Raw genomic sequence first — 53,119 nt, 5'->3', positions numbered from 1 at the left:
TTATTCAGCAGCTAACCAAGAACGTGTAGCGGATAACTATGTGAAACAACGCTACGGTTCATGGGAAAAAGCAAAACAATTCTGGGTTTCAAACGGCTGGTACTAAGATTTTTTAAAACAGTAAACTAAAGAGGGGCTGCTACGCGCAGTTTCTCTTTTTTATTAGGTAAAAATCAGATTGAGACATGAGTGTAAAAATACCCTCCTATATGAGCATAAGAAAAACTGGAATCGCGCTGTGACGCGGTTCCAGTTTTTCTTTGTGAACGCTAAAAAAGAAAGTGACATATTTCATCCCAGTCTGATTTTCTATTTTGGCAGAATGATTTGCCAATCAGCTGCTTTTTGAATTTTTTTAGATTTTTCATCAAGAACATCTGTTGTCTTCACTTGGATTGTTCCTGCTGACTTTTCATGTAAAATAACGCCTAAATTACCACGCTTTATTTCACCAGGAAGATAAGTACCATTCAAATTATCTAAATAAACTTCTTGCTCATGTGTCCACATCTGTTTTCCTAAAGAAGCAACAGCAAATGGCGCAAACTGAATTTTTTTCTTTCCGGTATTTTCGATTGTCACAAATACTTTCGCAATCGGAAAAGTAGTACGGTCTGTTAATCCATGAAAATAATCAATCATACTGTGAGAAGGTGTCAGTTGTAAAATTTTTGTTTCGTGAACGGTCAATTTTATATCACCTAAATTATACGTATCTACTTTGAATGAAGCATTCTCTAATGTAGCAACACCAAGGCGAGAACGAACGGTATCTTCTTGTTCTTTTAAATTCGTATCATCGGGTACTTGAGGGTTGACCGTATAATCTGTCCGATAATCTTCTTGTTGTTTTTCTGGTTTTGTTTCAGCTTGTGACGTGCAACCTGCGAGTAATAAGCACAAAAATAAACTACCATACATCCATTTTTTCATATAAGCCTCCTATGTAAAACAGAGACAATTCATATAGAATTGCCCCCGTATTCCTTAGCGGTCTTTAATGACCGTTTGTTTTTTCGCACCTTTTTCAATAATCTTAAAGATTTTTTTCGCTTGGTCAGTATTATCAAGTAACCCGCGGAATTGGTCTGATCCTGGTCCATATGCATAAACGTTTACATCTTCACCTGTATGTCCACCTGTTGTCCAACCGGTATTTGAGCGCTGATTGACAATTTTTTCGATAGCGTTATCAATCGTTGTTACATCTTTTTCCTTTACAGTGACAACAGATTGAATTTCTTCTTCACTTAGAGGGAATTGAATGTATTTTTTTAATACTTTTTCAGGTGCGACACCGTCTGTAATTTGTTCTGCCATAAAGTCAGGCGTTCTTGTAATGGAACGAATCACTTCAGGATTCCAATTATAGTCGCCACCTTGCGCTACTGAGAATCCACCCGTTGAATGGTCAGCTGTTGCCACAACTAATGTATGTTTATCTTTTTTAGCGAACTCCACAGCTGCTTCGAAAGCATCTTCAAAATCTGCCATCTCACTCATAGCACCGACAATATCATTATCATGTCCAGCCCAGTCAATTTGACTGCCTTCTACCATTAAGAAGAAACCTTTTTTGTTTTTAGATAATTGTTTTAATGCTGCATTCGTCATATTACCGAGAGAAGGAGTCGAACTATTGCGGTCGATTTTTTTATCTAATCCACCATCTGCAAATAATCCAAGTAGTTTTTCATTTGTATTTTTTTGAAGTTGATCTTTTGATGTGACATAACGATAACCTGCTTTTTTAAATTCCTTTGTTAAGTCACGGTCTGTTCGTACAAAGTTCGCTTTACCACCACCAAGTAGAACGTCTATCTTATGTTTACCTTTAATTTTTTCATCAAAATAATCATCCGCAATCCCATTCATATTCTTACGCGTTTCATCATGAGCGCCAAAAGCAGCTGGTGTTGCATGTGTAATTTCAGATGTTGCAACAAGACCTGTTGATTTGCCTTGTTCTTTTGCGGCTTCTAAAACGGTTTTCACATTTGAACGGTCATTGTCAACAGCGATGGCTGCATTGTATGTTTTAACACCAGCAGACATGGCAGTAGCTGCACTTGCAGAATCTGTTACATTTTGCGCTGGATCTTCAGGATATGTCATCTGTTGCCCAACTAAATAGCGATCAAATACACTTTTATCGACGAACTTAGTCGATGAGCTATTTTGTAAGTAACGATAAGCAGATGTATAGGATGTTCCCATACCGTCACCTATTAAAAAAATGACATTTTTAATTTCGGGTGTAGCTGTTTTTTTCTTTGTTGCAGCAGAGACATCAGACGTTTGTCCAGCTGCAATGGTAGAGAATGCTATTGCAGATGCAGCAAAAGTAGAGAGTAATTTTTTTGATATGATTTTCAAGGGTAAATCCTCCTTTAGTTTTATAATTTTACTATACAGAATAATTGTAAAGGAGGATTGTTCTAAATGTAAAAGTATGTAAAAATAATAAAATGATTGTCTTTTCTATAAAAATACTTTTTTAATATTTTAGTAAAAACTAGCAACCATGTTTAAAGTATTTATTTTTAGGATAAGATAATAAAAGAGTCTTGCTGTAAGGAGGAAGCTATATGTCAAAAATATCGTTTATTCTACCGGCATACAATGAAGAAGAGAATGTGCCGCGAATTTACGAAGCGATTGATCGGGAGGTTCGAGAGTCCAAATACGACTACGAATTTATTTATGTCGATGATGGGAGTAAAGATCGAACGCTAGAACGTATCAGAGAACTACAGCAAAAAGATAATCACGTGAACTACGTATCTTTTTCAAGAAATTTTGGTAAGGAAGCGGCTATCTATGCAGGTTTACAACATGCTACGGGAGATGCAGTCATCTTAATGGATAGTGATTTACAACATCCGCCAAGTTTAATAATGGACATGATGAAAGGTTTCGAAGAAGGGTATCACCAAGTCATTGCTTGCCGCGATCGTCGTGGAGAGAGCATGGTTTATCGTGGTATTACAAACACTTTTTATCGAATGATGAATAAATTAAGTACAGTAGAATTACAAAATGGCGCAGGAGATTTCCGTCTATTAAGTCGCCAAGCAGTTGATGCACTTTTATCTTTAAGTGAAAATAATCGCTTTTCAAAAGGGCTTTTCGAATGGATTGGATTATCAAAAAAGAATATCTACTATGAAAATGTCGAGCGTCAATTTGGCGAAACGAAATGGTCCGTTAGTATGTTATTCTCGTACGCAGTAGATGGTATTTTATCCTTTAATACAAAACCGCTTCGCATCTGTCTATATTTAGGGTTATTGACGGTGCTTTCAGGGATTGCTTATATCGCAATTATGCTTGGAAGAATCTTTTTCAAAGGAATTGACGTACCTGGCTACTTTACAACGATTTCTGCCATTCTTGTGCTGGGAGGTTTACAGTTGATGAGTTTGGGTGTAATTGGCGAATATATCGGACGCATCTATTGTGAGGTAAAAAGAAGACCGCACTATATCGTAGGCGAAACGAATGTGAATCGTGCATTACGTGTTGTGAGTATGGAGAAGAGTAAGGTCAGTTCAAAATAGAAAATGAGTCGTGTGTATGAATACTAGAAAAGAATATATCAAATTTATCATTGTAGGTGTTCTCAATACGGGCCATTATTACTTATGGTATCTGCTACTCTATACAGTATGTGAATGGCCTTATCTCCTCAGTCATATTGTGGCGACATTTAACAGTATGATTGGTTCGTATTTTATGAATGTATACTTTACGTATGAGGAAAAACCATCATGGAAATCATTTTTACTCTTTCCATTAACACAAGTAACGAATATCGTCATTCAAACGATTGGTATGTTTGTATTTGTGGAATGGCTGTTTGTGTCACCTTATTTTGCACCGATTGCAACAGTATTAATTAGTATTCCGATTACTTTTGTTGTGACAAGGAGGATTATCCGTGTTTCAAAAGAAGCGTAGAAGGGTCAACGGAGTTGTGCTAATAAGCATGCTCATCATCTCTTTATTGGCACATCTTTTTTACATAATTACCTGGCAACAAGGTACTGTAATGAAGGGGATTAATGACGGCTTATCACAAATGCTGCCTTTTAAACAATTTATTTATAATCAATATGCAGAAGGACGTTTTTTCTATTCTGCTGATTTCGGACTAGGTGGCGATTTTTTTAGTTCGCTCGCTTATTACTTCACAACGAATCTCTTTTTCTTACCATGGGTTGCAATCACATGGGGGTTTGCAACTCTTTTTCAATTTACGCCAGATTTTGATTACTGGACGATGCTCGTCTTACCAATGAGCATATTTAAACAAACAGTCATCATGTTTGTTGCGTATATATTTTTAAAGCAAATCTTACAATCCATTCGCGGGGCATATGTTGGTGCAGTTTTTTATGCACTAAGTCCATTTTTCTTCCGGCATGAGATGTACTGGGATATTTTAACGGATGCGATGTTCTGGCTACCGCTTATTTTAATTGGTGTTGAGCGAATTATACGTAAACAGTCACTATTCGTATTTACACTATCAGCAGCACTCATGATGATTAGTAACTTTTATGTATCCTATGTTGTCTTATTAACCGCAGTAATCTACATGATCGTACGTCAATTTATACATCTAACAGATAATGAAAGAAGCGCTTTTGAGCAGTTAAAGCGATATATCGCAAGTGGCATCATCAGCTTTGCTCTTGCTTGTTTTGCGTTTATACCAGCTGCTTATGGATTTATAAATAATGTGAGACCGCCATTTCAAGACCCAATCAAAGGTTTTGAAATCAATGACGCCATCATCATGAATCCGCGTGTTTTATGGTTACCGATTTTTATCTTTATTTTATTCTTTATCAAACCGTTATATCGTCATCGTACATTCCGCTTCTTTGCAATTTTTGCAGGGGGAGGAATCATTGCGCACTTTATTCCATATATCGGCAGTATCTTTAATGGTTTTTCAGCACCACAACAGCGCTGGGAATCGATTGTTATCTTAAGTTTTGCAGGGATGCTTGGTGTAGCGATTAAGTATTTTGAAGAATGGCGTCGAGATCGTACGATTGTTTATGGAGTCATTGGCTTTATAGCACTATGGAGTCTCTTTATATGGCTCACACCACAATATGAATCATCTATGCCATTACTGATTACCACAGCTATATGGCTTGTTATTTTCGCTATTACACAGTGGTATCGTGCACCACTCATTTGGTTTTCAGCAAGTATTCTCGTGTTTAGTATAATTGAAGCCAATATTTTTTCAGAAGATTTAACAAAAACAGGTGTTGCAACGAAGTCCTTTATCACATCAGAAGCGTATCATTCGAATGAGCAACAACAAGCAGTCGAATGGATGCAACAACGTAAAGTTTCAAAAGATGCACGCATTGATTGGATGGTACCTTATCGTAATAATACACCGATGGTTCAAAACTTCCGAGGAACGAGTATTTATTCCAGTATTCTAAATGGCGATTTACTATTATGGTATTTACGTGACTTGCAAATTGATATGGCACGTGAAAGTGTTAGTCGTTATGGAACGCTTGGTAATCGCACAAACTTAATGGCGATGCAGCAAGTTCAATTTTATATGCGTGAAAAGTCGAATGAAGCAGTACCATATAATTACCGTCTCGTAAAGGTAAATGAAAATACGCAAATTTACGAAAATGACCAATATTTACCTGTATTTCGTATTGCGACAAAAACGTATCGTCAGTCTGATTTAGACGATGCACCGGTTCTTGCGAAAGAACATGCAATGCTAGATGGCGTTATTATGACAGATGGTAAGGAAAAAGCACCGAAAGTCAAAAAACGTAAGATTCTAAGCAATACGGTACAAGGTGGGCATTGGGATGGTGAGGAACTAATTATTGATCAAGATAAAGGTCGTGTAGCATTCAGTCTTGCACCAATTATGGGTGCTAAAACAATGTATGTACAGATGTATATAGAAGGTATTCGGAATTACACAGGCTTTACAATGGAAGCAAATGAATACCGTACAACACGTAAAAAATCGAATTCCATCTATCGTACGAATTATAATCATATCACGCTCGCAGTCGATGCTTCTGATCAATTACTCATAGAATTACCAAAGGGAACGTATCGTTTAAAAGATGTAGCGATTTATGATGAGGATTATACAACATTAAATGCAGCTTATAATAAAAAGAATGAAGCAGATGTCTCGTGGAACCACGGCGAGGCGAGTGGTGAAGTAAATGTGAAAAAAGACGATGTACTCGTATCGTCGATTCCTTACGAAAAAGGATGGCATGCTAAAGTAGACGGAAAAAAAGTAGCAGTCGAAAAAGTGAACTATGCTTTCGTTGGTGTTCCAATGGAGGAGACAGGGAAGCATGAAGTCGAACTATACTACCGTCCACCATACTGGCCATATGCCTTATGGGTTTCGGTTATAACATGGATAGGATTTTTACTCTATTGGTGGCGACAACGACAAAAAATACCGAAATGGCAACGTGTTTAAAAGAAAGCAAATTAAATAACCCCTATCAAATTTATATACGATTTGATAGGGGTTATTTTTATTTGTAGTTCTTACTTAAAAAAGCTTTTGTTCGTTCGTGTTGCGGATTGTCGAAAATTTCTTCAGGTGTTCCTGCTTCTACAATCTCACCATCTGCCATAAAGACAACACGATCGGCAACTTCACGCGCAAATGCCATCTCATGCGTTACGACAATCATCGTCATATCTTCACGCGCTAAATCTTTCATTACTTTTAACACTTCACCTGTTAATTCAGGGTCTAGTGCAGAAGTCGGTTCATCGAATAATAGTAGTTCAGGGTTCATCATTAATGCGCGCGCAATGGCGACACGCTGCTTTTGACCACCTGATAGACTATTTGGCATCGCCTCAGCCTTATCTGATAAGCCTACTTTTTGTAATAGTTCGCTACTCTTTTGACGAAGGGCTTGTTTCTCTTGTTTTTTCACAAGACGAGGTGCCATCTCTAAGTTTTCTTGAACCGTTAAGTGTGGGAAGAGGTTAAAATGTTGGAACACCATACCCGTCTTCGCTGTAATCGCACGAATATCCTTTGCTTTCGGATAGTGACCATCTTTTGCAAGATATTCGCCGTCAATGACAATCGAACCACCATCAATTTTCTCTAAATGTACAAGACTACGGAGCATTGTACTTTTACCTGAACCAGAAGGACCAATCACTGCTACAACTTCATTCTTTTCAACAGAGAACGTAATACTTTTTAATACTTCATTTTGACCAAATGATTTTTTTAAACGATCAATTTCAATAATAGCCATGAAAATCCCTCCTATTCAAATGAAAATTTCTTTTCGAGTAGTTTAAAGATGAATGTTAAGACTGCAGTTAATAATAGATAGATGACACCCGCAATAACGAATGGGAAGAAGTTTAAATCACGATTTACAGCTGTCTGTGCATAGTGTAATAGTTCAGGAACTGCCACTGCGTATAGAAGTGCTGTATCTTTCATTAATGTAATCGACTCATTTGCAAGTGCTGGTAGGGCAATACGGAACATTTGAGGAATGACAATACGTGTTAATGTTTGGAATTTATTAAATCCAAGTACCTGTGCTGCTTCGTATTGACCTTTATCAATTGATAATACGCCACCTCTAAAGATTTCTGCAAAGTAAGCTGCATAGTTTAAAACGAATGCAATTCCTGCCGCTGTGAAACGATCCAATACTAAATATTCGCCAATACCTGGAATGACAGGAAGACCAAAACACACAACAATCAGTTGTAATAATAGCGGTGTACCACGCATAACATAAACGAATGTATGCGCTAACCATGCAAGTGGCTTAAATGCACTTTTTTGTGCCAACATGACTAAGAAGCCAAGTGGAATCGACAAAACAATCGTAATAAAGAATAACAGCAGTGTCATTTGAGCGCCTGTCAACATAGGTTTTAGTACAGACATAAAATAATCAAAGCTCATAAATAAATTGTCCTCCTCATTTCTTGTAAAAAGCTCCTTTGTAAGTGTATCGTGTTCACAAAAAGTCGACAAGTGTCAATTTCTCACACTTGTCGATGTGTTACGACCTTTTTACTTTAATACTTTACTTTCACCGAACCATTCTTTTGAAATCTTTTCAGCTTCGCCATTTGTATTCATTGTATCAAGTGCTTTTTGTAACTTGTTTAATAATTCTTCATTACCTTTTTTCACACCAATACCGTATTGTTCAGGTGCTAAAGATTCCTCAAGTAATGTGTATGTGCCTTTTTCTTTTTTCATGTAGTAATCAATAACGACTTCATCAATAATGACTGCGTCTGTACGGCCTGATTTTAAATCGTTTAGTGCGAGCACATTATCTTTATATTCGCTCACGTTTTTCACGTCTTTTTTAATTGGGTTTGCATTCAATGCCTCAGAAGCTGAAGATTGTGCTTGTAAACCGATGTTTTTACCTTTTAAATCGGCTAATTTTTTAATTGGTGAATCCGCTTTTGTTACGATTACTTGTGCATTTTCTAAGTAAGATTTAGAGAATAATACTTTTTGTTTACGTTCATCTGTAATTGTATAACCGTTCCAAATTAAATCAATACGTCCACTTTGTAATTCAGCTTCTTTTGTTGACCAGTCGATTGGTTGGAATTTCGCTGTATAACCCATTTCTTTTGCTGCAGCTTTTGCATAGTCGATATCGAAACCAACTAGTTCATTCTTGTCATCTCGGAATCCCATTGGTGCAAATTGATCATCAACACCAATTACCAATTCTTTTTTATCTGAGCTATCTGCTTTTGATGTACCACAACCTGCTAAAACAACTGACAAAGCAAGTAGTAGCGTAAAAATAAGTCCCATCTTTTTCATATGTATTCGCTCCTTTTTTAAGTAAAACACTTTAGTGTGCTAATGTATTAGTAAGTGAATATAGTATAACATTAAAAGACGAAATTAGACAATAGCTTTTTACGAAAAATAATAAGAACTTTTGGATTTACATTTACAACCAACTACCATTTTGTTACTGTAAACGTACAGTCAAAAAAGAGGAGGATTGTATGAAAAAAATCGTTACAGCTAGTTTATTGTGCGGTACTTTACTATTAACTGGTTGTACAGAATCGGCAGACAACAAAGAGTATACACGTACAGAACAACAAGCCAAAAATTATACATTATCAAAAGATTTCATAATGAATGAGATGAAATATAAAAGTTACACCATATATATAGAAGAAAGTCAAAAACAAATAGAAAAGACCATCGCAAGTTATGTAAAAAAAGAAGGTTTTAATGAAGAAGGATATGACAAAGAAGGGTATGATCGGCGCGGTTATAACCGGAATGGTTTTGATCGAGAAGGTTATGATCCAGATGGTTTTAACCGTTTAGGTATAAATAAAGAAGGTACTACACATGAAGGTAAACCATCGCATTTTAGAGCGCCATACGACCGTTATGGTTATGATGCAGCAGGATATGATGCAGATGGTTATGACCGCTATGGTTATAATCGACAAGGCTTTAATGAAGATGGTTTTAATAAAGAGGGAGACTATAAAGATGCGAGTGAGGAATCAATTCAAGCCTATAACAAACGAGAGTGGAATGAGATTCCGAAAGAAGAGCAATTCCAGCATGCACTGTATTTTCCATTAGTTCAAAATTGGATGAAAAAACAGCCGAAGCTTCAAGAACAATATTACGAACAAGGCGCACATCCATTTAGTGAAGCAGCCTACCACTTGAATTTACTTTATAATACGCAACCAGCACTGTTTGATGATTTACTACCATTTGTTCGTATAAAAGCAGTTGCACAGTTTCAACCAAACCATTTAAATAAGCATGATCAAAAGATTCGACTAGAAGCAAAAGACGGAACGATGTTAACGCTAATACAAGAGGATGCACTATTACCGAAATATTTAGAGCGTAAATGGTCGACCCTTGAATCTGTGAAAGAGGGGCAAACCATCACATTAGATACTGAAGAAGGAGTAAGCGTAACTTACGAAGTAGTACAAGTGACAGATTTAGCACCAACTGAACAAATCTATATCGATGTAGCTCGTCAAGCCATTCAACAGTCAAAAGGCAAGTGGGCAGAAGCACAGTATCGTTTTGATGAAGCTTTTTATAAAGCAGTAGATGCAGAAGAAAAAGAGATTGCTTTGAATCAAGTTGTTTTAAATCAATTAAAAAAAGAGCGCAAAAAATCATGGCCTAAAAACTATCTACATGATTCTAATGAAGAAATTGAAGTATTTAATGAAGAAGCAAGAGAACAGCTGATTACACAACTCATGCATGATGTAAGTGGCTATGATTTGATGAAAAAAGAATTGAAGTAAATAAAAAATTGTGATAAAAAGTTTTTCATGATTCTATATAGGTTAGGATATACATGTAAAAGAGGACCTTATATGAGCAACAAAAAATCGGAACCGTGCTGTGGCGTGGTTCCGATTTTTTGTTGCTAAATGATATATTTTGTCCCAAAAGGTCATTTAAAAAATATGCAGTGCTTTGATGGTTTCATTGTTATTATTCAAATACAGGCTTATATGTAAAAGTTGTGTACCCACCAAGAATACCAACCCCTTCAATAAGAAAAAGCCTTCTTTTTTCATCTTCTAATTTAATACTCTTTTTATTGAAGAAAAAATAATCTTCCGACGTTCTACTTATTACTTTTTCACCTTCTGTATTCGACACACATGCTTTTTCTTGGCAATCGAATGGGTGTTGAACGGCTAACCAATCAGTGAAAGAAGCATTAGATGGTTTTGCCAGTGGTAATATAAAAAGAAATATAATAAAAAGTGACCAGATAATGAGACTACTATGTTCACGTTTAACAACTGCTATCGTACCTATTACGAATGCAGCTATTAATAGAACAATTCCTAAAAACATTACGATGAAAGATTGTTTGATACCAAGAAAAATAATTATAATACCTAACAAAGTAAATAATAATGACAAGCGAGAATAGTTTTTCTTCATCGTGAGCCTCCAATTTCGCTTGAATTCTGATTTATTAAGGTTAGAGAAGACTTCTTTACTCAACATAAGAATAAGAGGATGCCTTGATGTAAATAGAGCAAGTATATAAGTTTAGATAAACACCTTCTACCTTACAATCCATTAAATTCGGCATGCCACACACAAGTTGCTTGCTATTTTATAAAAAAGTCATACAAAAAAGAGACTGCATAGGCAATCTCCTTTTTGTATGACTGAGAACAGTTTATGTCCTCGTCTTTTTCTATAAAAAACAACGTGAGTAAAATGTGTTTCTACCTATTTGAACGAATTAAGCGTTTTTTGGTTCTGCTGCAACAGCGGCTTCTTTTGGAGCTTCTGTTGTAACAGCCACTTCTTCCCAAGCGCCTTGAGCAAGTAATTTTTTCTTGCCAACGAATGCCCAGATAATTAAGAAGATGTTAATTACTAATAAAGCAAGTACTACGAATAGTACAGAATTGTAAGAACCTGTTAATTGGAACATGAAACCGTATGCTGGTAACGCTAAGATCCCTGCTACTGCAAGACCAATTGCAGCTAGAGAGTAGATTTGAGCATAATCCTTCATACCAAATAATGAAGAAGTTAATAGCGGTCCTAATGTACCTAATGAAGATGTTATAAAGCCGAAGATTGTTACACCTACGATGAACATAGCAGGGCTTTGTGGAACTAATAAGAAAATGATAATTGGTACAACACCTAAAATCATTGCAAAAATTGCTGTGTTACGAGCGCCAATTTTGTCAGCTAAAATACCGAATGAAAGTGCGCCAACTACGATACCAAGTTGCATGATACCAAGAGCAGTACCAGCGAATTTGATTGAGTAGTCATTTGTCATAGCGAACGGTGCTAAATGCTGACTGAATGAAGCGATTGACGTAATAATGAAGAAGAATAAGAATAACGCGATGAACGCAGTTGATTTTTTCGCTTTTGCGAAAGATACGCCACTGATTACTTGTGGTTCACTGTTTCCTTGTGCATCTGTTACTTCTTCAGCACCTAATGGTTGTAAACCTTTATCTTTTGGTGCAAAACGAATTGTTAATAAGATAATTGGAATAACGATTGCTGCAACTCCACCAGCTAAGATGAAGTAAGTGTTACGCCATCCAGCGTCTGCGATTAAGTTACCAGCAGCAGGTTGTAAGATTGAACCGATAATACCACCAGTTGCTACCATGATCCCTAAAGCTAAGCCATTATGTTTTTTAAACCAGTTGTTTAATAGAACAGGACCTGCGATTTGTGTTAAAAATACAGAACCGATTGACATTGGGATACAGAAAATGTACCAACCCCATACAGAGTTCATTAAACCGAATGCTGCAAAACCACCAGCTTGTAATAGCATAGCTACTACTAATACAACGCGAACATTATATTTCGCAATAATTTTACCTGCTAAAGGTAAGAAGAACATCGTTACAATTGAAGCGATTGAGAAGTATAGCGTTAAGCTACCCATACCAATACCTAAATCAGTTGTAATCGGTGTTAGGAATAAACCACCAATTGTCGATAAACCAGCTTTAGTTAAACCGACCATTAGAGCTACACCAATTAAAATTACCCAAGCGTAATGAAGTTTTTTCTTTGTTTTCATTTGATGGACCTCTTTCTATAGTCTCTGCCTAAATTTGTGAAATGTTAAAAAAATGATATTTTGATTTTTAGTATGAAAGCTAAAATATGATGTATGAATGAATCATTTTTAAAACTGAGAGACCTTTTTTATTTTTTTAAGTGCCGTAACAGCTGTTTGCTGTACAAATATTAACGGAAGGTTAGAAATGTGTCAACACTGTGAATTGGCTGTAAATCGCTATTTATAAAGAAAAAAGTAGTTGGGAAATAGGTCAAAAAAGTATTGTCATAATTTAGAATAAAATATTTTAGTGCTAAAATATTCAACCTTAATACAATGGGTTTTTTAGAGATGTGTTAGTAGCGTGTCGAAAAAGCTCGATAAATAGATGAAAAAGAATTATTATTAATTAAAAAAAGAATGATTGAAAATGAATAAAAATTCTTTTTATTGAATAATAATAAAAGATTGATTTTTGAGACTTTCTGGGAAAGAAAATAATAACGTGTAAAACTTTTAAAAAATCAACCCCTAAATTCGTGAAAAATTTTTTTATTTTTAGCGTTTTTCGCTCGTTTTTTTCCAAAAATTACAAGGTTTTTTATAAATAAAAGGATATTTTTTGAAAAATATGCACAAAAAATTCATCTTAAAATTACTCTAATTTGAGTATTTTTTAAATAAATTCTCAATTAAATACGTTTAATTTATAAAATATTCCATATCAAAAATGTTATAAAACAGAAAAAAGGAATGTAACAGCTGTTACATTCCTTTTTGTAGTAAAGTAAGTTGTTTTCTAGTTCTCGATTTGGATATGAGTATTATTCAACGCCAAGTGTAACGCCCGTTTTTTTCAAGTATTGGCGATATGCAATACTTAATCTGTCGAATTTTAGCGATAATTCAGCTTGTAAATCAAGTGGTAGTTCTTCAGGTTTTTGATTTTCAACAATTGGCTTATCTTGTGCGAAGATCATATCTTGGAAAGCAACAATCTCCTCATCTGTTTGTCCTGTTTCATAATTGAACGACAAAATACCGTAAGCAACCGACTTTAATTCCTCAACTGGTTTGATTGTTAGAAGGATTGTCATCTTCGTCCCGTTATTTGGTTCTTCTTTTGTGAAACGAACGGTTAAAGGACGTAATACTTCATATGTATAGTACACGTTCTTCGATTGTCCAGAACCATCTGGATCAGGTTGGAAGACATCAATTGGTGTTGTGTAAATACGTTCGTCTTCTGTAATTACGCGATAATCACCAATAACAGGTTTGTCTTGTACACCTAAGTAGCCTTCATGTACGAACGCTAAGTGACCAACATCTAAGAAGTTCTCTACAATACGTGGTGGTTTTGCTTCCACAGATTGCGGTCCCCATAATACATTACGGAACTCGCCGCCTGTCACTTCTTCATATGGGAAAAAATCAGGATGATTATTATTTAAATTCACCCATACAAAACCATACGCCACTTTACAGCCATATTTGAATGCCTGTGCTTTTTGTGAAATTTGTTTGCCCTCAGGTAATTGTGGAATCTTCGTGCAATGACCTTCATCATCATATTGCCAACCATGATATGGACAAACTAATTGGTCGTCTTTTACACAACCAAGCGATAGTGCTGCCCCGCGATGAATGCATAAATCTTTGAATGCATGAATTCCTTTACGATTACGGAATAATACGATACGTTCCCCAAGTACGATTTGTTGTAATGGCTGTTCTTTTACATCTTCCTCTTTGCAAACGACAATCCAATCGTTACGCAAAACTTCATCTTTCATCAATGTACATCTACTCCTTAACTAGCTAAATGGTATAGCTTTATTCTATAGGATAGAGAAAGGAGTCGTCAATATAAAATACGAACATTTTAAGTTTGAAATTTTAATAATGTATGTATTTTGGTGTTTACAATTCAAAAAAACGTTTGTATAATGCAAATATAGTTTTGAAAGGGAACAATCGAATCCCTTTATTTTAAAAGATGTACATACAACTTGTTAAGACGTAAATTGAAATTAAAGGAGCAGTTCAAGTGGAGAATCCAAAGGAAAACACGAACAATTTTATTGGGGTGAATGAAAAGATTGGATGGGGGAGAGCTTTTTTACTTGGCACACAGCATGTATTAGCCATGGATTTATACATAGCACCGATCATCATCGCGAGCTTACTTGCATTAGGCAGTGATACATCTTTCTTCGTACAAATGTGCTTTTTAGCAGCAGGGATTGCAACACTGATTCAAACGGTTGGGGGACTAAAACTACCTGTTGTTCAAGGACCATCATATATTCCAGTTGGTGCCCTTGCAGCCATTGGTGGTAAATTAGGTTTAGGAGCTGTATTCGGTGCATTATTACCTGGTGCATTGTTAATTGCATTACTTGGTTATCCATTAAAAGTATTTGCGAAAACCGTTAAGAAAATCATTCCACCATTAGTGGGTGGGACAGTGATTGTTATTGTCGGTATCTCATTAATGCCGACAGCTTTTACAAGTCTTTATGACGGCGATGTAAAAACAAACTTAATCGTATCGGCAGTAACAGCAATTGTCTTAGTCGTTATGATGTTATTAGGTAGAAAAACGAGTGGTTCAGGTACATTCTTCCGTTTAACGTCTGTTGTTATTGCGATTATTGTCGGAACGATTGTTGCATCATTCTTCGGTTCAGTTAGTTTTGCGAAAGTAGCAGAGGCGAAATGGTTCTCTCTACCGACAGCATTCCCATTCGGTAAACCAGAGTTTAATTTACAAGCTGTTTTAACGATGGTATTCATTTATTTCATTATCTTAATTGAGACAACAGGTACATGGTTCGTTGTATCAACCGTAACAGGCGAAAAGTTGAATGAAAAACGCTTAAATAAAGGAGCAGTTGGTGAAGGTCTTGGCTGTTTCGTTGGTGGAATCGCTGGTGGTACACCAATGACAGGTTATTCATCAAATGCAGGGATTATCGCAATTACAAAAGTAGCGAGTAAACGCGCAATCATTGCAGCAGGGATTATTTTAGTCTTACTAGGCTTAATGCCAAAATTAGCGACAATTATTACATGTGTACCACTGACAGTTATTAATGCTATTTTCGGTATTGTTTGTGTGGCGATTATCATGAACGGTTTAAAAGTTATTCAAAAAGTAACAATTAATGACCGTAATATGATGGTCATCGGGATTCCAATCCTTTTAACAATTGGTACAATGGGGATTCCAGCAGAAGTGATGAGTAGTGTACCTGACTTCGTGAATTACATCTTATCATCAGGAACAGCTGTTGGTGCAATCGCAGTACTAATTTTAAACTTAATTATTCCAGCTTCAAAAGAAGATCAAGCAGAGGCAGCAAAACACGCTATTACAGAATAAAGTAACGGAAGGAATCGTATGAAGGATGGTACGGTTCCTTTCGTTTTGTTATAATGAAACACAAACAGTTTTAAGGAGAATGACAATGAAGAATCACGTAGATGAGGCGTATTTAACGCTTTGCCAACATATATTAGAAGAAGGTCATGCAAAAGGAGACCGTACAGGTACAGGTACATGGAGTACATTCGGTTATCAAATGCGCTTTGACTTACAAAAGGGTTTTCCACTTTTAACAACAAAACGTACTACTTTTCGCTTAATTGCGACAGAGTTATTATGGTTTTTAAAGGGCGATACGAATGTTCGTACATTAATCGCACAAAATAATCATATTTGGGATGAATGGGCATTTGAAAAATGGGTGACAAGCGAGGAATACACAGGACCTGATATGACAGATTTCGGACGTCGTGCTGTAACAGACGAAGATTTTGCGCCAGTTTATGAGGAACAGATGCGTATATTCCAAGAACGTATTGTAGAAGATGCGGCATTTGCTGAAAAATATGGTGATTTAGGACCTGTTTATGGTAAACAATGGCGCTCATGGCCATCAGCAGATGGGGGAACGATTGACCAAATTAAACAAGTCATTACGTCAATTAAAGAAAATCCGAACTCTCGTCGCCATATTGTGAGTGCATGGAATCCAGCCGAAGTAGATGACATGGCATTGCCACCTTGTCATACATTATTCCAGTTCTATGTAGCAGACGGAAAATTATCGTGCCAATTATATCAACGCTCAGCAGATGTTTTTTTAGGAGTACCATTCAACATCGCTTCATATGCACTATTAACGCATTTAATCGCAAAAGAATGTGGTTTAGAAGTAGGCGAGTTCATTCATACCTTAGGTGATGCACACATCTATAAAAACCACCTAGCACAAGTGGAAGAACAGATGTCACGTGAACACCGCGAATTGCCAACACTTGTATTAAATGAAGAGAAGTCATCTATTTTTGATTATGAAATGGAAGATTTAAAAATCGAGGGGTATAATCCGCACCCAAGTATTAAAGCACCAATTGCGGTGTAATACAAAAAGTCAGCTAGATGTTCTGCATACTAGCTGATTTTTTAGTTATGATTTGAAAATGAAAGTCCAGGGCATGCTTGTATAAGGGGGAATAGTTAGTTTAGGAATCGTAAAGATCCCCTCTAAATCACCAAAGCGGACAAAACGTTCTTGGAATGTAATGGTGTAGTCTGTTGTATTATGAACAAGTAATGTGACAAGTTGTTCATTCTTGTGGTTCATCGCTGTTCGAATATGTGTATAGCACACATCCTTATTACAATATTCGAAAATTTGTTCAATTAATGTGCGATCTTGATGTGAAATGGTTCTGTCCCAAGTTTGTTCAAATAGTAGTTTCATTTACTCACTCCCTTTTTTTAACAGTAGCAAAAAAGATCGAAAAACAAAAGTGAAGATTGTGTGAAAAGTTGCTATTTTTAGCATGTATTACTCATTATGGAGAAAAAGAGTGAAATCCAGTGTTTCTTCTATTAGAATAGAAAAGATAGAAAGAGAGGTGTAAAGAGATGATTTCTTTAATTGTAGCACATGATAATAATCGTGTAATTGGTCTGAATAATGAAATGCCGTGGCACTTACCAGGCGATTTAGCGTATTTCAAAGGAAAAACAATGGGAAAACCAATTATTATGGGACGCAATACATTTGAGTCAATTGGTCGTCCACTCCCGGGGCGTCGTAATATTATTATTACACGTAACAAGGCATACGAAGCAGCAGGAGCAGAAATTGTACATAGTTTAGAAGAAGCACTTGAGCTGACAAAAGATGCAGAAGAACAGATGGTGATTGGCGGCGAGCAAATCTTTAAAGAGGCATTGCCATTAGCAGACCGTCTATACATTACAAAAATCGACCATTCATTTGAAGGCGATACATTTTTCCCATCATATGAAGGTTGGGTAGAAAAGACTACAACGGAAAACCATGAAGCGAATGGTTTTACTTTCCGTTACACAATTTATGAAAAAAGGTAAACACTATACTACTATTGTAGTATAGTGTTTTTTAGTAGGAGGAAATAGGATGCGAAACACATTTAAGCAAGTTCTATATGTTGTACTATTTGCGATGTTGATGACATGTACAATTGGTACAGCTGCACAAGCGGCAACAAAGCCAGCAATTAAAGGGGCAACAACAAAAACAATTACACTTGGAAGTACATTTGATCCAAAAAAAAGTGTAACAGCTGTTGATGCAAAAGGTAAGAGCCTTACAAAGAAAATTAAAATAACAGGCAAAGCCAACACAAATAAAGTTGGGACATACACATATATGTATCCAGTTACTATTTCAAAAAAACAAACTTTGAAAGTAAAAAGAAAAGTAATCGTTAAAGCCAAAAGTTATAAACTAAAAGAAGATACAAGACCTTTCACGGTAAAAGGTGGTTATGGTCGCCATGCCCTGAAAAAAGCGGGTACGACTCTATCGTTGATTGAAAAATCAACAGGTGGCTGGTATAAAACATCAGCAAATCATTGGATTAAAACAGGTCTTGTCGGGGACTATGTATTTATTCATGAAACAAAGCCAGTCTATGCAACATCTTCTACCAAAACATCGAGTGGTAAAGCTACATATGGTATTTCAAAAGTAGAAGGTACGTCGATTAAAAATAAGCGTATTAAAATTGCGAGCGGTTGGATTACAGCACCACCGTATATCGATCCTTTTGTATCAAAAGGAATTCAAGCACAGCAAGACGAAATTTTAAAGATTATGAACGCAGAACGTGCTAAAGTTGGCGCACAACCATTAGTGAAAGATGAGACATTATCAAAAATCGCCGTACTTCGTGCATATGATATGATAACACATCGCTACTTCTCACATTATGCAACAAGCACATATGGTCCTTATTATACACTCGTAAATCAGTGGAATTACTGGTACTGGGCAAGTGGTGAAAATATTGCAGCAGGAGCGAGTTCAGCAGCGCAATATATGAATATGTGGATGAACTCACCAGGACATAAAGCCAATATCCTCAATAAAAATTACAATCGCGTAGGTGTGGGCGTAGTGAAGAGTCCGACAACTGGTTGGTATAGCTCTGTCGCAACGCAAGTCTTTGCACAGCAATAATATAAGTAGAAAAGAGAAATCTCATTTGTATGGGATTTCTCTTTTTGATATGGATAGGAGCAGTGACCCATTTTCGCCCTCGAATGTCCCGTTTGAACGAGCGAATGACCCGATTTCGTTCTCGAATGCCCCAACCACTTCAACGAATGTCCCGTTTCGCCGGTCGAATGTTCGAATTCACATGATTGTAGACAATTCAAGTCCCTTTCTATTACTCAAAAGCCTTGAAGAAAGTGCGGAAAGGAAGCAATTAAGGTTGTTTGGGCGAGTGCCCCATTTTCGCCCTCGAATAACCTGTTTGGACGGTCGAATGTCCCGAACCAAGGGGCGAGTGCTCTAATCCCTTCTCCGAATGCCCCGTTTCGCTGGTCGAATGTTCGATTTCACACGATTGTAGACAATTCAAGTCCCTTTCTATTACTCAAAAGCCTTGAAAAAAGTGCTGAGAGGGAGTAATGAAAGCTGTTCGGTCGAGTGACCCATTTTCGCCCTCGAATAACCTGTTTGGACGGGCGAATGTCCCGAACCAAGGGGCGAGTGCTCTAATCCCTTCTCCGAATGCCCCGTTTCGCAGGTCGAATGTCCGATTTCACACGATTGTAGACAATTCAAGTCCCTTTCTATTACTCAAAAGCCTTGAAGAAAGTGCGGAAAGGGAGCAATTAAGGTTGTTTGGGCGAGTGACCCATTTTCGCCCTCGAATGTCCTGTTTGAACGAGCGAATGTCCCGAATTGAAGGACGAGTGACCCAAACACTTCGGCGAATGGCCCGTTTCGCCGGTCGAATGTCTCGAATCGCCCTCGAGTGCCCCAAAATGCCGGTCGAGTGCCCCTCTACATCTCTCTATCCCAAAATAAAAAAGATTGGATATTACTCCAACCTTCTCAATTAAACATATCCAATAATACAAATGAACATCATTGCACTACCGCCTAAAACGAATAGGTGCCAAATCGCATGGTTATAAGGAATTTTTCTATTCGCATAGAAGTAAGCACCAACAGTATATAAAATACCGCCTGTTAATAGAATCCAAAACCCGTTCATCGTAATATGTGAGATGACGGGGTTGAATGCGAAAATAATGACCCAGCCCATCGCAATATAAAAGATGAGCGATAATGCTTCAAAGCGATGAATGAAGAATACTTTGAATACTATGCCAATGATTGTTAAACCCCATTCTAATGCGAAAATCGCCCAACCTAATTTCCCGCCGATTGCAAGTAGCGCAAATGGCGTATAAGTTCCTGCGATTAAAATATAAATGGACGAGTGATCAATAATCGAACAGATTTTTTTATAGCGCTCTGGTACGCTATGCAATAAAGTGGAGGCTAAAAAGAGAATCATCATTGAAATCCCGAAAATCGTGAAGCTCATCATGTAGAGGGGAGATTCCATCTTTTCTGCTTGCAAAATAAGAAGAATACAGGCAGGGATCGCGAGAATGAATCCAATACCGTGTGTAATAGCATTCCAAAATTCTTCTCTCTTTGTTTTGTAATCATCTAGTGCACCATTCATGATGCATCCCTCCTTAAATTTGAACAACTTGTGATAATTCCATTATGAAACAATTTAACTTTAAAAAGAATTGACATTTGTCACATGTATAACATGACAAAAGAAAGTAAAATAGAAAATAAGAAAGCTCATTGTGCAAAAACACAACAAGATGCACGAAGGCAAATTTTAAAGGATGTGCTAGAAATGGGACGTATTCATATCGTAACCGATTCAACAAGTGGAATTACAAAAGAAGATATAGCAAAGTATGATATTCATATTGTACCGTTATCAATTCAATTTAATGGACAAACATATATAGACGGTGTTGATATTACACCTGAACAGTTTTTAGAGCGTATGGGAGAGTCAAAAGAGTTACCAAAAAGCTCACAGCCAGCAGTAGGTGTATTCGAAGAATTATTTAATGAGCTTGGTAAAGATGGCGATGAAGTATTAGTCATTACGATGACAGGTGGTATGAGTGGTACTGTAAAATCTGCAGAGGCAGCCGCAGCTATTTCAGATGCGCATGTAACGGTTGTTGATTCACGCTTTACATCTGGAGCGCTAGGATTCCAAGTATTAGAAGCAGCGAAAATGGCGCAAGAAGGTCAACATTTAGATGACATCTTAGCTCGTATTGAACATGTAAGACAAAATACATACCTTTACGTAGTAATTGATACATTAGAAAACATGGTAAAAGGCGGACGAATCGGTAAAGCGACGAGTCTAATCGGTTCTTTACTCAATATTAAACCAATTGCGAACTTAGAAGGTGGCGAATATAATCTTGTAACAAAAGTACGTAGCTACAAAGCCGTTACAAAGTATTTGTTTAAGCAATTTGAAGAAGATACAGCAGGCAAAAAAGTACTTGGCGTGACAATCGAGCACGCAAATGGTATGAAGATGGCTGAACCTCTTGCCGAACAAATTCAAAAAAGTGGATTCAATGATTTAAAGTACAGTTTTACCTCGCCAATTATTAGTACACATACAGGTCCTGGTGCAATTGGTTTTTGTTACTATACTGAATAATATCCCTTTTAAATAAAAGAAAACATTGTTACAATAAAAGGAAGTTAAGACGTTTTGTATGTGTTTTCAATCGACGAATCGTTTATTGAGAAATGAAAGAGATGAGAATCGCACAACAGGGCGATTCTCTTTTTCGGTTCAGAAAGGTGGAACGTGTTTGAAAAAGTATCATATACTTCTACTCGCCTTCATGTTACTCGCGTTGACAGGCTGTAGCGCAACGGAAGCAATTCGTGATACAGGGGTATTTAGTCGAGAAAAAGTATTACCTAAAAAAGAGATTGAACTAGTTGCATTAGGTGACTCCTTAACTGTAGGTGTTGGAGATGAAAAAGATGCAGGTGGTTATGTGGGGCGTCTTGCAAAAGAGATGCCAGAAAAAATGGATGGCGTTGAGAAAGTAAACATTACGCAAACTGCTAAAAAGGGTAGACGTTCAGATCAATTACTCACGCAGTTAAAGAGTGGTGAAATCAATGATGCATTAAAAAAAGCAGACATCATTACGATGACGATAGGTGGAAATGATTTGATGAAAATTTTAAGAGAAAATTTCACCACTTTAGAAAGACAGCATTTTGATACAGAACGCCCGAATTATGAAAAACGTTACATAGAAATTTTTAAATTAATTCGTGCGCAAAATCAAACAGCACCGATTATTGCGGTGGGCGTATATAATCCTTTAACTGTATATGCAGAAGATACATCTGAGTTTGAAAAAATTCTAGATGAATGGAATCAAGATATGAAAAATATCGTAGAAAAAGATGCATATGCCATTTTTGTACCAACTGTAGATTTATTTCATACAAATAGAGCAGAAGTTTATAGTGATGACTATTTTCATCCGAATGCAAAAGGGTATACAAACATGAAGAATCGTATTTTTGAGACATTGGATACAGTAAGTGTCTATAAAAAATCAAACGGTCGCATGAAGATGAAGGGAGAAACAGTAAATGAATAAATGGAAAGTGGCATTCCTTACACTTTTAACATTAATTATACTTGGGTTTGCTGCACTTATTATTTTAATGTTAAGTGGTAAAGAAGACATGCCAAAACCAGAAGCGATTAATCGAACAGGTAGTAGTGTTAATATTTCAACAACACCAAAAGAATTCGAAGATTTGGCGAATACACTCATTCAGAATTCAAATGATACAAAGAATATTCAATTATGGTTAGAAGTAGAGAAGGAATTGATTTTAAAGAGTAATGTAGAAGTGTTAGGTGTTACAGTACCTGTTACGCTTGCTTTTGAACCAAAAGTAGACGATAAAGGGAATTTAGAGTTATATCAAACAAATGTAAAAGTCGGAATACTTGATTTACCATCTCGAACAGCTTTACAATTGGTGAGAGATAGTGGTGGCTTACCCGAATGGTTGACAATTCAGCCGAGCGAGAAAACAGCTTATATTGACCTATCTTCATTTAATTTACCAATTGATAGTGTAGGAACAGCGCATTTACGTGCGAAAACCTTTAACCTAGAGAAAAAAGAAATTACGCTACAAATCGTTATTCCTAAAAAATAATGAAAAGGAGTGAAATCGATGGCTACTGAAAAAGCAATTTTTGCAGGTGGATGTTTTTGGTGTTTAGTAAAGCCTTTTGATAAAGAAGAAGGGATTATTCGAGTCCTATCAGGTTATTCTGGAGGACATACAGAAAATCCAACATACGAAGAGGTATGCCTCGATTTAACAGGTCATTATGAAGTGGTGGAGATTGAATATGACCCAACAGTGTATCCCTATGAGAAATTAGTGGAAACATTTTGGACATTAATCGACCCAACGGATGAAGGCGGGCAATTCTATGATCGTGGCTCATCTTATCGAACAGCTATCTTCTATACAACAGAAGAACAAAAACGCATTGCAGAGAAGTCAAAAGCAAAGTTACAAGCCTCTGGGAAGTTCGGACATGAGATTGTCACACCAATTTTACCAGCGAAAAAATTCTATTTAGCAGAAGAATACCATCAATATTATTATCGTAAAAATCCAGAGCATTATGAACGCTATCATGTCGGTTCAGGACGCGCTGCTTTTCAAGAGAAACATTGGGGGACTCAACATGAAAAATAAAGAAGAACGTTTAAAAGAATTAACACCATTACAATATCACGTGACACAAGAAGAAGGAACAGAGCCACCTTATCAAAATGAATATGATAATCATTTTGAAGAGGGAATCTACGTGGATATCGTATCGGGTGAACCATTATTTTCTTCAACAGATAAGTACAATTCAGGTTGTGGTTGGCCTGCTTTTGCCAAACCAATTGATGAAACAGAATTGACAGAATTAGAAGATCGTCGCTTACTTAGTGTTCGTACAGAAGTGCGTAGTAAGGAAGCAGATTCCCATTTAGGACATGTCTTCCCAGACGGTCCGAAAGAATTAGGCGGCCTACGCTACTGCATCAATTCAGCGGCACTTCGCTTTATTCCAGTTGCTGACTTAGAAAAAGAAGGTTACGGTAGATATCTAGTACTATTTAATAAATAAAATAATGAAGAGGACCTCAGCTCACGCTGAAGTCCTCTTTTTCTATTTATACAGTTACTTTTGCTTTTTCAAGTGCTTGTGAAATATCCGCAATTAAATCGTCAACATGTTCAAGTCCAACAGATAGACGAAGTAAACCATCTGTAATGCCACGTTTTTCACGTTCTTCTTGTGGAATGGCGGCGTGACTCATCGTAACAGGATACGAGAGAATCGACTCGACACCACCTAAACTGACAGCGAAGATTGGGATTTGCATGCTTTCTACAAATACTTTTGTGAAGTCACGAGTTGGTAGTTTAAAGGATAGGACGGCACCTCCAGAAGTACTTTGACGCTTATGGATGTCATGACCAGGATGTGTCGGTAATCCTGGGTAGTAAACATCGACTACATCTTCATGTTGTTGTAAAAATTCTGCAATCGTTTGAGCGTTACGCGACGACATTTCAAGACGTGCGTGTAATGATTTAATTCCTTGAATGACAGAGAAGCAGTCATGTGGTCCAAGAATACCGCCCATCCCGTTTTGAATCGCGTAAATCGCTTGACCGAGTTCTTCGTCTTTTGTGACAGCGAGCCCTGCAATGACTTCACTATGACCACCTAAAAACTTCGTCGCACTATGCAGTACAACGTCTGCTCCTAAGTCGAGTGGTTTTTGATAAAGAGGTGTCATAAATGTATTATCAACGAATGTTTTTAATTGGCGCTTCTTCGCAATTTTAACGACACCTTCTAAATCCGTAATCCCAAGCAGTGGATTTGCAGGTGTTTCAGCATAGAGTACAACTGTATTCGGCTGAATCGCTGTTTCAATCGCTTCTAAATCCGTGAAGTCAGCGAAGGTATGCGTAATCCCGTACTTCGGTAAAAGCGTTGTTACAAAGCGATAAGTACCACCATATACTTCGTTCGTTACAACAATATGGTCACCAGCATTTAATGTAAGTAAAGCTGCTGAAATGGCACCGATTCCTGAAGCAAAAGCAAAGCCACGTGTACCATTTTCAAGCTGTGCAATTGTTCGCTCAAGTGCATCGCGCGTTGGGTTACCAGAACGACTATAATCATATGGACCAAAAGCATCGAAATGCTCTTGGTCAAAGGTAGAAGAAGCGTAAATCGGTACATTAACAGCCCCAGATTTTGCTTCGTAATCATGTTTTGTAGCACCTGTAATTAACGTTGTTTCAATTTGTTCTTTAGTCATGTACAACAGCCTCGCTTTCTAATACGTTAAATACGTTTTGTAAATCCGCAATTAAATCTTCTGCTTCCTCAATGCCAACCGAGAAACGAAGAAGTGAATCATCTACGCCACGCGCATTGCGAATTTCTTCCGGAATGTCTGCATGTGTTTGCGTTGTTGGGTACGTAATAAATGATTCAACACCGCCTAAACTTTCAGCGAAAGCAATCAGTTTTAAATTACGTAAGAATGGATCAATCTGTTTTCCAGATTGCAGGCGGAAGGATACCATGCCACCGCGTCCAGCATATAAAACGTCACGTACATGTGGCGACTTCTGTAAAAATTCTACAATTACTTGAGCATTTGCTGTATGTTGTTTCATACGAAGGTGTAGTGTTTTTAAACCGCGAAGTAGTAACCAGCTATCAAAAGGTGAGAGTGTCATACCAATCGCATTATGTTGTAAGAAAAGACGTTCACTTAGTTCAGCACCTTTTGACACAACCAGTCCTGCTAATACATCATTATGTCCACCAATATATTTTGTGCCACTATGCATAACAATATCTGCACCTAACGCAATTGGGCGTTGATAGTAAGGTGTTAAAAATGTATTGTCGACAATCAATAAAATGCCATGTTTTTTCGCAATTTTCACACATTCTTCGATAGAAATTTCCTGCATTAAAGGATTTGTCGGCGTCTCTAAGAAAATCGCCTTAACAGGATGTTCAATGACAAGTTGTTCCACCTCCTCAAGAGATGAAAAGTCGTTAAAGATTGCTTGAATACCATATTGTGCTTCATATTGTGTTGCCAGTCGGTATGTGCCGCCATATAAATCTTCCGGGTAAATCACTGCATCACCTGTTTTTAATAGCGAGAGGATTAAATGAATTGCAGCCATACCGCTACTACAGGCGAAACAAGCATCTCCGCCTTCTAAACGTGCAAATTCCTCCTCTAATACCGATCGCGTTGGATTTTTTGTACGCGTGTAATCAAAGCCTGTTGATTCTCCAAGACCTACATGGCGGTAAGCAGTTGAAAGGTAGATTGGGGCGTTGATTGCACCTGTTTTTTCATCTGTATGTGTTCCCACCTGAGTTAAAAGTGTTTCGATTTTTGTCATTGTCCTCATCCTTTTTTGTGTAATAAAAAAAGTTTTCTTCTAATAGTAAGAAGAAAACTCTAAGTAAGAGTGATTCTTCTTATCTTCAAGAACTGCGTCTTACTGGATTTAGCACCTGTCCCTTTAAAGAGGGGGTTGCTGAGATTTCGTCGGGCCATGTCCCTCCATCTCTCTCGATAAGAAAACCTATTTAATTAATCGATTATTAGTCAATTAATGGAATCTTACCATGCAAACCACGAAATTTCAAGCTAAATTAAATAATTATTCAGAATTTAGAGAAGATAAAAAAAGAACCGTAGTCTAAACTACGATTCCCATTTGATTATTTTTTTGTCATTGTTACAAAGTCTTTGTAGACGTAATTCTTTTGACCATTGAAGTCGAACTCAACCCAACCGAATTTACTTGTAGAATTCACATGAATTTTCGTACCTTTTTTCAAAATACCAAGTGATTTTCCTTTTGTTGAAGCTGTTTTATAGTAATATACATTCGATTTAATTGTCGCATTTGCAGCTTTTTTTGAAGGAACTTTTGATACAAGTGTGTCAGTTGCTGGTTTTTTAGTTGTTGTCGGTTTCTTTGTTGTTGGTTTTTTCTTTGTATTCAACTTCACGTGATCTTTTGAAATATAAGCCAATTTATTATTGAACTTCACTTGGTACCAATATGTTGTTTCTTTATAAATCGTAACATTTGTTCCTTTTGTTAATGTACCAAGATTTTTTGATTTTGGTGTAGATGCCGCACGTACGATTACGTCTTTTGACACAACACCTTCTTTTTTTGTGGTAGCAAAAGCTTCCGTAGCAGGTAAGGTATAAGGTAGAGTAGCACCTGTTAACATCCCAAATGCTAATACGTATTTTGTTAGTTTCATTTTGAATCACTCCTCGATTGCTTATACTAGCACTTTTTATCAAAAAAGAATAGGGAATATCCGTTTATGTTGCTGGAAAAATGTTATTTTATGAAAAATAGGGCATTTGATATGGAAATAAAAAACAAAGACTAGGACAGAAGCAAAGTAAATACTTAGCTAGCCTAGTCTTTGGTCAGATTAAATTTTAAATTGTTGAACTAAATCACGTAATGAATCTGCTTGACGTGACAATTCTTCAGAAGATGCATAAATTTCTTGAATAGATGCAGAGCCTTGTTCAGCCGCCGCTGCCGATTGATCTGCTTGATGTGCTGTATGTTCAGCCATCGAGTTGACTGCGATGAACGACTGCATAACATCTTGACTGACATTCTTCGTCTCAGCGATTCGCGTTACCATGTTTTCAATAATACGAATCGTTTTCTCTGTCTCGCGTGTAATGGCGTCGAATGTTTGAATCGTTTCATTCGTAATTTCGACCCCTTGAATGACTTTCGACACGCCAGCCTCATTTTGCTTGACCATGACCGAAATCTCGTCTTGAATCGTGTGTACAATCGTTGCTACTTCACTTGCAGCGCGTTGTGATTGTTCTGCAAGCTTTCGGACTTCATCTGCTACAACCGCAAAACCTTTACCATGTTCACCTGCACGTGCCGCTTCAATCGCCGCATTTAAGGCAAGTAAGTTCGTCTGTTCAGCAATACTCGTAATCGTTCCGATAATCGATGTGATCTCTTCAGAACTTTCACCAAGACCTGTGACAGTTTGGTTCGTATTCGCAATAACTTCTTCAATCTCCATCATTGATTTTGCAGACTGTTGGATTTTATTTTGTCCTTCTTTTGCTGCTTCACGCATTGTCGCTGAAGTTTGACGTAAATCCTGTGCATCATCATTCAGTTGCAGTGTTGTTTCTTCTAGATGTGACATTTTGTTAGATGATTGCTCCATTGAACGAATCGTCTGTTCACTGCTCTCTGCGATTTCCGCAGTTGAGTTCGCAATCTGTTGAATTGTTGTCGCGTTTTCCTGTGCAGAAGCAGTCAGTTGTTGACCATTTGCAGATACATTCTCTGTTAAAGCACTGACTTTTCGCACTAAATTCGCAATCGACTCAATTAATGTGTTTGTACTAGCAGAGATTTGACCAAATTCATCGTCATTTTTAATTTCAAGACGTTTTGTTAAGTCACCACCTGCACTTGCCATATCCAATAATGAACGATTAATTTTGTGCGTATTCACTTTAATTGTACGGAAGATCGCTGTACCTGACATAAATACGAGAATAATCGATAATAGTGTTAAAACGAAGAAAATAATCATCGAAACTTCCGTGCTTTTTTCTACTTTTTTAATTTGCGCTTTTGTATTTTTAGCTAATACCTTATTCATCATGTCTATGTGGATATTTACATAGGACATAGCTTTAGCGCCTGTTCCAATCTGAACAATTCGTTGTGCCGCATCTAAACCACTCTCTTTACGAACATCAATGACGCGTTTAGAATAGGTTAAATAGTTATTATAAAATTGATCAATCGAATCAATTCGGTCACGCGCATCACCTTTTTTATTAAAGACTTTATGTAAATCTTGAAGTGTTTTATCAATTGTTTCTTTTTGTTCTTCATATTGTCCAAGATATACATCGCTACCTGTTATAATAAAGCTCTGTTCTAAGTTGGATAGTTGTGCAATTTCACCAGCGAGTAAATTGACGCGCATTTGCTGATTTACATTTTTACCCGTCAGTGTTTGGAGTTCATCTTTCAAGCGTTCTGTATTATTGTAAGATACAATAAGCATCGCTACTAAAATAATGGAGAGGACTGCGAAAACAAGTACTACACGCCCACGAATTAATTTAAGAACCTTGAACGATTTTAAAAATTTTTTGGGAGTGGCATTGTTTTTAGAACTTTTCTTACTCCGTTTCGTAGCTTTTTTAGAAGTGGGTACTTTCTTTTTTGTCATAACCATCGTGTCACCTACTTTACGTAATTTGAAATTTTCTATCTATTCTATATATTACGGAAACAGAAGTAAAAAAGCCATACAAAAATTTCAAAAAACCAATTCTAATTTACTAGTTAAGGAGAATATATATGCGACATAGTTTCTATCAATTTGCATTAACTTACAGAGGAGGAGGTAAAAATGATGTTTTTGCACGATTTGCAGAAGCGATGTTTTTAGATCATACCTTTCCAAAACAATCGGAGGACTTTGATGAACTTTCTCGTTACATTGAGGAAGCCGCAGACCCTGATATGACAGCGATTACGTTCGATGATTTTTGGGTATTATACGTAGAGCGTGAAAAATAAGTTTTTAGATTGTCAGATGTCAGACATTAAGTTACAATAGCATAGAATGAAGACTTCCAAGCGAGTTAAAAAGAGCATTTGTTTTCAAAAATATACAGGAATGGTGAGGGAAAAACATGAGCATTCACATTAACGCTGCACAAGGCGAAATCGCAGAAATCGTATTATTACCAGGAGACCCACTACGCGCTAAATTTATCGCAGAGACATTTTTAGAAGACGTAAAACAATATAACGACGTACGTAACATGTTCGGTTACACAGGTACATATAAAGGTAAACGTGTATCTGTACAAGGAACAGGCATGGGCGTTCCATCTATCTCAATCTACGCAACAGAATTAATGAAAGATTACGGCTGTAAAAAATTAATTCGTGTAGGTACAGCAGGCGCATTAAAACGCGACGTAAAAGTACGTGACGTTGTCATCGCACAAGGTGCTACAACAGACTCAAAAATGAACGAAATCCAATTCGGTGGCTTAGACTTCGCACCAATCGCAGACTTCGATCTATTATTAAAAGCTTACAATGCAGGTAAAGAAGCAGGCTTAAACCTACGTGTAGGTAACGTGTATACAGCGGACCTATTCTATGGTGACAAAAATCCAAACGAACTACTAGCAGACTACGGTGTACTAGCAGTTGAGATGGAAACAGCAGCACTTTACACACTAGCAGCAAAATACGACGTACAAGCATTATCAATCCTAACAATCTCTGACCACCTAATCACAGGTGAAGCAACATCATCAGAAGAACGCCAAACAACGTTCAAAGACATGATGGTTGTTGCGCTTGAAGCAGCGATTCAAGACTAATAGGATTTATATGAATAAACCACACACGACTAAGGGTTGTGTGTGGTTTTTTGTGTATACTAATCATTAGGCTCATGTTTCTTTAGTGAATTTGAGCTATTTTTAGTTAAATTTTAATAAAGGGGTTACAAAAATGAATCAAATTGAATCTTTTTGGCAGCGTTATTGTGAGTTGGAGGGGCTAGAGGGTGTTCGTTATATGGAAGCTTTTCAGTTCGGAGAAAAAGCAGAGTGGCTTGCAAGTTTAGTTGTAAATGGAACGAAAACAGCAACTTGTTCGAGCTATCTACTATATGAAATTGAAGGAGATTCACTTCCGAAAGTGGGCGATCATCAAATTGTATTAGATAGTCAAAATCAGCCAGTTGCAATTATTAAATCATACGCTATTGATATTTATCCATTTAATAAAGTACCTGTAGATTTTGCATTAGCTGAAGGAGAGGGGACTTATGATGAGTGGAAGAAGGCACATATTGCTTTCTTTGGTCGTACGTTACCTCAGTATGGTTTAGTATTTACAGAAGATATGTTGACGGTTTGTGACCGTTTTGAGAAGGTATATCCTAAAAAATAGAGAGATACAAATGAATAACCCCTATGATTTCGAGAAATCATAGGGGCTTTTTTTATTCCTCACACTAAATACGCTCTAAAAACTCTAGGCGATTTCCACAAGGGTCATTCACATAAAAGCGAATCGCGTTTTCAAGTGGTTCATCTTCAATTGTCTCGATGTTGTGTGCGTGTAATGTTTCTTTGAGCATTGCTAGGTCTTTCACGATAAAGGCTGGATGTGCTTTCGTTGCGGGGGTAAAGGGTTCTTGAATACCGATATGTACTTCATGCTGTCCGCACTTGAACCATACGCCGCCTCGTTTTTTTAGATTGTCTGGTTTTTCTATTTCAGGCATACCTAAGATATCATGAAAGAAATGTCTATAAGCAGCTTCACTATTTTTCGGAGCAGCTAATTGGATATGATCGATGTCGATGAACATGGTTGGTTCCTCCTTATATACGTTTTCCACGTAAATTAATGAACATTGCAAAGAAAATAAGACTAAGAATTAAGAAAATAATAATGAAGAAATTCGATAAGAACGGGTTATGATCGGGTTCGGTTGGGTAACTGCCTGTGAATACTTGGGCGAACCAATAAATCATCGTAGCAATATGCTCTAAACTGAAGACAATACCACTGGCGATTAAAAAGCTTGCGCTTAATACGATACTACTTTTTTCTGTCATAGCGTCACCACCTTCCTAAATATTAGTATAAAGTAAAAAAATGGAATTAAAATAGTTTTTGTGTAAGTTTTCGAAACAAGTGGTAAAGAGAAGGGAGTTGAAGGGAGAGAATGATGTGAAAGGAACGGTCTTTGCGATTATTTATGTCATACTAGGAATTTTAATCATTTTAGCGCCGTCGATTATTTCTGGACGTGGTTATGATGAAGCGAATACGTTGTCGTCCTTTTTGACAGCCGATTATATCGTGCGAATCATCTCGTTTATTGTAGGGATTTTAATTATTGTATTTGCGGTGCGCGCGTTCCAAAAGAAATAATAGTGTAACAAACATTGAAATAGAGAAAACCCCTAAAGTTCTTATTCTACACGAACAAATGTGATTTATGAACATTGAATATATTCTGACAAAAGAAATTCATCTTTTTGTCAAATACTATAAGAGGTATTGTGCCTATCTCGTGAACATTTAAAAAGTAGGATTGATTTTACATGTCCATATGATAGGATAAAAGCGTAATCAATATTCATTACAAATTAACTAGAACTTATTATATAGGAGATGTTTTCATTATGTCATGGGCATTACTTATTACGCTTGTACTTGGAACAGTAGTCAAATTACTTACAGCACCACCAAATATCGTGGTTGTTTGGTTGACAGAACGTTATGCGATGCATCAAAAGTTGAAGTCAGAAGAAGTAACAATTACATTTGATCAAAAAGAGTTAACAGGACAAGAGAAAGAAGATTTCATCCAATCATTTAATGAAGCCGCATTTTTAGTACGTAATCCAATTTTTAAAGGTTTTGAAGATGAGGTATTAAATCCGGATACAGACATCGTACCGTACGTAATCGATGTGAATAAAAAAGGTAAGCATTCAAGACTATCTGTTTATTATGCGGAAGACCGCGTAAATGTAGTAAAACAACGCAATAAAAAAGTAATCTCTTACAGCTTAAACTCAGAAGAACTATCGAATACAACATTAAAAGGTCAAGCAGCTTGCAGTAAACAGATGCAACTTGTTTAATGTGATCAAACGAATGATTGAGCGAATCAATCATTCGTTTTTTTTTATTACTTTTCGTTACGCTAAGAACCTGTTAAAATAGAAATAGTGTATGTACACGTGACGAGAGTGAAAGTGGTGAAAGATATTGGACGAACAGAAAAAGCAAGAGGAACAGCCAGAAGTAGAACCGAAAGCCTCGGAAGAAACGAAGCCTGCTGGTAAATACATTCGCCTGAAGCCCTTTACACTAATTATGATGATTATTGTATTAATTCTTGCGACATCAGGTATCACAATTTTTGCTTTAACGGTTGGGGAGAAGAAGGTAGTCGAAGTACGCACACCAAACCATGAAGAATTTCAAAAAGTATTTGATACATATGATGAATTAAACAAATCGTACTATGAAAAAATAGATGAAGATGCGCTTGTGAATGGTGCGTTAAAAGGGATGATTGAGTCATTAGGGGATCCTTATTCAGACTATTTAGGCAAGGAAGAAGCAACACAATTTAATGATAGTATCTCATCTAGTTTTGATGGGATTGGTGCAGAGATTCAAGAAAAAGATGGTCAGGTTATGATTGTCTCGCCAATTAAAAACTCACCTGCAGAAAAGGCTGGCTTACGTCCAAATGATATTATTAAATCAGTTGATGGTAAATCAGTTGTAGGAAAAACAGCGACAGAGACCGTACAAAAAATTCGCGGTAAAAAAGGTACGAAAGTGACGTTAGAATATCAGCGTGGAAAAGATTCGAAACTGCATAAGGTGACAATCACACGCGATGCGATTCCAATTGAAACAGTCTATGCGAAAATGACAAAAGATAAAATTGCACATATTCAAATCACAACATTTGCGGACCAAACGTATCAAGAATTACTGAAGAAGCTGGATGAGATGGAGAAGAAGGGTATGAAAGGTCTTGTACTCGATGTGCGTCAAAATCCAGGTGGCATTTTAACAACGGCGGTTAATATTGCGAGTCTATTCGTAGATGCGGGTGAACCAATTATGCAAATTGAGCCGAAAGATGGTCAAAAAGAGATTATTCGCGCTCAAAATGGTCGTAAAGTAGATGTGCCAACTGCGTTACTAATTGATGGTGGTAGTGCTTCTGCTTCTGAAATTCTAGCAGCAGCGATGAATGAAGATGCACATATTCCGTTAGTTGGTGAAAAAACATTCGGTAAAGGTACGATGCAAACAGCGAAAAGTTTAGAAGATGGTTCTACGTTAAAATATACAACAGGTAAATGGTTAACACCTGAAGGTAAATGGATTCATAAAAAAGGAATTCAACCAACTGTCAAAGTAGATTATCCAAGTTATGCTTCGTTACCATATTTAGATCCTTCTAAAACAATGAAATTAGGGGATGTATCAGAACAAGTGAAGGCAGCAGAAAAAATGCTGAAAGCACTTGGTTATAATCCAGGCAAAATTGATGGATTATATGATGAGTACACATCTTATGCGGTCAGTCGTTTCCAAACGAATAATAAACTAACAGTAGATGGTATATTAAAAGGCAAAACGACAAATAAATTAATGGATGAATTACGTGAGAAAATCCGTAAAGATGATCCACAATTATTAAAAGCACGCAAAATGGTTTTAAAAGAATTGAATCAATAAGTAAGAAGGGGGCAGCTGATGAGTTGTCCCTTTTTTCATAAAGGAGTGTTATATATGAAAGATGTATATTTATTAAGTGGATTTTTAGGTAGTGGTAAAACAACATTACTCGCGAATATGATTGAATCATTAAAAGAACAGGGGTTAAAGCCTGCAGTTATTATGAATGAATTAGGGGAACTAAATTTTGATTCACAAGCAGTTGAAGAAGGCATTCCATTAAAAGAAATGTTGAATGGTTGTATTTGCTGTACAGGTTCTGAAAATACAGAAGCGCAAATTCAAGGATTACTCGCAGAGAATGATTTTGATGTCTTATTAATTGAAACAACGGGTGCTGCTCATCCTGTGGAAGCATTAGACGCAGTATATTCACCGCTTTTTGCAGATCAATTGAATATTAAAGGCATCGTAACCGTAGCAGATAGTAAGCGTTGGTTGATGCGTCATGAGATGACACCACAAACACGTTCTTTATTTTTAGAGCAAATTCGTCATGCGCATTTATTATTAGTAAATAAAGCAGATTTATTAACAGAACAAGAGTTAGGGCAAGTAACATACGAATTACAAGCACTAAATCCGAATGCTTTAATTGTTCAAACAACGAATGCAAAAGTACCATATTCATTTTTAAATAAAATTCAAGCGACAGCGCGTCCAACGGATATTGAAAAAGCAGATATTGGACATCATTTGCACCTTAGTTCTCGCTTAGTTGATTTTACAGACCAAGCATTTACGCAAGAGGAGATTGAGGATTGGGTGCGCTCATTACCAGAGACAGTGTATCGTATGAAAGGGTATTTGCCGATTAAAGGAAATAGTAAGCCGATGTTATTCCAATACGCATACGGTTTAACGCAGTGGATGCCTGAATTCATAAAAATGTCGCCGAAGTTAGTGATCATCGGCGACGGAGTAGATGCGATTCCTTTACCCACTACTACTTTGTGATTTAGCACGCTTAAATTGAATATAGTAGATGAGGAATGTTACGACTAGAATGACAACAAAAGCGACGAATTCCCATATACCTAGATGAATCGTAGTGATATCGAGTGCAAGAAGTACATTTTTCAACATGAGCCATGTGAGGAAGAGTAAGAGTTCATTTTTTAAAAGGCTAGTCATACGAGAGAGAATCATATGCTGTTCTTCTGATGCGAGCCGTTGATCGGGTTTTGGAAGGTGCATGAATTGTGGTTTTTGTTCCATATAACGTAGGAAACTCCAAAGAGCGATACCGAGTGCTGGAATGAAGAAAACAAACCAACGATTTGCATAGCGATCAGGTTCTCCTAAAATATTATAGTGACTTGGAACTTCTGCAGGTAGGCGATTGAAGAAAATGATGAGTAGCATAGTTGTGGCGAACCAGAGCTAAAATAATGGATACGATGATTCCTTGTTGGACGGTAAATGTTGCCTCTTTCATTTTTTTTGCGCCAACTGATTGTGCTACAATAGGAGTAACAGATAGTAAAATACCAGAAATCCCTACATAGATTGGCATCCAGATGGACGAACCGATGGAGACACCAGCTAAATCAGTTGTTCCGTATTTGCTTGAGAATAATACATCAAAAAAGGTAACTAAATATAGTGCAATTTGTGTAACTAAGATGGGTGAAACAATGACTAAAAGCAACTTCCACTTTTGTCCGTTCGTAGTCGTTTCGTACACAGAATCGCCTCCTTTCATAAAATTAAGTCCATTGTGCCTTTTCATGGATGGGTTGGTATAGTACAATAAGATATTATTTTTATACATGTAAAAATCGTATAAATAGAATGGAGTTTATTATACAAATGAATCAGAAAACAGTTGTATTAACTGGTGGCGGAACAGCAGGGCATGTCTCGCTCAATCAAGCTATAATACCATCATTTTTAGATAAAGGCTATGACGTTCATTATATCGGTTCTAAGGACGGTATTGAACAAGAAATTATTTCAGAAGCGTTTCCCAATTTACCGTTTCACTCGATTTCAAGCGGGAAGTTACGCCGCTACTTTTCGGTGAAGAATTTTACAGATCCGTTCAAAGTATTAGCAGGTGTATTCCAAGCAGTCGGTCTACTACGTAAATTAAAGCCAACGATTGTCTTTTCAAAAGGTGGATTCGTATCGGTACCGGTCGTTATTGCAGCGAAAGTTTTAGGTATTCCTGTTGTTTCACATGAATCTGATGTTACACCAGGCCTTGCGAATAAGATTTCATTACCATTCGCATCACATATTTTCACGATTTTTAAACAAACATTAAAATACTTACCATCTGAAAAATCAAGTTGTACAGGTTCAATTATTCGTCCAGAATTATTTGAAGGTGACCGCACAAGAGGATTAGCAATGTGTCAATTTACAAATGGTAAGCCGACCATCTTAATTATGGGTGGCTCACTTGGCTCGAAGTTCATTAACCAAGCGGTACGCAACAACTTAACAGAATTACTTGTACAATACAATATCATTCATCTTTGTGGTAAAGGAAATATCGACGAGGCATTAAATGAAATGCCAGGTTATCAGCAGTATGAATATGTGACGACTGAATTACCTGACTTACTTCATGCGAGTGATTACATCGTATCACGTGCTGGTTCCAATTCGATTTTCGAATTTTTAGCGCTAGAAAAGCCCATGTTATTAATTCCATTATCAATGGCACAGTCGCGCGGTGATCAAATTGTCAATGCGAAAATTTTCAAACAACAAGGTTTAGCAGAAGTTCTGCAAGAAGAAGAATTGACCCCTGAAAGCTTCATGCAGGCATTACGTATATTAAAAGAGAACGAAACAGCTCTACGTCAAAATATGACAGAAGCAGAATCACCAAAAACACCAGATGAGATGGTGGCACTGATTATGCAATATGCGAAAAAATAATTAGTTAATCGAGAGAGTCTTAGGATTCTCTCGATTTTTTATACACAAAACCCCTCCATCTAAAATGGAGGGGTTGGTTTTATTACATCGCTTGTTCTGTCTCCTGTGCTTGGCGAGCAGTGTACAAGTAGAAGTTATCTCGTTCGATTTTGAACAATTCGAATTTTTGTTCACCTGCATTGATTTCTTCGTATAGTGCTGGGTGACTTTCTTTCGCATCACACGCATACTCTAATTTCGCAGCAGCACGTTGAGATTTAATGTTCTCTTTTTTAATTTTCATAAATACAGTTTGAAAGTCTAGTTCAAAAAACAGTTCATTGAAGAAGTCTAGTTTTGCCTGTTGGTTATAACCCTTACCTTGATAAGGTAAACCAATCCAAGTGCCTAAAAAGCCAGCCTTATCTTCAATGTCGTATAGTGTAATCGTCCCGATTGGGTGGCCCCACTCGTCAAGTATTGTACGAGAAACAACAAGTCCTTGCTCTTCTTCCTCCATAAGCTGGCGAGTCATAAACCATAATTCATCTGCTGTCTTAGCCTTTTGACGGACAAAAGGGAAGACAGATGGGTGGCTTAACAATTCAAATAATTCATTACTCTCGTAAAGATCACGTTGTTTAAGCATACCTAACGCCTCCTTTTGGGTGGACCTTCAAACATACATACCATGTTCGCTCCACCTTCGAAATTTTTCATAAGTGTTGCATAAAAAATTTCGGGGTGGGAATCGAACCCACTAGAACCAGAAAACTGGTGACGCACCATTTGCCTTCCCTAAAATCTACTATTACGAATAGAGATTCATTTATGAAATTATTTTGCAATTTAAATATACAAGGAATTACATCATTTGAAAAGATAAAAATGCGAAATTTTTATCTTTTTTAAAAAATCCCTTACCTAATGACAAAAAATCTTAAAAATTGTCTAAATCGTGTCTATTCGTCTTAGTAAATTTTAAATAAGGTTTTACTATATACCCTCTTTTAAATAAAAATATGCCGTTTTAAAGCAAAAAAATATTTCAAATAAGAAAAAAATATCAGAACAAATGTATGATATTTGATATAATTTATACAATTTTTCGTTAAAAAAGTATAAAATTCTCAAAAAAAATAAATTATGACTTCAAGTGCACAGGGTTGTAACCATAAAAAATAAGAATTATGATAGAATAGACAGGAAATGTAGGGGGATTTAACGATGAAATACGATGTATTAAAAGTTCAAGGTTCAGGCAATACATTCTTTTTAATAGAAGGTAAAAATGACGAGTTGAATTGGTCAGAAGTCGGTAAATGGTTATGCGACCCAGTACAGTATGGTGGAGCAGATGGTCTACTTGTTGTGTTACCATCAGTACATGCAGATGCAAAAATGCGTGTCATTAATGCGGATGGTTCTGAAGCGTCTATGTGTGGTAATGGATTACGCTGTGTTGCACGTTATGTATTAAGTAAGATTGGTAAAGATCAAGGAATCATCGAAACGATGAAGGCAGATTTACATGTTGCACGTCATGGTGAATTAATAGAAGATATTCCTGCTTTTTCGGTAGAGATTGCACCTGTGTCATTCGATTTAGCTTCTTTACCAATGGTCTATAATGCACAGCACACATTAATTGATGAACAGATTGCTGATTTTTCAACAGAATTACGTTATACAGCAGTATCTGTACCAAATCCACATTTAATCTCAATTGTACCTAAAGCATATATTGAAGATTTTAAACATCAGGAGCAATTAGCGAAGCGCTTAAATGACGAAAATAATTATATGCCAGATGGTGTGAATGTTAGCTATGTATATCCAATCTCATCATCAGAAGTTTTTGTCCGTACATATGAACGAGGTGTTGGATTTACCAATGCATGTGGTACAGCGATGACAGCCTCATCGTTAGTTGCTTCACTTTTACACATTGTGGACGAAAATATGATTACAGTCTATAATCCAGGTGGTTTCGTTAAGTGTCACGTGCAGCAAAGCGGAACAGAAACAAAATTATCTTTAATCGGAAATGCAACATATATCGCATTATATGAATTGAACATTGATGACGAAAATCATCTTTATATAAAGGAAGAATTAACGGAGCAAAGTGAATATCTACAAAAAATAAAAGAAGTGTGTATTGCTTTTTGAAACGTGAGAAAAACAAACTCGGGGGAGTGGAAGAAATTTGAGAAACGAAATAGAAGCATCAGTGAACCAATTGCATAATTTATTTGAACATTGTGCGGATTTCGTTTTTTACATGGAAAACGTAGATGGACAATTCATTTATCGTTATGTTAATCCCGTGGCACTTGAAAAAGTATTTCAACAACAATCGCCAATCAATCAAACATTACAACAACATGTTCTAGTTTTAGAAACGCTACATGTCATTGAACGCCACTATAGACAAGCGCTTGAGACAAAAGAACAGGTTGTATTCCGAGAGTTTTACTTGTTTTCAAATACACCCACAACAAGCGAAACAACTGTTATCCCATTCGGGAATGGAGAAGCGGTCTTAGTTATTACAAAAGAAGTTAATATCTTAAAAACAATAGAAGAAGAAAATCACTTTTTAAGAACATTATTTCAAGAACAGATGGATTCTATTCTGGTGTTAAATACAGAATATGAAGTGATTAAAGCGAATAAGCGTTTTTACGAAACATTTGGTTTCCAATCAAATATTCTTAGCAGAAACTTTTTTGATATAGCAAATTTAGATGAAGAAAAAAGAGTAGTATTCTTTAATGCTCTGGCGAATGTACGCCGAGGTCGCCGTACAATTATTCGGCAAAAATTGATTAAGGTGCGACAAGAGACAGCAGAATTTATTTTGAGTTTCACACCTGTTTTACTGCATGAACGTGTTGTCGCAATTTGCATTCAAGCACAGGAATATACACGTAATATTGCGCTTCAGGAATCTTTAGATGAAGCAAGTACGATTTTGAAAGCGTATCAATTCGCTCTAAATGAAGCTACTAATCTATGTATGACGGATGCGGAAGGCGTTATTGAATATGTTAGTCCAGGATATGAAAAGATATCACAATATAAAAAAGAGGATTTAATTGGACAGACGAATGGTTTACTTAATTCAAGACAGCACCCGAAAAGCTTTTATAAAGAGATGTGGGATACGATTAAAGCGGGTCGGACTTGGCGTGGTGAGATTTGTAATCGAACACGTCTCGGAACGCATTTTTGGGTGGATACAACAATTGTACCCATGTACGGATCAGATGGCGAAATCGAACACTTCTTGTCGATTTGTTTAGACATTACAGATAAACGTGTGATGATGACAAATTTACGCAATATCGAACGCACCTTCCGTTTAATTACAGAAAATACAAATGACTTTATTGTCATTACGAATGAAGATGGTATTGTACTATATGTTTCGCCTAATCATGAATCTCGTTTAGGTTATGAAAAAGAGGAGTTACTTGGACAATTCTATTTAAGTGTTTTAACAGAAGAGAGTAAGATGGTATTAAGTACAGAACTCGATGCACTTTTAGAAAATGAAGGCGAATCACAGTTAGAATTACAATTATGTACGAAGTCAGGCGAACGTGTCTGGATTGAAGCCCATATTACAGCTGTAGAAGATACAGAACGTTCTGAAGTGTATCAATTTGTTATTATTGCCAGGGAAATAACGAAGCGTAAACAAAAAGAAGATGAGCTTCGATTCCTTGCGTATCACGATAGTTTAACGCTCTTACCGAATCGTCGTTACGTGACACTAGAGTTTCCGAATTTAGTGAAGCAGGCGATTACATCGGGGACTGCACTGACGCTACTCTATTTAGACGGCGATAATTTTAAACGTATTAATGACTTATATGGACATGACATGGGGGATGACTTCATTCGAAACTTTGGACAAGCTTTACTACAAAGTGTACGCGATCATGATATTGTTGCGCGTATTGGTGGTGATGAGTTTATCGTCATTTTATCGAATATGTCATTAGATGATGACAAGCGAAATCGTCAAACGCTACAAGCAATTGAACGTATTCAAAATACACTGCGCCGTGGTTGGATGATTGGAAGTACACACTTCTCACCAACATCTTCAATCGGTGTAGCGAGCTATCCGAAAAATGGAGAATCTATTAATGAATTAATGGGGCATGCGGATGAAGCGTTATATGTGGCAAAACGTATTAACGGAAAAGACTCATATCATATTTCAGAAAAGTATTTTCAGGAGGATGTGTAATGAAAAAAATCTTATTAGTAGAGGATGAAAAAAGCATTGCACGTTTTGTTGAATTAGAGCTACGTCACGAACAGTTCGATGTAATCGTTGCATATGATGGTCGCAGTGGACTGGACTATGCTCTTAACGAGTCATTTGATTTAATATTACTCGATGTCATGCTACCTGAATTGAACGGTATAGAGGTGTGTAGACGCATTCGAAAGGAATCGGATATACCCATCTTACTCATTACAGCGAGAGATGCTGTTATGGACCGCGTAGCGGGATTAGATGCAGGAGCGGATGACTACATTGTAAAGCCTTTTGCGATTGAAGAATTATTAGCACGTATTCGAGCAGCACTTCGACGCACAACGACAATGAAAGATGTGGAATCGACGATCCTTCGTTTCCGTGATTTATTCATTGATGAACAAGCTTACACAGTCACAGTTGAAGGACAGGTGCTTCAATTAACAAAAACTGAATATGATTTACTCGTGTTACTTGTTCAAAATCAAAATCGTGTCTGTACAAGAGAACAGATTCTTGTAGCAGTATGGGGGTATGACAGCAAGGTAGAGACGAATGTAATTGATGTATACATTCGTCATTTACGTGCGAAGTTGCCACCAGACTACAGTCATGCAATTGAAACAGTAAGAGGAGTGGGGTATGTGATGCGCACATGAAAATCAAACAACAATTGATGCAGAAGTGGATGCACCAATCGTTAAAAACAAAGTGGGCGTTCATATCTGCTTTTGTCATTTTTATTAGTTATTTATTTATTTGTGTCGTGATGTATGTATCATTACAATCATGGCTACTCTCAGACGAAAAACAGTCTGTCACACGTTCGATGAATGACCTCACATCCTTTTTTGAAAGTCGTGGTCCTTACTTAACGCTTGAAGAAGTCCAGCGCAACGGAAATTTAATCAATGGCATTGTCGATAAGAATCAAACAGCACGTATTTTAAATGCAGATGGCGTCGAAATTCTTCGCATTAATAATACGACAAAAGAGATTCCAGCCATACCATCTGATGTACCGAGCCGAGGCTATGCACTTGAAACATTAAAAGTGGATGGAGAAAAAAGTTTTGTAGCAACTGCAAAACTACGTCTAGGCGCGTTTGAAGGATATATTCAATTAACGCATCCTTTGAGTTCCTATGTATCACTCATGCGCTATTTATTAACAGCGATGATTTTAATGGGTGTGATAGCGCTTGTGTTATCATCAGCTGTTGGTTACACGTTGGCAACGAGGCTGTTGCGACCACTTGACCGTTTACGCTTTGAGATGAACCGTGTATCGAAAGAAGGGTTTGAAGCAAAAATCGAATTGCACGAACAAAGGCAGGATGAGATTGGTGACTTACTTGATGTGTACCGTAAGATGATGGTGGAGCTTGAAACTTCTTTTTTACAACAGCAACGGTTTATTTCTGATGCTTCCCATGAATTACGTACGCCGATTCAAATTTTAGAAGGTCATTTAAACTTAATTAAACGATGGGGAAAAGATGATCCAGAAGTATTGGCAGAATCACTCGATACGTCTTTACAAGAGATTCATAGAATGCGCTCTTTAATCGAAGAATTATTAGACCTTGCAAGACGTGAGAAAAAAGATATTCAAAATGGAGTAAATTTAATAGAAGAAACTAAAAAACTAATAAATGAAACAAAACAATTACATCCAGAAGCGGAAATCATACTTGTGAGTAATGAAAAGGATACCTTGAATGCAGCAATATCAAGGGATGCTTATAACCAAATTGTACGAAACCTATTACAAAATGCTATTCGTTATACCGAAAAAATTCCAAATATACGAATAAGCTTGACAAATGCGGCTGAGTGTCACAAAATCGAAGTCGAAGACAATGGTATCGGCATTCAATCAGATGCCATTCCACGTATATTTGATCGTTTCTTCCGAGTGGATGAAGCACGTTCGAGAGAGTATGGAGGAAACGGTTTAGGCCTGGCAATCGTCAAGATGCTTGTTGAAAAGTATGATGGACAAATTTCAGTATCAAGTAAGGTAGGAAAAGGCACGAAATTCACTGTTGAGATTCCTAATTTTAACAATAAAGATGGAATAAATTAAGTAATTACGTGTTTCAAGTCCAAATTTGCTGAATTTGATAAAAAATATTGTATTTTTTGTGAAGAGTAGTAAGATTGAAGGGGAAAAAAATATTATATCTAATTGCTAAAAGAATTCGCTTACATGCAAGGAGATATAATTGGTAAAATATACAGTGGATTTTCATATTATTATTATAACTATTGGAAAGATGCCACTAGGCAAAAAACTTGGAGGTTATTCTCATGTCAAACAACGTTTCACCATGGGCTGCTTTTTCAGGACCTAACCTTGGCTATGTGATGGATATGTATGACCTATACTTAACATCACCAGAGGAAGTAGATGCAGAATTAGTAGCATTATTTGAACAATACGGTGCGCCAGTTGCTCCAGCAGCACAAGACGGATCAGAAGTAGCAGCAGTTGCTTCATCAGGTAATATTACAACAATTCTTACAGCGGTTAAATACGCTGATGCAATTCGTAACTTTGGTCACTTAGCAGCAGACATTTACCCACTTCACAATCAAGCAAGAGATACGAAGCGTATTGAAGCAGCAACTTACGGTCTTACAGATCAAGATCTAATCGAAGTTCCAGCTTCTGCACTTATCAAAGAAGTACCTGCAGGTGTACGCAACGGTTTAGATGCAATCAACTACTTGAAAGAAATTTACACAGGTAAAATTGCATTTGAATACAACCAAGTTGTTGGACAAGAAGAAAAAGAGTGGATTCAAACTAAGATTGAAAGCGGTTCACTCAATGGCGCATTAACTGCGGATGAGAAAAAAGCTGTATTAAACATGTTAAACAATGTTGAAGGCTTTGAACAATTCATGCACAAAACTTTTGTCGGCGTAAAACGCTTCTCAATCGAGGGTGTTGACTCTTTAGTTGTATTAATTGATGAATTAATCAAACGTTTTGAAACAAAAGGTACAAAAGATGTTCAAATCGGTATGGCACACCGTGGTCGTCTAAATGTGTTAACACATAACGTTCACAAACCATACAAAATGATGTTGGCAGACTTTGCACACGTACCAAGCGATTTATTCGTACCAGAAGACGGCTCACTTGTTGTAACAAAAGGCTGGTCTGGCGATGCGAAATATCACTTAGGTGCAACATATAAAGCAGACAATGGTAGTCGCGTATCATTAGCTTACAACCCATCACACTTAGAAGTTGTATCACCTGTTGTAAACGGTGCAACACGCGCTGTTCAAGAAGATACATCAAAACCAGGTTTACCTGTACAAGATACTTCTAAATCAGTATCAATCTTAGTGCATGGTGACGCAGCGTTCGCTGGTCAAGGCGTTGTAACAGAAGGCTTCAACTATGCAGGAACAAAAGGATTCACAACAGGCGGTTCTGTACACATCATCGCTAATAACATGATTGGTTTCACAACAGAACGCTATGATTCTCGTTCAACTGTTTACTCTTCAGACTCTGCAAAAGGTTACGAAATCCCAGTATTACACGTAAACGCTGATGCACCTGAAGCTGTAATTCAAGTTGCACGTTTCGCAGTTGAATACCGCGCGAAATTTGGTAAAGACATCGTTGTTGACTTAATCGGTTACCGCCGTTATGGTCATAATGAAATGGATGAACCAATGATTACAAACCCAGAAATGTACAATATTGTTCATAATCACGATACAGTGCGTGCATTATACGGTAAACAATTAGTATCTGAAGGTGTTGTAACAGATTCAGATGTACAACAACTACAAGCAGATATTAAAGCAAAATTACAAGCAGAATTAGACGTTGTAAAATCAGCTGGACAAGGTGCAGAACCAGATCATTCAGTACCACAAGTTGTACTTGATGGATTCCCAGAAGTTGATACATCCGTTGAAAAAGAACGCTTAACAAAAATGAATGCTGAATTACTTCAGTTCCCTGAAGACTTCAACGTATTCAAAAAGTTAGGTAAAATCTTAAGCCGTCGTCAAGATCCATTCGAAGGCAAAGGTAAAATCGATTGGGGTCATGCAGAAACACTTGCATTCGGTACCATCATCCAAGACGGTCACCCAGTACGTATTTCAGGTCAAGATGTACAACGTGGTACATTCGCACATCGTCACTTAGTATTACACGATGAGAAGAATGGTAACGAGTTAACAATGTTACACCACATCTCAGGTGCGAAAGCTTCATTCGATGCAATTAATAGCCCATTATCAGAAGGGTCAATTCTTTCATACGAATTTGGTTACAACATTCAAAATCCAAACGCCCTAGCAATTTGGGAAGCGCAATATGGTGATTTCGCCAACATGGCACAAGTTATTTTCGATAACTTCATTTCAGCTTCACGTTCGAAATGGGGCGTTAAATCAGGTTTAGTTATCTTATTACCACACGCAGCTGAAGGACAAGGTTCTGAGCATACATCTGCTCGTTTAGAACGTTTCTTACAATTATCAGCAGAGAATAACTGGACAGTCGCAAACCTTTCAAGCGCAGCGAACTACTTCCACTTATTACGTCGCCAAGCAGCAATGTTAAATACAGAAGCAATTCGTCCACTTGTATTAGTATCACCAAAATCACTACTACGTAACCAAATCGTAGCAGCTGATGTAGATGAACTAGCGAATGGTAAATTCGAAACGGTCATTGAGCATCCTGTAACAGGTAAAGATGCGAAAAAAGTAGAGAAACTTGTCTTTGCATCTGGTAAAATGGCAATTGATATTGCAGAAAAAGTAGGAGAAGGAAAAGGATATGAGCACTTACACTTAGTACGTGTTGAACAGTTATACCCATTCCCATCTGAAAAAATTCAAGCAATCATTGAAAAATATCCAAATGTAAAAACACTTGCATGGGCGCAAGAAGAACCGAAAAACATGGGTTCTTGGTCATTCGCTGATCCTTACTTACGCGAGTTAGAAGGCGATCACGAAATTCGCTATGTAGGTCGTGGGGAACATTCTTCACCAGCTGAGGGAGATCCAGATTCATTCAAAGTAGCACAAACAAAAGTGATTGAAGAAGCAGTATCTAAATAATCGTTCATCATATTGAAGGAGGAAATTTAAAATGGCTGACATTATCGTACCAGAATTAGCAGAATCTATTACAGAAGGTGAGATCGTACGCTGGGTAAAACAAGTGGGCGACTCTGTAGAAAAAGGCGAATTCATCGTTGAACTTGAAACAGATAAAGTAAACGCTGAAATCATCTCAGAAGAAGCAGGTGTTTTAACTGAAATCCTTGCACAAGAAGGCGATGTTGTAGAAGTAGGCGCTGTTATCGCACGCGTTGACGCAAATGCAACAGGTTCTGCTCCAGCACCAAAAGAAGAAGCGCCAAAAGAAGAAGCAAAACCAGAAGCACCAAAAGAAGAAGCTCCTAAAGCTGCTCCAGCACCAGCTGCACCAGTAGTAGAAGAAACATCTTCAAACGAACGCATTATCGCTTCACCAGCTGCTCGTAAATTAGCACGTGAAAAAGGAATCGATCTTGCTGCTGTATCACCAGTAGATCCACAAGGTCGCGTACGTGTACAAGACGTAGCTGCGCACGGTACAGCTCCAGCGGCTCCTGCAGCACAAGCTACATCAGCAGCTCCAGCTCCTAAAGCTGTAGATGATTCTCGTGTAGAAGCAGTGAAAATGACACGTCGTCAACAAACTGCTGCTCGTAAATTATTAGAAGTATCACAAAACACTGCGATGCTTACAACATTCAACGAAATCGACATGACAGCAGTTATGGCACTTCGTAGCCGCAAGAAAGATGCTTTCATGGAAAACCATGACGGTACAAAACTGGGCTTCATGTCATTCTTCACAAAAGCTGTAACAGCAGCACTTAAAAAGTACCCAGCTGTTAACGCTAAAATCGTTGGTGACGAAATCCACTACAACAAATTCTATGATGTAGGTGTAGCGGTATCAACTCCAGACGGTCTTGTAGTACCAAACGTACGTGACACAGATCGCAAAAACTTTGCTGAAATCGAAGCAGACATTGCTGAGTTAGCAGTAAAAGCACGTAACAAAAAATTAGCATTATCTGACCTTGAAGGTGGTTCATTCACAATCACAAACGGTGGTATCTTCGGTTCATTAATGTCTACACCAATCATCAATGGTGACCAAGCTGCAATCCTTGGTATGCACAACATCGTAAAACGCCCAATCGCTGTAGGCGACGAAATCGAATTACGCCCAATGATGTACGTAGCATTATCTTACGATCACCGTATCATCAACGGTAAAGAGTCTGTTGGTTTCTTAAAAATGGTTAAAGATTTAATCGAAAACCCAGAAGATTTATTATTAGAAGGTTAATCACTGCCGACGGATGAAGGTTGGTCAAGCCTTGCAAACAGGACGTTTGCGCACTTGGCTTGACTACCATTCCAAGGCTTTGAGTGACTTCTTGAAATAGAGAAAAAGAGAAAGCCTCCGAGAAATCGGGGGCTTTTTTTGTGTTGTTTTTCTAATTTGATCACATTTTTGACCACAAGAGCTATAAATAAAATTCAGATAATTAGTATGTTATAAAAGAGGAATTTGGTTTTTCAATCTAGTCTAATTGAGATACTTGATTCATATTCTAAGAATGATGAGTCTGTTTTTTTATATTATTGAACAGTAAAAAAGAACTGATTTTCTTAATTCGCTTACAATTTGATAACTAATTGTTTAATATAGTAAAAAATACTATATAATAGATAATGAATTTTATGTAAACATATCATTTATTAAGTATGCTATATGGAAAAGAGTGAAGTGTATGCGAATGAGATTCGAAATTGAACCTTATGAAGATATGTTAGATGAACCATTTGAAGTACGTAGTTATTTTTTGGACCGAATCAATATGTACATAGAAAAAAATAATCGTATGGAAGAGTTTTGTACATCGACGTTTCATGCATCTATTTTATTAGATCTTGCGGAGGGCTTAGTTAACATGTATGAGCAGAAACAACAACCATTTGTGATTGAAATGTATGAAAGTACGCTTGAATATACGTTTACCTATTTCCAAAAGCTTTTGACGATTACTCGTTATGAGGGATATAACGGAGAGACGATTGAGATGATGAAGTGTCGCTTTGACGATTTTGTGGCAGCCTTTGTGACGGAATATGAGAGATACCATAAGGCAATTTTGAAGCAAGATTGTCATGCCTTTGACAATGAGCATTACTGTATGATGCGTGACCAGATTAATATTTTGAAAAATCATGTGAACGGTGTGATTTAGGAGGTGGAAATTCATGCGAATGAAATTTGAAATCGAATTATATGAGGATATGATGGGTAAACCATTTTGTTTGGATACGTATTTTAATTGTCGAATGAATATATTGATTTCTCAAAGTGGTGTAGAGAAAGAGTTTTGCACATCGACTTTTCATGCTGCAACCTTAGTCGGAATCGCTAAAGGTTTAATCGAAATATATGACGATGAAAAATCGAAATTTACAGTTGAAATGTATGAAAGTACACTTGAATATACGTTTACTTATTTCCAAAAGCTTTTGACGATTACTCGATACGAAGGATATAACGGAGAAACAGTTGAGATCATGAAGTGTCGCTTTGACGATTTTGTGGAAGCCTTTGTGACGGAATATGAGAGATACCATAAGGCGATTTTGAAGCAGGATTGTCATGCCTTTGACAATGAGCATTACTGTATGATGCGTGACCAGATTAATATTTTGAAAAATCATGTGAACGGTGTTATTTAGAGGGCGATAAGCATTAAATCATAAAAAAATTCATTTCCTTTTATATTTATACGTTTCTGTAGTACAATAGAAGTGGAGGGGATTAAATGCTTACTAAAATTAGAAAAGTGAAATTCGAACCCGCAACAAAAAAAACCGTTTACCAAGTCATTATGGAATGTCCAGAAGGGCAGCAGTTATATATCAAATTTGATTATACACAAGCAACAGGAAACTTTTGGCCGCTACAAGTAATCTACAACAAAAAAGGCTATGGCTCTAAGTTAGCATGGTACACGCAAAAAGTTGAAAAAATGCCTGTTCAAGAATTTTTAGGCAACATCTCGGCAAAGATTAATCGCAAGTACGATTTTACATTTAAAGAACCTTTAACAAAATAACGAATTACCTATTATTCTAGGAAGGCGGGGCTTCATTCATCACGAGGCGACTTCGCTTGCCTTTTTAGTTTAGAGGGATTTTGAAACAGATGTAAACAATGGAGGAGACTTCGTTGTTTTTTTATTTCTAATTTTATTTGTGCGAACCTTAGGTGAACATGAAAACCCAGGGAGGTTCGCACCAAAAAAACGAGATTTATTGAACAAATAACACCATTAAAAATAATATATGGTAAAATAAAGAGGCGATTTGATAAAAAAAGATGAATTATATTCTTTTTTAACATAAAATCGCAGTCTCACTCTATATGAGTGAGTGGATTGAAATTTTGATACGATGTGTTTCCGTGCGAACGGTCCGAGTCTCACTCTATATGAGTGAGTGGATTGAAATAGTGTGTGTGCATGGAATGTTATTAATTACAGACGTCTCACTCTATATGAGTGAGTGGATTGAAATCCCATATCATTCTGTACAACTAGTACAGGACGTATGTCTCACTCTATATGAGTGAGTGGATTGAAATAAGAAACTGTAAATGCGAATTTAACTACAAATAATGTCTCACTCTATATGAGTGAGTGGATTGAAATAAAATGATATGGGGAATAAATTCAGTCCTTGTTTGTCTCACTCTATATGAGTGAGTGGATTGAAATGCAAACTCTATTATTGTATAGTAGAGGTACCCTTCGTCTCACTCTATATGAGTGAGTGGATTGAAATTAATTTTCGCGTCCGTTTCAGCGTCCACTTGCCGTCTCACTCTATATGAGTGAGTGGATTGAAATAAAAAATTAAGCACATTTGTTAAAAAAGTAAAATGTCTCACTCTATATGAGTGAGTGGATTGAAATCTGAAAAAACTCAAGATTTTAACGGAATGGTGTTCCAGTCTCACTCTATATGAGTGAGTGGATTGAAATACTGTAACATCGAGTCGTGCATCGTTTACAAGCGCGTCTCACTCTATATGAGTGAGTGGATTGAAATAATTAATACATAATCCTTTTCTTTCAACTCATCGTCTCACTCTATATGAGTGAGTGGATTGAAATTCGTAATTAGATAGAGAATTCTTTTTAACCCCGATGTCTCACTCTATATGAGTGAGTGGATTGAAATAAAGGGAAGATTAGTATTAAATTTTATGAGGAATGTCTCACTCTATATGAGTGAGTGGATTGAAATTTGGACATCGTGTTGATATGCAATACCAAAGCACGGTCTCACTCTATATGAGTGAGTGGATTGAAATTTCTAGCTGGTTAACTAACTTGATTAGCTGTTCTTGTCTCACTCTATATGAGTGAGTGGATTGAAATGTAATTTTCAACCACTCGAAACGTCGGTTTTTGTCTCACTCTATATGAGTGAGTGGATTGAAATGTGCGCAGTGGCGGAAAAAAATCTTCCACGATAATGTCTCACTCTATATGAGTGAGTGGATTGAAATGTTTATCTAAGTCGGTCAACTTCGGTGACGGTAGTCTCACTCTATATGAGTGAGTGGATTGAAATAATCGCTTGATGACTTACGAGCAGCACAAAAAATGTCTCACTCTATATGAGTGAGTGGATTGAAATATACATATCACTCCAAAAACTTTTATTTTTTCCGTCTCACTCTATATGAGTGAGTGGATTGAAATGTACTAGCAAAATCTGAATTAAATGTTTATTTTGGTCTCACTCTATATGAGTGAGTGGATTGAAATTGGACAACTTTTATCATTAACTTCACCATTATCGTCTCACTCTATATGAGTGAGTGGATTGAAATTAATGGTTTGTAACCTAAATCATCTACATCTACATGTCTCACTCTATATGAGTGAGTGGATTGAAATTAAATCAGTAAACGGTTTAATTGCAGCTGGATTATGTCTCACTCTATATGAGTGAGTGGATTGAAATTAAATTAGCCGCAATAAAAATATTCGCCTCATTTGTCTCACTCTATATGAGTGAGTGGATTGAAATATTATCAGTAAAGTATTCATGTAAATCAATATGACGTCTCACTCTATATGAGTGAGTGGATTGAAATTAAATCTCTTTTAACTGTAAGTGCGTTATAACCACGTCTCACTCTATATGAGTGAGTGGATTGAAATTAAAATCTCCGTCAAGATGTCTTTAATCCACTGTTGTCTCACTCTATATGAGTGAGTGGATTGAAATGTGTTGAGAAAAACAAAAACTACGTCACTATGAGTCTCACTCTATATGAGTGAGTGGATTGAAATTCCAAACTGTGATGTTTATAAAATCCGCTTTTTGTCTCACTCTATATGAGTGAGTGGATTGAAATATGATTATTGTCTTTCTTAACTCTATGCTTGAAAACGTCTCACTCTATATGAGTGAGTGGATTGAAATTGGAACTGCTGTGTACCACTTGTTATAAATTTCGTCTCACTCTATATGAGTGAGTGGATTGAAATGCATTGGATTTTTCTTAGCATTACACACCCTAAGTCTCACTCTATATGAGTGAGTGGATTGAAATAAAAACAGCAACTTTGAATATACTGATGACAAAGTCTCACTCTATATGAGTGAGTGGATTGAAATACAAAGGAAGCATTGGTGTTTGTGTAGTAGATGGTCTCACTCTATATGAGTGAGTGGATTGAAATGCTTTTTGTGCTGCTCTTAGATCCTCGATTGACTGTCTCACTCTTTATGAGTGAGTGGATTGAAATTTAATTAAAGATTGGATAAAGTTAAAACTATTTGTCTCACTCTTTATGAGTGAATGGATTGAAATTGCGACACGTAATGTCACGTCAAAGCCTGCTGTACGTCTCACTCTTTATGAGTGAGTGGATTGAAATACCAGGTGCTGGTGTCGTTTTTACATACGTTGCTGTCTCACTCTTTACCAGTGAGTGGGTTGAAATTCCATCGCGTGTATTTAAATTTTCGATATTAAAGTCTTACTCTATATGAGTGAGCATATTGAATACTGTCGAAGATTTTAAAACAGTCACTGATAAAAAATTACTTATTTTGCTCTTTTATAGGCATACTATTGTGGTAAGTTTTTATTACTAGATTTTTAAATTCAAAACAATAAAATAAAAAGTTATCAATTACCCAATTCATTTATATAATCGTAACTATCGTTGTCCTTATAGTGTTTTTTTATAATTTATTTAACATTAATGTTTAAAAAAGTAACTAAATAGGTATTGTTTAACTGTCATGTTCTACATGTGGATTGAAATTAATTTTTATATTTTTAAGCTTTTGTTTGG

Annotated in this window: 50 protein-coding genes, 1 CRISPR repeat array and 1 riboswitch; of the genes, 31 read left to right on the top strand and 19 right to left on the bottom strand. The window is 36.9% G+C overall.

The window, feature by feature from the left end:
• Positions 1–106, top strand: a 106-nt coding sequence (locus tag KGI01_RS14255) for an aggregation-promoting factor C-terminal-like domain-containing protein (RefSeq protein ID WP_458859445.1), incomplete at its 5' end; no start/stop codon positions are given.
• 203 nt (positions 107–309) lie between these two features.
• On the opposite strand, the gene KGI01_RS07250 is transcribed toward KGI01_RS14255, so the two are convergent.
• Positions 310–933 (bottom strand): hypothetical protein, encoded by a 624-nt coding sequence (locus KGI01_RS07250; protein ID WP_141274137.1) that lies wholly within the window; start codon positions 931–933, stop codon positions 310–312.
• Positions 934–987: 54 nt separating this feature from the next.
• On the bottom strand, positions 988–2,376 hold the full coding sequence (locus tag KGI01_RS07245; protein WP_141274136.1) for an alkaline phosphatase: 1,389 nt from the start codon (positions 2,374–2,376) through the stop codon (positions 988–990).
• A 212-nt stretch (positions 2,377–2,588) separates the two neighbouring features.
• On the opposite strand from KGI01_RS07245, the gene KGI01_RS07240 reads away from it, so the two are divergent.
• From KGI01_RS07240 to KGI01_RS07230, 3 genes are read left to right on the top strand one after another with little or no spacing between them, the layout of a single operon-like run.
• A complete protein-coding gene (locus KGI01_RS07240; protein ID WP_141274135.1) occupies positions 2,589–3,560 on the top strand; it encodes a glycosyltransferase family 2 protein in 972 nt (323 codons plus the stop codon).
• Between the two features lie 16 nt (positions 3,561–3,576).
• Complete coding sequence (locus tag KGI01_RS07235) at positions 3,577–3,960, top strand: GtrA family protein (protein WP_068454075.1); 384 nt, start codon at positions 3,577–3,579, stop codon at positions 3,958–3,960.
• The gene (locus tag KGI01_RS07230) at positions 3,941–6,505 is read left to right on the top strand and encodes a YfhO family protein (RefSeq protein ID WP_141274134.1); all 2,565 of its coding nucleotides are present in this window, start codon (positions 3,941–3,943) and stop codon (positions 6,503–6,505) included. Before KGI01_RS07235 ends, KGI01_RS07230 begins: the two co-directional genes overlap by 20 nt.
• A gap of 58 nt (positions 6,506–6,563) precedes the next feature.
• Here the strand turns inward: KGI01_RS07230 and KGI01_RS07225 are convergent, their stop codons facing one another.
• The 3 genes from KGI01_RS07225 to KGI01_RS07215 form a co-directional block, all read right to left on the bottom strand.
• Positions 6,564–7,310 (bottom strand): amino acid ABC transporter ATP-binding protein, encoded by a 747-nt coding sequence (locus tag KGI01_RS07225; RefSeq protein WP_141274133.1) that lies wholly within the window; start codon positions 7,308–7,310, stop codon positions 6,564–6,566.
• An 11-nt stretch (positions 7,311–7,321) separates the two neighbouring features.
• The gene (locus tag KGI01_RS07220) at positions 7,322–7,981 is read right to left on the bottom strand and encodes an amino acid ABC transporter permease (protein ID WP_087680570.1); all 660 of its coding nucleotides are present in this window, start codon (positions 7,979–7,981) and stop codon (positions 7,322–7,324) included.
• A 111-nt stretch (positions 7,982–8,092) separates the two neighbouring features.
• On the bottom strand, positions 8,093–8,872 hold the full coding sequence (locus tag KGI01_RS07215) for an amino acid ABC transporter substrate-binding protein (RefSeq protein WP_141274132.1): 780 nt from the start codon (positions 8,870–8,872) through the stop codon (positions 8,093–8,095).
• Positions 8,873–9,063: 191 nt separating this feature from the next.
• Here KGI01_RS07215 and KGI01_RS07210 point away from each other — a divergent pair, with 191 nt between their 5' ends.
• On the top strand, positions 9,064–10,359 hold the full coding sequence (locus KGI01_RS07210) for a hypothetical protein (RefSeq protein ID WP_141274131.1): 1,296 nt from the start codon (positions 9,064–9,066) through the stop codon (positions 10,357–10,359).
• 193 nt (positions 10,360–10,552) lie between these two features.
• Here the strand turns inward: KGI01_RS07210 and KGI01_RS07205 are convergent, their stop codons facing one another.
• From KGI01_RS07205 to KGI01_RS07195, 3 genes are all read right to left on the bottom strand, one after another.
• Complete coding sequence (locus KGI01_RS07205; protein ID WP_141274130.1) at positions 10,553–11,014, bottom strand: hypothetical protein; 462 nt, start codon at positions 11,012–11,014, stop codon at positions 10,553–10,555.
• Between the two features lie 310 nt (positions 11,015–11,324).
• Positions 11,325–12,647 (bottom strand): MFS transporter, encoded by a 1,323-nt coding sequence (locus tag KGI01_RS07200; RefSeq protein WP_087680568.1) that lies wholly within the window; start codon positions 12,645–12,647, stop codon positions 11,325–11,327.
• Positions 12,648–13,453: 806 nt separating this feature from the next.
• A complete protein-coding gene (locus KGI01_RS07195) occupies positions 13,454–14,425 on the bottom strand; it encodes a Rieske 2Fe-2S domain-containing protein (RefSeq protein WP_141274129.1) in 972 nt (323 codons plus the stop codon).
• Positions 14,426–14,679: 254 nt separating this feature from the next.
• On the opposite strand from KGI01_RS07195, the gene KGI01_RS07190 reads away from it, so the two are divergent.
• Both KGI01_RS07190 and KGI01_RS07185 read left to right on the top strand, forming a co-directional pair.
• Positions 14,680–16,017, top strand: coding sequence for a uracil-xanthine permease family protein (locus KGI01_RS07190; RefSeq protein ID WP_068454054.1), 1,338 nt, complete (start codon positions 14,680–14,682; stop codon positions 16,015–16,017).
• Between the two features lie 85 nt (positions 16,018–16,102).
• Positions 16,103–17,062 carry a thymidylate synthase gene (locus tag KGI01_RS07185; RefSeq protein ID WP_141274128.1) on the top strand — a complete coding sequence of 320 codons (960 nt, stop codon included), beginning with the start codon at positions 16,103–16,105 and terminating at the stop codon, positions 17,060–17,062.
• A gap of 45 nt (positions 17,063–17,107) precedes the next feature.
• Here the strand turns inward: KGI01_RS07185 and KGI01_RS07180 are convergent, their stop codons facing one another.
• Positions 17,108–17,404 carry an SLAP domain-containing protein gene (locus KGI01_RS07180; RefSeq protein WP_068454048.1) on the bottom strand — a complete coding sequence of 99 codons (297 nt, stop codon included), beginning with the start codon at positions 17,402–17,404 and terminating at the stop codon, positions 17,108–17,110.
• Positions 17,405–17,571: 167 nt separating this feature from the next.
• On the opposite strand from KGI01_RS07180, the gene KGI01_RS07175 reads away from it, so the two are divergent.
• Positions 17,572–18,042 carry a dihydrofolate reductase gene (locus KGI01_RS07175; RefSeq protein WP_141274127.1) on the top strand — a complete coding sequence of 157 codons (471 nt, stop codon included), beginning with the start codon at positions 17,572–17,574 and terminating at the stop codon, positions 18,040–18,042.
• A gap of 49 nt (positions 18,043–18,091) precedes the next feature.
• On the top strand, positions 18,092–19,156 hold the full coding sequence (locus KGI01_RS07170) for a CAP domain-containing protein (protein ID WP_141274126.1): 1,065 nt from the start codon (positions 18,092–18,094) through the stop codon (positions 19,154–19,156).
• Positions 19,157–20,045: 889 nt separating this feature from the next.
• Here KGI01_RS07170 and trhA read toward each other — a convergent pair.
• Positions 20,046–20,684 carry a PAQR family membrane homeostasis protein TrhA gene (gene trhA, locus KGI01_RS07165; protein WP_141274125.1) on the bottom strand — a complete coding sequence of 213 codons (639 nt, stop codon included), beginning with the start codon at positions 20,682–20,684 and terminating at the stop codon, positions 20,046–20,048.
• 186 nt (positions 20,685–20,870) lie between these two features.
• Here trhA and KGI01_RS07160 point away from each other — a divergent pair, with 186 nt between their 5' ends.
• The 5 genes from KGI01_RS07160 to msrB all read left to right on the top strand — a co-directional run bounded on the left by KGI01_RS07160 (position 20,871) and on the right by msrB (position 24,233).
• Complete coding sequence (locus KGI01_RS07160) at positions 20,871–21,710, top strand: DegV family protein (RefSeq protein WP_141274124.1); 840 nt, start codon at positions 20,871–20,873, stop codon at positions 21,708–21,710.
• Between the two features lie 157 nt (positions 21,711–21,867).
• Positions 21,868–22,680, top strand: a complete 813-nt coding sequence (locus tag KGI01_RS07155) for a GDSL-type esterase/lipase family protein (protein WP_255314756.1) — start codon at positions 21,868–21,870, stop codon at positions 22,678–22,680.
• Entirely contained in the window at positions 22,673–23,254 is a 582-nt protein-coding gene (locus KGI01_RS07150; protein ID WP_141274122.1) for a YpmS family protein, read from the top strand. Before KGI01_RS07155 ends, KGI01_RS07150 begins: the two co-directional genes overlap by 8 nt.
• A gap of 18 nt (positions 23,255–23,272) precedes the next feature.
• On the top strand, positions 23,273–23,809 hold the full coding sequence (gene msrA / locus KGI01_RS07145; protein WP_121176645.1) for a peptide-methionine (S)-S-oxide reductase MsrA: 537 nt from the start codon (positions 23,273–23,275) through the stop codon (positions 23,807–23,809).
• Positions 23,799–24,233 (top strand): peptide-methionine (R)-S-oxide reductase MsrB, encoded by a 435-nt coding sequence (gene msrB, locus KGI01_RS07140; RefSeq protein WP_068454036.1) that lies wholly within the window; start codon positions 23,799–23,801, stop codon positions 24,231–24,233. Before msrA ends, msrB begins: the two co-directional genes overlap by 11 nt.
• A gap of 46 nt (positions 24,234–24,279) precedes the next feature.
• On the opposite strand, the gene KGI01_RS07135 is transcribed toward msrB, so the two are convergent.
• The 4 genes from KGI01_RS07135 to KGI01_RS07120 form a co-directional block, all read right to left on the bottom strand.
• Positions 24,280–25,446 carry a PLP-dependent transferase gene (locus KGI01_RS07135; RefSeq protein WP_141274121.1) on the bottom strand — a complete coding sequence of 389 codons (1,167 nt, stop codon included), beginning with the start codon at positions 25,444–25,446 and terminating at the stop codon, positions 24,280–24,282.
• Complete coding sequence (locus KGI01_RS07130; RefSeq protein ID WP_141274120.1) at positions 25,439–26,560, bottom strand: aminotransferase class I/II-fold pyridoxal phosphate-dependent enzyme; 1,122 nt, start codon at positions 26,558–26,560, stop codon at positions 25,439–25,441. The genes KGI01_RS07135 and KGI01_RS07130 overlap by 8 nt, the downstream gene beginning before the upstream one ends.
• A 76-nt stretch (positions 26,561–26,636) precedes the next feature.
• A riboswitch (SAM riboswitch) is annotated at positions 26,637–26,743 on the bottom strand.
• 142 nt (positions 26,744–26,885) lie between these two features.
• Entirely contained in the window at positions 26,886–27,443 is a 558-nt protein-coding gene (locus KGI01_RS07125) for an SH3 domain-containing protein (protein WP_141274119.1), read from the bottom strand.
• 180 nt (positions 27,444–27,623) lie between these two features.
• The gene (locus tag KGI01_RS07120; protein WP_170214752.1) at positions 27,624–29,426 is read right to left on the bottom strand and encodes a methyl-accepting chemotaxis protein; all 1,803 of its coding nucleotides are present in this window, start codon (positions 29,424–29,426) and stop codon (positions 27,624–27,626) included.
• 131 nt (positions 29,427–29,557) lie between these two features.
• On the opposite strand from KGI01_RS07120, the gene KGI01_RS07115 reads away from it, so the two are divergent.
• The 3 genes from KGI01_RS07115 (at position 29,558) to KGI01_RS07105 (ending at position 31,177) form a co-directional block, all read left to right on the top strand.
• The gene (locus KGI01_RS07115) at positions 29,558–29,779 is read left to right on the top strand and encodes a YozE family protein (RefSeq protein WP_068454025.1); all 222 of its coding nucleotides are present in this window, start codon (positions 29,558–29,560) and stop codon (positions 29,777–29,779) included.
• A gap of 116 nt (positions 29,780–29,895) precedes the next feature.
• Positions 29,896–30,600 (top strand): purine-nucleoside phosphorylase, encoded by a 705-nt coding sequence (gene deoD / locus KGI01_RS07110; RefSeq protein WP_087680561.1) that lies wholly within the window; start codon positions 29,896–29,898, stop codon positions 30,598–30,600.
• Positions 30,601–30,733: 133 nt separating this feature from the next.
• Positions 30,734–31,177 (top strand): ASCH domain-containing protein, encoded by a 444-nt coding sequence (locus KGI01_RS07105; protein ID WP_141274117.1) that lies wholly within the window; start codon positions 30,734–30,736, stop codon positions 31,175–31,177.
• Between the two features lie 64 nt (positions 31,178–31,241).
• Here the strand turns inward: KGI01_RS07105 and KGI01_RS07100 are convergent, their stop codons facing one another.
• Both KGI01_RS07100 and KGI01_RS07095 read right to left on the bottom strand, forming a co-directional pair.
• Positions 31,242–31,601 (bottom strand): VOC family protein, encoded by a 360-nt coding sequence (locus KGI01_RS07100; RefSeq protein WP_141274116.1) that lies wholly within the window; start codon positions 31,599–31,601, stop codon positions 31,242–31,244.
• Between the two features lie 13 nt (positions 31,602–31,614).
• Complete coding sequence (locus tag KGI01_RS07095; RefSeq protein WP_068454006.1) at positions 31,615–31,851, bottom strand: hypothetical protein; 237 nt, start codon at positions 31,849–31,851, stop codon at positions 31,615–31,617.
• A 115-nt stretch (positions 31,852–31,966) separates the two neighbouring features.
• Between KGI01_RS07095 and KGI01_RS07090 the strand changes: the two genes are divergently transcribed.
• The 4 genes from KGI01_RS07090 (at position 31,967) to KGI01_RS07075 (ending at position 35,470) form a co-directional block, all read left to right on the top strand.
• Positions 31,967–32,170, top strand: coding sequence for a hypothetical protein (locus tag KGI01_RS07090; RefSeq protein WP_068454005.1), 204 nt, complete (start codon positions 31,967–31,969; stop codon positions 32,168–32,170).
• A gap of 254 nt (positions 32,171–32,424) precedes the next feature.
• Positions 32,425–32,889 (top strand): YfmQ family protein, encoded by a 465-nt coding sequence (locus KGI01_RS07085; protein WP_141274115.1) that lies wholly within the window; start codon positions 32,425–32,427, stop codon positions 32,887–32,889.
• A 127-nt stretch (positions 32,890–33,016) separates the two neighbouring features.
• Entirely contained in the window at positions 33,017–34,513 is a 1,497-nt protein-coding gene (locus KGI01_RS07080) for a lmo1851 family serine protease (protein WP_141274114.1), read from the top strand.
• Positions 34,514–34,567: 54 nt separating this feature from the next.
• The gene (locus KGI01_RS07075) at positions 34,568–35,470 is read left to right on the top strand and encodes a CobW family GTP-binding protein (protein ID WP_141274113.1); all 903 of its coding nucleotides are present in this window, start codon (positions 34,568–34,570) and stop codon (positions 35,468–35,470) included.
• Here KGI01_RS07075 and KGI01_RS07070 read toward each other — a convergent pair.
• Both KGI01_RS07070 and KGI01_RS07065 read right to left on the bottom strand, forming a co-directional pair.
• On the bottom strand, positions 35,450–35,878 hold the full coding sequence (locus KGI01_RS07070) for a DUF1648 domain-containing protein (protein WP_141274112.1): 429 nt from the start codon (positions 35,876–35,878) through the stop codon (positions 35,450–35,452). The genes KGI01_RS07075 and KGI01_RS07070 overlap by 21 nt on opposite strands.
• Positions 35,823–36,200, bottom strand: coding sequence for an MATE family efflux transporter (locus KGI01_RS07065; protein WP_141274111.1), 378 nt, complete (start codon positions 36,198–36,200; stop codon positions 35,823–35,825). Before KGI01_RS07065 ends, KGI01_RS07070 begins: the two co-directional genes overlap by 56 nt.
• Positions 36,201–36,325: 125 nt before the next feature.
• Here KGI01_RS07065 and KGI01_RS07060 point away from each other — a divergent pair, with 125 nt between their 5' ends.
• The gene (locus KGI01_RS07060; RefSeq protein ID WP_141274110.1) at positions 36,326–37,405 is read left to right on the top strand and encodes an undecaprenyldiphospho-muramoylpentapeptide beta-N-acetylglucosaminyltransferase; all 1,080 of its coding nucleotides are present in this window, start codon (positions 36,326–36,328) and stop codon (positions 37,403–37,405) included.
• 82 nt (positions 37,406–37,487) lie between these two features.
• On the opposite strand, the gene KGI01_RS07055 is transcribed toward KGI01_RS07060, so the two are convergent.
• The gene (locus KGI01_RS07055) at positions 37,488–38,033 is read right to left on the bottom strand and encodes a GNAT family N-acetyltransferase (RefSeq protein WP_068453994.1); all 546 of its coding nucleotides are present in this window, start codon (positions 38,031–38,033) and stop codon (positions 37,488–37,490) included.
• A gap of 578 nt (positions 38,034–38,611) precedes the next feature.
• On the opposite strand from KGI01_RS07055, the gene dapF reads away from it, so the two are divergent.
• From dapF to KGI01_RS07010, 9 genes are all read left to right on the top strand, one after another.
• Positions 38,612–39,556: a diaminopimelate epimerase gene (dapF, locus tag KGI01_RS07050; protein WP_141274109.1), complete on the top strand. Its 945-nt coding sequence runs from the start codon at positions 38,612–38,614 to the stop codon at positions 39,554–39,556.
• 37 nt (positions 39,557–39,593) lie between these two features.
• Positions 39,594–41,648, top strand: coding sequence for a diguanylate cyclase domain-containing protein (locus tag KGI01_RS07045; protein WP_141274108.1), 2,055 nt, complete (start codon positions 39,594–39,596; stop codon positions 41,646–41,648).
• Complete coding sequence (locus tag KGI01_RS07040; RefSeq protein WP_141274107.1) at positions 41,648–42,322, top strand: response regulator transcription factor; 675 nt, start codon at positions 41,648–41,650, stop codon at positions 42,320–42,322. The genes KGI01_RS07045 and KGI01_RS07040 overlap by 1 nt, the downstream gene beginning before the upstream one ends.
• Positions 42,319–43,752, top strand: a complete 1,434-nt coding sequence (locus tag KGI01_RS07035) for a HAMP domain-containing sensor histidine kinase (protein WP_255314755.1) — start codon at positions 42,319–42,321, stop codon at positions 43,750–43,752. The genes KGI01_RS07040 and KGI01_RS07035 overlap by 4 nt, the downstream gene beginning before the upstream one ends.
• Before the next feature lie 224 nt (positions 43,753–43,976).
• Positions 43,977–46,772 (top strand): 2-oxoglutarate dehydrogenase E1 component, encoded by a 2,796-nt coding sequence (locus tag KGI01_RS07030; protein WP_141274106.1) that lies wholly within the window; start codon positions 43,977–43,979, stop codon positions 46,770–46,772.
• Between the two features lie 31 nt (positions 46,773–46,803).
• Entirely contained in the window at positions 46,804–48,060 is a 1,257-nt protein-coding gene (gene odhB, locus KGI01_RS07025; protein ID WP_141274105.1) for a 2-oxoglutarate dehydrogenase complex dihydrolipoyllysine-residue succinyltransferase, read from the top strand.
• Between the two features lie 448 nt (positions 48,061–48,508).
• Positions 48,509–48,985, top strand: coding sequence for a hypothetical protein (locus KGI01_RS07020; RefSeq protein ID WP_141274104.1), 477 nt, complete (start codon positions 48,509–48,511; stop codon positions 48,983–48,985).
• Positions 48,986–48,998: 13 nt separating this feature from the next.
• Positions 48,999–49,475, top strand: a complete 477-nt coding sequence (locus KGI01_RS07015; RefSeq protein ID WP_141274103.1) for a hypothetical protein — start codon at positions 48,999–49,001, stop codon at positions 49,473–49,475.
• Between the two features lie 86 nt (positions 49,476–49,561).
• Positions 49,562–49,855, top strand: coding sequence for a hypothetical protein (locus KGI01_RS07010; RefSeq protein ID WP_141274102.1), 294 nt, complete (start codon positions 49,562–49,564; stop codon positions 49,853–49,855).
• Between the two features lie 296 nt (positions 49,856–50,151).
• Positions 50,152–52,827: a CRISPR direct-repeat array (repeat unit 32 nt; unit sequence GTCTCACTCTATATGAGTGAGTGGATTGAAAT).
• Between the last annotated feature and the right edge of the window lie 292 nt (positions 52,828–53,119).

This window comes from Kurthia gibsonii, assembly GCF_006539985.1.
In the GTDB taxonomy this organism is placed as follows: Bacteria; Bacillota; Bacilli; order Bacillales_A; family Planococcaceae; genus Kurthia; species Kurthia gibsonii.
Note: the sequence above shows the minus strand (reverse complement) of the source record. Positions and strands in the feature narration are given on the sequence as shown.

What these genes read in the sequence shown, in the direction of transcription:
- KGI01_RS07250 (WP_141274137.1), bottom strand. Translation starts at nt 933, where the DNA reads ATGAAAAAATGGATGTATGGTAGTTTATTTTTGTGCTTATTACTCGCA.
- KGI01_RS07240 (WP_141274135.1), top strand. Translation starts at nt 2,589, where the DNA reads ATGTCAAAAATATCGTTTATTCTACCGGCATACAATGAAGAAGAGAAT.
- KGI01_RS07235 (WP_068454075.1), top strand. Translation starts at nt 3,577, where the DNA reads ATGAATACTAGAAAAGAATATATCAAATTTATCATTGTAGGTGTTCTC.
- KGI01_RS07225 (WP_141274133.1), bottom strand. Translation starts at nt 7,310, where the DNA reads ATGGCTATTATTGAAATTGATCGTTTAAAAAAATCATTTGGTCAAAAT.
- KGI01_RS07220 (WP_087680570.1), bottom strand. Translation starts at nt 7,981, where the DNA reads ATGAGCTTTGATTATTTTATGTCTGTACTAAAACCTATGTTGACAGGC.
- KGI01_RS07215 (WP_141274132.1), bottom strand. Translation starts at nt 8,872, where the DNA reads ATGAAAAAGATGGGACTTATTTTTACGCTACTACTTGCTTTGTCAGTT.
- KGI01_RS07210 (WP_141274131.1), top strand. Translation starts at nt 9,064, where the DNA reads ATGAAAAAAATCGTTACAGCTAGTTTATTGTGCGGTACTTTACTATTA.
- KGI01_RS07205 (WP_141274130.1), bottom strand. Translation starts at nt 11,014, where the DNA reads ATGAAGAAAAACTATTCTCGCTTGTCATTATTATTTACTTTGTTAGGT.
- KGI01_RS07200 (WP_087680568.1), bottom strand. Translation starts at nt 12,647, where the DNA reads ATGAAAACAAAGAAAAAACTTCATTACGCTTGGGTAATTTTAATTGGT.
- KGI01_RS07195 (WP_141274129.1), bottom strand. Translation starts at nt 14,425, where the DNA reads ATGAAAGATGAAGTTTTGCGTAACGATTGGATTGTCGTTTGCAAAGAG.
- KGI01_RS07185 (WP_141274128.1), top strand. Translation starts at nt 16,103, where the DNA reads ATGAAGAATCACGTAGATGAGGCGTATTTAACGCTTTGCCAACATATA.
- KGI01_RS07180 (WP_068454048.1), bottom strand. Translation starts at nt 17,404, where the DNA reads ATGAAACTACTATTTGAACAAACTTGGGACAGAACCATTTCACATCAA.
- KGI01_RS07175 (WP_141274127.1), top strand. Translation starts at nt 17,572, where the DNA reads ATGATTTCTTTAATTGTAGCACATGATAATAATCGTGTAATTGGTCTG.
- KGI01_RS07170 (WP_141274126.1), top strand. Translation starts at nt 18,092, where the DNA reads ATGCGAAACACATTTAAGCAAGTTCTATATGTTGTACTATTTGCGATG.
- trhA (WP_141274125.1), bottom strand. Translation starts at nt 20,684, where the DNA reads ATGAATGGTGCACTAGATGATTACAAAACAAAGAGAGAAGAATTTTGG.
- KGI01_RS07160 (WP_141274124.1), top strand. Translation starts at nt 20,871, where the DNA reads ATGGGACGTATTCATATCGTAACCGATTCAACAAGTGGAATTACAAAA.
- KGI01_RS07150 (WP_141274122.1), top strand. Translation starts at nt 22,673, where the DNA reads ATGAATAAATGGAAAGTGGCATTCCTTACACTTTTAACATTAATTATA.
- msrA (WP_121176645.1), top strand. Translation starts at nt 23,273, where the DNA reads ATGGCTACTGAAAAAGCAATTTTTGCAGGTGGATGTTTTTGGTGTTTA.
- msrB (WP_068454036.1), top strand. Translation starts at nt 23,799, where the DNA reads ATGAAAAATAAAGAAGAACGTTTAAAAGAATTAACACCATTACAATAT.
- KGI01_RS07135 (WP_141274121.1), bottom strand. Translation starts at nt 25,446, where the DNA reads ATGACTAAAGAACAAATTGAAACAACGTTAATTACAGGTGCTACAAAA.
- KGI01_RS07130 (WP_141274120.1), bottom strand. Translation starts at nt 26,560, where the DNA reads ATGACAAAAATCGAAACACTTTTAACTCAGGTGGGAACACATACAGAT.
- KGI01_RS07125 (WP_141274119.1), bottom strand. Translation starts at nt 27,443, where the DNA reads ATGAAACTAACAAAATACGTATTAGCATTTGGGATGTTAACAGGTGCT.
- KGI01_RS07120 (WP_170214752.1), bottom strand. Translation starts at nt 29,426, where the DNA reads ATGACAAAAAAGAAAGTACCCACTTCTAAAAAAGCTACGAAACGGAGT.
- KGI01_RS07115 (WP_068454025.1), top strand. Translation starts at nt 29,558, where the DNA reads ATGCGACATAGTTTCTATCAATTTGCATTAACTTACAGAGGAGGAGGT.
- deoD (WP_087680561.1), top strand. Translation starts at nt 29,896, where the DNA reads ATGAGCATTCACATTAACGCTGCACAAGGCGAAATCGCAGAAATCGTA.
- KGI01_RS07105 (WP_141274117.1), top strand. Translation starts at nt 30,734, where the DNA reads ATGAATCAAATTGAATCTTTTTGGCAGCGTTATTGTGAGTTGGAGGGG.
- KGI01_RS07100 (WP_141274116.1), bottom strand. Translation starts at nt 31,601, where the DNA reads ATGTTCATCGACATCGATCATATCCAATTAGCTGCTCCGAAAAATAGT.
- KGI01_RS07095 (WP_068454006.1), bottom strand. Translation starts at nt 31,851, where the DNA reads ATGACAGAAAAAAGTAGTATCGTATTAAGCGCAAGCTTTTTAATCGCC.
- KGI01_RS07085 (WP_141274115.1), top strand. Translation starts at nt 32,425, where the DNA reads ATGTCATGGGCATTACTTATTACGCTTGTACTTGGAACAGTAGTCAAA.
- KGI01_RS07075 (WP_141274113.1), top strand. Translation starts at nt 34,568, where the DNA reads ATGAAAGATGTATATTTATTAAGTGGATTTTTAGGTAGTGGTAAAACA.
- KGI01_RS07070 (WP_141274112.1), bottom strand. Translation starts at nt 35,878, where the DNA reads ATGCTACTCATCATTTTCTTCAATCGCCTACCTGCAGAAGTTCCAAGT.
- KGI01_RS07060 (WP_141274110.1), top strand. Translation starts at nt 36,326, where the DNA reads ATGAATCAGAAAACAGTTGTATTAACTGGTGGCGGAACAGCAGGGCAT.
- KGI01_RS07055 (WP_068453994.1), bottom strand. Translation starts at nt 38,033, where the DNA reads ATGCTTAAACAACGTGATCTTTACGAGAGTAATGAATTATTTGAATTG.
- dapF (WP_141274109.1), top strand. Translation starts at nt 38,612, where the DNA reads ATGAAATACGATGTATTAAAAGTTCAAGGTTCAGGCAATACATTCTTT.
- KGI01_RS07040 (WP_141274107.1), top strand. Translation starts at nt 41,648, where the DNA reads ATGAAAAAAATCTTATTAGTAGAGGATGAAAAAAGCATTGCACGTTTT.
- KGI01_RS07035 (WP_255314755.1), top strand. Translation starts at nt 42,319, where the DNA reads ATGAAAATCAAACAACAATTGATGCAGAAGTGGATGCACCAATCGTTA.
- KGI01_RS07030 (WP_141274106.1), top strand. Translation starts at nt 43,977, where the DNA reads ATGTCAAACAACGTTTCACCATGGGCTGCTTTTTCAGGACCTAACCTT.
- odhB (WP_141274105.1), top strand. Translation starts at nt 46,804, where the DNA reads ATGGCTGACATTATCGTACCAGAATTAGCAGAATCTATTACAGAAGGT.
- KGI01_RS07020 (WP_141274104.1), top strand. Translation starts at nt 48,509, where the DNA reads ATGCGAATGAGATTCGAAATTGAACCTTATGAAGATATGTTAGATGAA.
- KGI01_RS07015 (WP_141274103.1), top strand. Translation starts at nt 48,999, where the DNA reads ATGCGAATGAAATTTGAAATCGAATTATATGAGGATATGATGGGTAAA.
- KGI01_RS07010 (WP_141274102.1), top strand. Translation starts at nt 49,562, where the DNA reads ATGCTTACTAAAATTAGAAAAGTGAAATTCGAACCCGCAACAAAAAAA.